Origin of the sequence: Pantoea sp. GM01, from assembly GCF_000282675.1 — a bacterium.
Classification (GTDB): Bacteria; Pseudomonadota; Gammaproteobacteria; order Enterobacterales; family Enterobacteriaceae; genus Pantoea; species Pantoea nemavictus.
Map to the genome: position 1 here is coordinate 115,059 of NZ_AKIU01000025.1, position 57,671 is coordinate 172,729.

The following is a 57,671-nucleotide window of genomic DNA, read 5'->3' on the forward strand; positions in this document are numbered from 1 at the left end:
CGCTTCACCGCTGCAGAACACGTTGCGCAGGCTGGCACAGCAGGCAATCGCCTGTTGATCATCAAGGGCCGCGACAAAGGCCGCCAGCATCGAGGGTACGAAATGCGTGGTGGTGACTTTGTAGCGGGCAAACAGTTGCTGCAGTGCTTCAGGATCGCGATGCGCCTCTGGCGGCGCCATCACCAACTGCGCGCCGACCAGCAGCGGCCAGAAGAATTCCCATACTGAAACATCGAAGCTGCTCGGCGTTTTTTGTAAAACCACATCATCGGCTTGCAGCGGGTAGCGATCCTGCATCCACAACAGGCGATTGACGATGGCTTCATGGCCTACCATCACCCCTTTAGGACGGCCGGTAGAACCTGAGGTGTAGATGATGTAAGCACCATCCTGCGGCGTCGGCGCGCTGGCCGGTTGTGGCGCAGTTGGCGTGCTATACAGCGCATCAAAATGCAGCTGATTGACCGACGCGATGGCGCGAAAGCGCGCGCTGAGTGCCGCGCAGGTGATCAGCGTTTTCGGTGCGGCATCTTCCAGCATCAGCTGCAGGCGATCGTCGGGATAGCCGGTATCGAGTGGTAAATACGCGGCGCCAAGCGAAACAATTGCCTGCAATGCCAGCGACAGCTGCACTGAGCGCGGCAACGCTACCGCGACAATATCGCCGCGCTGCACGCCTGCGGCAGTCAAATCCGCCGCCAGCGAAAATACCTGCTGTTGCATTTGGTGATAGTTCAGCTGGTGCTGCGCATCCGCGAGCGCCGGGGCATCCGGCGTACGTGTCGCCTGCTGGGCCAGCAGCGAGGCCAGCGTTTCTGCCGGCAGCGGATAAGCGGTTTGGTTAATCGCGGTAATCTGTGCGTGTTCCTCAGCGGTGAGCAGATCGAGTTCGCCACACGGGCGATGCGGTTGCTCTGCCAACTGATTCAGCAGCAAGGCAAAGCGGCTGGCGTGACGCTGCAAGGTCTGTTCGCTGTAGCGCTCGGCATTGGCCAGCAGCTCAAGGGTTAATTCACCTTGCTCACTGATATAGATAGCGATTTCCAGGTCGCGTACCGGTCCGGAAGCCAGTTGATGGGTGATGCCCTCAACGCCGGCGAAATCGAGCTGGTAATCAAACATTTTCAGGTTGATCACCGGACCGTAAAGCGGATCGCCATCGCCAAGACGACCGAGATCGCGCTGCACCTGTTCGGCGTCATAGCGCTGATGACGGCGCATCTTTTTCACTTCACCCGCCAGCTGCGCGGCGAGGGCGCTCAGTGGCTGCGTGGGATCGTAATGCACCGCCATCGGCAATACGTTGATCACTGGACCGGTAGCGCACAAGGCGGCGGAACCGATACGACGCATAAAGATGAAGCCGGCGGCAAAGTCGTTTTGGCCGCTGAGACGTGCCAGCCACAGCGCAACAAGGGCGAAGGCAAGATCGGCGGCGCTGGATTGCGGGTGCTGCTGCACCAGCGTTTGAAAGGTGCTGCGATCCAGCGTCACGCTGTGGCGAAGTAGATCGGTGCTGGCGGTTTGTCCGGCAAGCGGTAGCGGCGAGAGGGACGCCGGTGACGGCAGCGCCGCCCCTTTTTCGCGCCAGAACTGGCTGTCACGCGTGAACGAGGAGGATTCGCGATACCGCTGATACTCTTCAACCACCTCGCTAAACGGGATAAACGGCGTCGGTTCGGCCGACTGCTGGTGCACTGCGGCGCTATAGAGGTTAGCGATGCGGCGCGTCAGTGCGGTAAAGCTGAAGCCATCCACCACCAAATGGTGATAGCGCTGATACCAGAACCAATGCTGCTCGCCGAGGCGGAACAGGCAGTGATGCCACAGTTTTGCGCCGCTCAGCACGCGCAGATCGCTGTTCATATCTTCGCGCATCAGCACGCGTGCTGTGGCGACGGCATCGGCCTCGCCGCGCAGATCGATAATCTGCGGCGGACTAAATTGTTGTGGCTGGAGCCACTGCAACGCTTCGCCTTCCACTTCGCCGAAGGCCATGTTTAGCGTATCGGCTTCCTGCATGCCCGCGACAATTGACTGGGCGAGTAAGGCGCTATCAATGTCGCCGCGCAGCTCGACAAAGTGCGCTACCGCGTAAGCGTTGCGGTGCGGGGACAGCTGATCGGCAATCCAGATACCGGGCTGTGCCGCGACTAACGGCAGGGTTTGTTGGTCAATCATAGATTTATTCATCAGGGATTCGGACATGGATGCTCCGGTTGATTCAACAGGGCTTGTAAGCCACTCAGCAGGCCACCGCGCCAACAGAGCGCGTCATGCCCGCCTTCCACCGGCTGGTAATGCACCTGATAACCGGCAGCGTGCAGTTGCTGCTGTAACTGTTGATTAGCTTGCAAAATTAAGCCTTCGCGCTTGCCCGCTTCCAGCCAGAAGCGCAGCGGCTGGCGTGGTGTAAGGCCACTCTCCAGCGCCTGTAGCAGCCAACCGTGCGGATTGCCGCGTTCCGGCCACCAGAAGGAGCCGGAGAGGCTGAGCGCATTGCCAAAGGTTTCCGGCCAGTGCAGCGCGGCATATACCGAGGCGAGGCCGCCAAAACTTTGCCCGGCGACGATGGTGCTATCGGCCTGCTGGCGATAGGGTACTGATTGGGCAATCTGCGGTAGGAGTTCTTGCTGGAGAGCTTGCCAAAACTGCGCATTGCACGGCAGCTCGCGGCTGCGGTGGTCGCGGTCGATGATATCGATAAACAGATATACCGCAGGCGGCAAGGTGCCGGCATCGGTAAGCTGCTGCAGCGGCCCGGCAATCGGCATGTTGTGCGCCCAGAATTGCCCATCCAGCAGGATCGCCAGCGGACGCTGCGCGGGATTGGCGTCGCCGGTGGTGTAAATCCATACCTTGCGGCTGTTGCCCAATATTGCGCTGTGCCATTGCTGCTGTTGCAGCTCCACGGCTGGCGCCGTGCCCTTATCTACCGCTTGCCATACCTGCTGATTCGGGGCCTGCGGCAGATGCAGCGGTGAGACACTCATGCCACGTCCGCCAGACCAGCCGCGTAAATCATTCAGCGGATCGGCCTGTGCTGTGGGGAATTTATCGCGCCACCAGTTGCGCAGCGAAGACATGTCGGCTTCACCAGAAAAGTCGGTGGCCTGTTCATCGGGCATTAAACAGTAGCTGCCGCGCCAGTTAGCCGGTAGCGAAGTCTGCCAGTACCAGACGTTAGTGCCCGTCACGCGCATCAGCGACTGTGGTGGGCGGCGCTGGTGGTGATCGGTGACGCCGGTAATGTTGATCCATACGCGCTGGGTCGACGATTGTGTTTCATCACCTTGCGGGTCGCGCCAGAAGAAGGTGACCTGACATTGGCCATCGTCTGCTAACTCAATACGGGGAATCCCCTGGGATTGTTGCGCCTGCCACCAGGCTGCACTGCCGGTTACATCATTTCGCCAGGTCATAGGGCTGCCAGTCGGTGTTTACGCGGAGATTTACATAAGCTTGATGAATAATACTATTGATAATAATTTGCATTTGCAATAGGGTGACTGCGCTCAAAAATGAGCACGCTCGTTCCGCCTGATGCTTACCGTTCGGTAAGGTTGCGCTACGGATGGTTTGAAGGGTCTGGAACTGGGCGCGATAGGAACAGGGATCTTCTCACCGGCTCGCCAGTCAGCATGCAACGGCTTTTGCTGGCCATCCAGGAACGTATAAAATGAAAAATTACTCGCGGTTATCATTAGCTATTCTTCTTGAATTGGGGCTCAGCGCCTCACTGCTCTCCAGCGGCGCCTGGGCGGCAGAGACTTCCTCCAGCAAAACCTCAGCGAGCACCACTGACGCACAATCGATGGACGGCGGCACCTTAATGGTTACCGCGCAGCAGCAGAACCTGCAGGCGCCGGGCGTCTCAACCATCACCGCCGACGAAATCAAAAAGCATCCGCCCGCGCGCGATGTATCAGAAATTATCCGTACCATGCCAGGCGTGAACCTGACCGGTAATTCCACCAGCGGCCAGCGCGGCAACAATCGCCAGATCGATATTCGTGGCATGGGCCCAGAAAATACCCTGATCATGGTGGATGGCATGCCGATCACCAGCCGCAACTCGGTGCGCCTTGGCTGGCGTGGCGAGCGTGATACGCGCGGTGATACTAACTGGGTGCCGCCGGAGATGATCGACCATATCGACGTGATTCGTGGACCTGCAGCGGTGCGTTACGGTAACGGCGCAGCGGGCGGCGTGGTGAATATCATCACCAAAAAACAGACCGATCAGCAGTGGCACGGTTCATGGAACACCTATTACAACGTGCCAGAACACAAAGCCGAAGGCGCCACTAAACGCACCAACTTCAGCCTGGAAGGACCGCTGGGCGATGATTTCAACTTCCGTTTGTACGGCGGTTTAGCCAAAACGCAGGCCGATGCCTATGACATCAATGAAGGTCATGCGGCGGCGCGTACCGGTAGCTATACCGGCAGTTATCCATCGGGCCGCGAAGGCTCGGTGAATAAAGATATTAATGCATTACTGAGCTGGGCATTTGCGCCGATGCAAACGCTGGAGCTACAGGCCGGCTTCAGCCGTCAGGGCAACCTTTATTCCGGCGATACGCAGAACACTAACACCAGCGCGCTGGTGAAAAGCCTGTACGGTGATGAAACCAACCGCCTGTATCGTCAAAACGTCTCACTGAAGTGGACCGGCGCGTGGGATAACGGCGTCAGTACCAATACCTACGCGCGTTATGAGAAAACCCGCAATTCGCGCATCAACGAAGGTTTGGCGGGCGGCACCGAAGGTATCTTCTCCAACAGCGGTTTTAACACCATTCAGCTGGATGATGTGCTGCTGCACAGCGAAGTCAGTATTCCGTTTGAACTGCTGTTTAATCAAACCGCGACGCTGGGTACCGAATGGAACCAGCAGCGCATGAAAGATGGTTCATCCAACGCCCAGGCGGCGAACTACGGCGCGGTGCCGGGCATCGACAACACTGGCCGCAGCCCCTATTCCCAGGCGGAGATTTTTTCACTGTTCGCTGAAGACAACATGGAGCTGACCGACAGCACCATGCTGACGCCCAGCCTGCGTTTCGATCACCACTCAATTGTGGGCAATAACTGGAGCCCGTCGCTCAATTTGTCGCAAGGTCTGGGCGATGACTTCACGCTGAAGATGGGCATCGGGCGCGCTTATAAAGCGCCGAGCCTGTATCAAACCAACCCAAACTATCTGCTGTACAGCAATGGCCAGGGTTGCGCTGCCAGCACCGGCGCCTGTTATCTGCAAGGTAACAGCGATCTGAAAGCCGAAAACAGCATCAACAAAGAGGTGGGACTGGAGTGGAAACACGAAGGTTATCAGGCCGGTTTGACCTGGTTCCGCAACGATTATCGCAACAAGATCGAAGCCGGTTACTCGCCAGCGGGCAAAGCCTCTAACGGCACCACCGATATTTATAAGTGGGAAAACGTACCGAAAGCGGTGGTGGAAGGGCTGGAAGGTACGGTTAACGTGCCGTTCTCCGACAGCGTGACGTGGAACAACAACTTCACCTATATGCTGCAGAGTAAGAACAAAGAGACCGGCGATCGCTTATCGGTGATTCCGGAGTACACGCTGAACTCGACGCTGAGCTGGCAGGCAACGCAGGATTTGTCGCTGCAAACCACGCTGACCTGGTACGGCACGCAAACGCCGAAGAAGTATGATTACAAAGGTAATGCTTCAACCGGCAGCGCGACTGATAAAGTCAGTCCTTACTCGATTATCGGCATGAGCGGCACCTACGATATCAACAAGTACGCCAGCGTCACGGTGGGTATCGATAATCTGTTCGATAAGCGTCACTATCGTGAGGGCAATGCGCAAACCACCGGCAACGCCAACACCAACTCTTATCTGTATGGTGCGGGTGCCAATACCTATAACGAATCAGGTCGTACTTACTTTATGAGCCTGAATACCCACTTCTAAGGCGAGTTAGCCAATAAGTTGATGCGGTAAATAGCAGCGGGCAATCAGTCCGCTGCTATCCTCACGATTGACCAGTTCCAGCCTGCCGCGATGCATCTGCACGATGCGCAGCACGATATTCAGACCCAGCCCGCTACCGCCGTAACGCTGATCGCGTCGACGGAATGCCTGCGTCAGCTCTTCCGCGGCGGCGGCATCAATGCCCGGTCCCTGATCCCACACTTCAATAATCACCTGCTGCTTGTCCTGCTGCATTTTCACCGCGACCTCGCTGCCTTCCGGGCTGTAGCGTGAGGCGTTCTCCAGCAGATTGCGCAGCATCAAACGTAGCAGCACCGCTTCGCCTTGCTGCGGCACATCGTTGACCTGCGGCCAGTGCAGCGTTTGCTGGCGCTGTTGCAACAGCTCTGCCATTTCCGGTTCCAGCGGCTGCATGATGTCTTTCTGCCACAGCAACTGCTGATAGTGACCGCCAGCCAGCGCCTGACCGGCGCGCGACAGCATCAGCAACTGCTCAACGGTGTGCATCAGCTGGTCGATGCGTTCGATCAGCATTCCGCTTTGCGGCACGTTCTGCTGGTGCAGCAGCTCCAGATGCAGGCGCAATCCCGCCAGCGGCGTGCGCAGCTCGTGCGCCGCGTCGGCGGTGAATAATCGCTCCTGCTGTAGCGTGTGATCGAGGCGTGAAAATAGCTGGTTGATCGCGGTGGTGACCGCCACGATCTCATCCATCTCGGAATAGACCGGCAACGGCGTCAGGTTATCCGCTGATCGGTGTGCGAGGCTGTCTTGCAGCGATTTCAGCGGGCGGATGATCCAGGTAATCGCCCAAAACGACAGTAGCAAGGTGAGGGCGACCATCACTAAGGAGGGCAGAAGCAGCGAGGCGATCGCTTCGCGAATCTCATTTTCGACGCGATCGTTACGCGCCTGAGCGGAAAGCGTTTCATTGACTAAAAAACTGATCTGCTCGCGGCTCTCATGCCACAGCCAGATGGCGCTCATCACCTGACAGGTGAGGAGAATCAGCGCCAGCATAATCAGTAACCGCTGACGCATGCTGTTCATTCGCGGAGTTCCAGACGATAACCGACGCCGCGCACGGTTTTGATACGATCTTTTCCCAGCTTGCGACGCAGATTGTGGATGTGAACTTCGAGGGTGTTGGATCCAGGATCGTCATTCCAGCTGTAGAGATCCTGCTGCAGCGTTTCACGATGAACGTTTTGCCCAACGCGCATCAGCAAACGGGTGAGCAGTGCGAACTCTTTCGGCGTGATCTCCAGCGGATGGTCTTCCAGTAGCACCTGTTGTGAACTGAGGTTGAGCGTCAGATCGCCCTGTTGCAGCAGATTATCGCTGTGGCCCTGATAGCGGCGGATTAGCGCCCGCACGCGAGCCTGCAGCTCGACCAGCGCAAACGGCTTCACCAGATAATCATCGGCGCCGGCATCCAGGCCATCAACGCGATCCTCCAGCGCATCGCGCGCTGTGAGGATCAACACCGGTACGGCAATGCCGTCGCGGCGCCACTGTCGTAGCAATGAAGCGCCATCGCGATCCGGCAAACCCAGATCGAGCACGATCAGGCTGTACTGACCGCTGCGCAACATGGCGTTACTCTCGGCGGCGGTGCTGGCGCAGTCGATAGCGTAACCTTGTGCGCTGAGCGCTTGCGCCAGACCCGATTGCAACAGCGCATCATCTTCGACAATTAGCAGTTTCATCAGTTGTTTTTATTGATATCCGTGTAGAGGCGGCTCTCAAAACGTACCAATGGAATGCGGCGCGTTTTCTGATCTTCCGGCGGCACAGCATAGCCGGACAGGAACTGCACAAAGGCCACGCGCGCACCGCTGGAGGTGGTGATGAATCCAGCCAGATTATAGACGCCCTGCAGTGAACCGGTTTTCGCCGAGACTTTGCCGTCGAGGCCTGCTTCATGCAGACCGCCACGATATTGCAGCGTGCCGTCGTAACCGGCCAGCGGCAGCATCGAAATATAATTTAGCGTCGAGTCGTTTTTCGCAATAAATTGCAGCACTTGCATCATGGTATCTGGTGCAATCAAATCATGACGCGACAGTCCTGAGCCATCCACCTGAATGCTGTTGCCCATATCGACACCGGCTTTTTCACGCAGAATGCGGCGTACCGCATCCGAACCCGCGCGGAAAGTGCCCGGCACGTTGAAGTAGTGGTGGCCGATGGTGCGGAACACGGTATCGGCAATCATGTTGTCCGATTTTTTCAGCATGGTATGCAGCAACGTGTGCAGCGGCGCAGATTGCGTTGAAGCCAGCACGGTGCCCGGCGAGGTCACTTGCGCCTGACGCACCAGATGGCCGCTGTAATCGATATCGGCGGCACGCAGTTCGGCTTTAAGGATCTCACCGGCCCACGCGGCACCGTCCTGCACGGCAAATGCCAGCGGCAGCGGCTGAGCGCGTTGACGCATACAGCCGGTTAAGGTGTAGCGATTGAGCTCGCCCGGCACCACATCCAGCTCGCAATATTGCCCATCACCACTGTTACGCCCGATGGTGCGCACCTGGCTGAACATATGTGCCGGGTAATAGGAGGCAATGCGCACGAAGGCATTTTCGCCCGGCGTATTGGCGCTATACAGCGATACTGAGAAACAGTTTTTATCGACAATCGCAGCACCTGGCGGTGCACTAAAGCACTGCGTCAAATCGTTCCACGGCCAGCCGGGCGCCATATCGTGGCTGGCGAACACCGAGGTGTCGACCACCAGATTGCCTTTAATATGCGTGATGCCCTGTTTTTTCAGCGCGGCCACCATATTGCGCAGATCCTGACGGCTCAACGTTGGATCGCCGCCGAAACGCGCGACCAGATCGCCATTCAGGGTGCCATCATTGACCGCGCCTTTGGTCTCCATGGTGGTCTGGAAACGGAAGTCAGGACCGAGTTCCAGCAGGGCCGCCAGCGCCGTCACCACTTTCATGGTGCTGGCCGGTAATGCCATCTGTTTGCCGTGATAGTCGATTATCGGGGTTGATGCGCCCACTTTTTGTACCATCAGCGCCAGGTTTGCGCCGTCTGGCAAATACTGCATGTATTCTTCAACGGGAGCTGCTTGTGCCTGCAGCATAAACGCACAGGTTAATCCGGTAACAAGTCGTGAAAATCGCATAATCTCGCGGTAACTGACGGGTGAAGGCGTCAATACTACGTCCCCGGACGGTGCAAAGTAAACGATGACCCACAGGGAACTCTGGGGTAAAATACGTATCAAAATGCAAAACCGAACCTGACCCGGAAAGCTTTCCGGGTCAGGCTTCTTTTGCTTGTGAAAAGAGGTAACGCGCCGCAGAAGCTGTTTTCTGCTGTCACCGGTCAGGATGACGCCGTTAACCAGGATAGATGACGAGGAGCCAAAATGAATCAGATTCCGATGACGTTGAAAGGCGCTGAGAAGCTGCGCGAAGAGCTGAACGAACTGAAATCCGTAAAGCGTCCGCGCATTATCGCCTCCATCGCCACAGCCCGTGAGCACGGCGATTTAAAAGAGAATGCCGAATATCATGCGGCTCGCGAAGAACAAGGTTTTTGCGAGGGTCGTATTCAGGAGATCGAAGCTAAGCTCTCCAATGCGCAGGTGATTGATATCACTGCAATGCCGAAAACCGGTCGCGTTATTTTTGGCGCAACCGTGACCATTCTGAATGTGGAAACGGATGAAGAGTTCACCTACCGCATCGTGGGTGACGATGAAGCTGACTTTAAACAGAACCTGATCTCCGTGAATTCGCCTATGGCGCGTGGATTGGTGGGAAAATCAGCGGATGATGTCGCGATTGTCAAAACCCCGGGTGGGGATGTGGAATATGAAGTGCTGAAGGTGGAATACCTTTAAGATATTGCTACGCTTTGCAATATGTCGCTGCATTTTGTAAAGAAAGGAAAAAGGCCGCATTGCGGCCTTTTATCACATGCAGGAGCGTGGCACTTTCTTTGCCCGTCGCCGCCTTTAGGGCATGATTAACGCGGAAGAGTGATTTTACGCTCTTTGGCAGGGCGATATAGCACCAGCGTGTTGCCGATGACCTGTACGTTGCCTGCTTTAGTTTCACGCACGATAGCGTCAACGATCAGCTGCTTGGTTTCACGATCTTCCGAGGCAATTTTTACCTTGATCAATTCGTGATGCTCGAGCGCCAGTTCGATTTCGGCGAGCACGCCTTCAGTTAGGCCATTACCGCCCAGCATGACAACCGGCTTAAGCGGATGGGCAAGGCCTTTCAGGTGCTGTTTTTGTTTGGTACTCAGATTCATCGTATTTTTTGCTTACTCAGGGATTGAAAACGGTTCATTCTACCGCCATCTCGGGTATATCGCCAAATCAACGCGACCATTGCGTGCTGATTTATCGCTACGATGACGATTTAATTGGAAAAATTATGACGGGTAAAAAGCGTTCGGCCAGTTCCAGTCGCTGGCTACAGGAACACTTTAGCGATAAATATGTGCTGCAGGCACAGAAAAAAGGGTTGCGTTCGCGTGCCTGGTTTAAACTTGAGGAAATACAGCAGGGTGACAAGATTTTCAAACCCGGCATGACGGTGGTTGATCTGGGCGCTGCACCCGGCGGTTGGTCGCAATATGTGGTACAGCTTATCGGATCAAGTGGTCGTATCATTGCCTGCGATCTGTTACCAATGGATCCCATTGTCGGCGTTGATTTCCTGCAAGGCGATTTTCGTGATGAAGCGGTGCTTAACGCCTTACTGGAGCGCGTTGGCGACCAAAAGGTGCAGGTGGTGATGTCAGATATGGCACCCAACATGAGCGGGACACCTGCGGTTGATATTCCACGTTCGATGTATTTGGTAGAATTGGCGCTGGAAATGTGTCGGGATATCCTGGCCCCAGGCGGCAGTTTTGTCGTGAAAGTGTTTCAGGGAGATGGCTTCGATGAATACCTGCGGGAAATTCGCTCCCTGTTTACGAAAGTGAAAATTCGTAAGCCGGACGCTTCGCGATTACGTTCGCGCGAAGTGTACATTGTGGCGACGGGGCGCAAACTTTAGCCTGAATTGCCGGAATCAAAGCAAGACGACCAATGCGTTTACTCTGATGTCTAATTCTGAGTTTCAAGGTAAACAAGCAAAATCATCCGCACTGCGATTCCAGGTATGAAGGATCTATAGTACCCTACGCTGTCTGTTAACATCGTTGTAATATGAGGTTAATCCCTTGAGTGACATGGCGAAAAACCTGATTCTCTGGTTAGTCATCGCGGTCGTGCTGATGTCTGTATTCCAGAGCTTTGGGCCCAGCGAGTCGAATGGCCGTAGGGTTGATTATTCAACTTTCCTATCGGAAGTGAACCAAGATCAGGTCCGCGAGGCACGAATTAACGGGCGTGAGATTAACGTTGTCAAAAAAGACAGCAATAAATACACCACCTATATCCCCGTCAACGATCCTAAGTTACTCGATAACCTGTTGACCAAAAACGTCAAAGTAGTTGGCGAACCGCCTGAAGAACCAAGCCTGCTGGCTTCAATCTTCATCTCATGGTTCCCAATGCTGCTGCTGATTGGCGTGTGGATCTTCTTTATGCGGCAGATGCAGGGCGGCGGCGGTAAGGGCGCGATGTCCTTCGGCAAGAGCAAAGCCCGCATGTTGACCGAAGATCAGATCAAAACCACCTTTGCTGATGTGGCCGGTTGTGATGAGGCCAAAGAAGAAGTTGGTGAGCTGGTTGAGTATTTGCGTGAGCCGAGCCGTTTCCAGAAACTAGGCGGTAAAATCCCGAAAGGCGTCCTGATGGTCGGCCCTCCGGGTACCGGTAAAACGCTGCTGGCGAAAGCCATTGCAGGCGAAGCGAAAGTACCGTTCTTTACCATTTCCGGTTCTGACTTCGTTGAAATGTTCGTAGGTGTCGGTGCATCACGTGTGCGTGACATGTTTGAACAAGCGAAGAAAGCCGCGCCGTGCATCATCTTTATCGATGAAATCGATGCGGTTGGCCGTCAACGTGGCGCCGGTTTAGGCGGTGGTCACGATGAACGTGAACAAACGCTGAACCAGATGCTGGTTGAGATGGATGGCTTTGAAGGTAATGAAGGCATCATCGTGATCGCGGCAACTAACCGTCCAGACGTGCTTGACCCGGCGCTGCTGCGTCCAGGCCGCTTCGACCGCCAGGTTGTGGTTGGCTTGCCAGACGTCCGCGGTCGTGAGCAGATTCTGAAAGTGCATATGCGTCGTGTGCCGTTGGCTACCGATATGGATCCCTCTGTTATTGCACGCGGTACGCCGGGCTTCTCCGGTGCGGATTTGGCTAACCTGGTCAACGAAGCTGCGCTGTTCGCTGCTCGCGGCAATAAGCGTGTGGTTTCAATGGTTGAGTTTGAAAAAGCCAAAGACAAAATCATGATGGGTGCAGAACGTCGCTCCATGGTGATGACCGAAGAGCAGAAAGAATCGACGGCGTACCATGAAGCGGGTCACGCGATCGTGGGTACTCTGGTTCCGGGTTACGATCCGGTGCACAAAGTCACCATCATCCCGCGCGGTCGTGCCTTAGGTGTTGCCTTCTTCTTGCCAGTGGGCGATGAGATCAGCGCCAATCGTCAGAAGCTGGAAAGCCGTATTTCAGTGGCTTACGGCGGGCGTCTGGCGGAAGAGATCATTTATGGTCCGGACTATGTTTCTACCGGTGCTTCATCTGACATTAAAATGGCGACCAGCGTAGCGCGCAACATGGTTACGCAGTGGGGCTTCTCCGAGAAGCTGGGTCCGTTGCTTTACGCTGAAGAAGAGGGCGAAGTGTTCCTTGGACGTTCAGTGGCGAAAGCGAAACATATGTCAGATGAAACGGCGCGCATTATCGATCAGGAAGTTAAACACCTTATCGATACTAACTACCAACGTGCTCGCCGCATCCTGAACGAAAACATGGACATCCTTCACGCGATGAAAGACGCGCTGATGAAGTATGAGACCATCGATGCACCACAAATCAGCGATTTGATGGCACGTCGCGAAGTACGTCCACCTGCAGGTTGGGAAGAGGCTAAGGTTGCTGTTGGTAACGGCGACTCAACCCAGGCTCCTCGCCCTGTAGATGACCCGAAAACACCGGGTTCTGATAAGATTATGTGATGGCAATCTGGCGGGACGATAACGCTACCGCTAGATTTACAGCCCACACTGCTTGTTATAATGCAAACCCCGGCCGGTCCGGGGTTTTTTTATTTCGCGATTTAGTGGTCCCTCAAGGAGATTTTCGCCATGAAGTTGTTCGCCCGTGATTCCCATCTCGATCTCTCTTTTCCCCATGTGATGGGTATTTTGAATGTCACGCCGGACTCCTTCTCAGATGGCGGAACCCACAACACCTTGGTCGATGCGCTGACGCACACCAATGAGATGGTGAACGCGGGTGCCACCATCATTGATGTTGGCGGTGAGTCTACGCGTCCCGGGGCTGATGAAGTCAGTGTGGAAGAAGAGCTGGAACGTGTCATTCCCGTAGTAGAAGCCATTGCACAGCGTTTTGAGGTGTGGATTTCAGTTGATACCTCCAAGCCAGAAGTGATCCGCGAGGCCGCACGAGTGGGCGCTCACATCATTAATGATATTCGCTCGCTATCCGAACCCGGTGCGCTGGTGGCTGCTGCAGAAACCGGTCTGCCGGTATGTTTGATGCATATGCAAGGCGAACCGCGCACCATGCAGCAGGCACCGGAATATCACAATATTGTTAGCGAAGTGGACGCTTACTTCGCTGCTCAGATTGCGCGCTGTGAAGCGGCCGGAATAAAAAAAGAGAATCTGCTACTCGATCCTGGCTTTGGATTCGGTAAGAATCTCAGCCACAACTATGAACTGCTGGCGCATTTGAGCCATTTCCACCATTACGGTTTACCGCTATTAGTGGGAATGTCGCGTAAATCGATGGTTGGACAGCTATTAAATGTTGGTCCGGCGCAGCGCCTGACCGGCAGCCTAAGCTGTGCGGTGATCGCCGCTATGCAAGGGGCACAAATTATTCGCGTACATGATGTGAAAGAGACGGTCGAAGCGATGCGCGTCGTCGAAGCGACACGAAGAGCAAAAGGATAAAGGCATGAGTAATCGTAAATATTTCGGTACAGATGGTATTCGCGGCAAAGTCGGTGAAGCGCCGATTACCCCTGATTTTGTCCTCAAGCTGGGCTGGGCAGCAGGTAAAGTGCTGGCGCGCCAAGGCTCTCGCAAAGTATTGATTGGTAAAGATACGCGTATTTCAGGTTATATGCTGGAATCGGCGCTGGAAGCGGGACTGGCGGCAGCGGGATTGTCTGCGGCCTTTACGGGACCAATGCCGACGCCGGCTATCGCCTATCTAACGCGCACCTTCCGTGCGGAAGCGGGCATTGTGATTTCGGCATCGCATAATCCGTTTGACGACAACGGCATTAAATTCTTTTCTGCTGAAGGCACCAAGCTGCCGGATGAAGTTGAAGAAGCCATTGAGCTGGAGATGGAGAAACCTATCACCTGCGTCGAGTCCGCTGAACTGGGCCGCGCTAGCCGCATTGTTGATGCTGCAGGCCGTTATATCGAATTCTGTAAAGGTACCTTCCCGAGCGAGCTGAGTCTCAATGGGCTTAAAATTGTGGTCGATTGCGCAAACGGTGCGACTTACCACATTGCTCCCAACGTGCTGCGTGAACTCGGCGCAACCGTGATTGCTATCGGCACACAGCCGGATGGTATGAACATCAATAAAGATTGCGGCGCGACCGATTTGCGTCTGCTGCAACATCGCGTGTTAGAAGATAAGGCCGATCTCGGATTGGCTTACGATGGTGACGGCGACCGCATCATGATGGTTGACCATCTGGGCCATAAAGTTGATGGTGACCAGATTCTTTATATCATTGCGCGCGAAGGGCTGCGTCAGGGCCAGCTGCGCGGCGGCGTGGTGGGCACACTGATGAGTAACATGGGGCTGGAACTGGCACTGAAGCAGCTGGGTATTCCGTTCACCCGTGCAAAAGTGGGCGACCGCTATGTGCTGGAAAAAATGCAGGAAAAGGGATGGCGTTTAGGGGCGGAAAACTCCGGTCACGTCATTTTGCTGGATAAAACCACCACCGGCGACGGCATTGTGGCAAGTTTGCAAGTGCTCACTGCTGTAGTACGAAATCATATGACGTTACACGATTTGTGCAGCGGAATGAAAATGCTGCCGCAGATTTTGGTTAACGTGCGCTTTGCTGGCGAGCACGATCCGCTGGAAAGCGAGAGCGTGAAAGCCGTGACCGCAGAAGTGGAAAAAACGCTGGCGGGACGTGGTCGCGTGTTGCTGCGTAAATCCGGCACCGAACCGCTTATCCGTGTGATGGTGGAAGGTGAAGATGAGGCGCAGGTTAGCGCGCTGGCGCACAAAATCGCAGATGCAGTAAAAGCGGTGTAACTGAATTCAGGCGGAGAAATTTTGCACTTTCCGCCTGCAAAATCACCGGGATGGTGCTTTTTTCCGCAATCGAAAGCGATGGTGAAAATTGCACTTGCAGAGGTATGTGCCATTGGTTAGTATTCACACCCGCTTCTGATGGGTGATGACGAGACTCCCCATCGATATTGGTTGAAGCTTTAACTGTGCAGATAACGCGCAAGGAAACAGGTTGATTATGTACGAAGCTCTGTTAGTTGTTTTCCTTATTGTAGCGATTGGCCTCGTAGGTTTGATCATGCTGCAGCAAGGCAAAGGCGCTGATATGGGAGCCTCATTCGGTGCAGGCGCTTCTGGTACGCTGTTCGGTTCTAATGGGTCAGGCAACTTTATGACTCGTATGACCGCGGTACTGGCTACGCTGTTCTTCATCATCAGCCTGGTTCTGGGTAATCTGAACAGTAATAAAACAGCCAAAGGAAGTGAGTGGGATAACCTCACTGCGCCGGCGCAGTCTGAACAGCAGACTCAGCCAGCTAAACCGGCAACGCCGGGCAATGATATCCCGCAGTAAGATCGTCAACGCTGTAGTGCGACAAAATAGCGTCGCAGTCTAGTGATGTACCGAGGTGGTGAAATTGGTAGACACGCTACCTTGAGGTGGTAGTGCTCGAAAGGGCTTACGGGTTCAAGTCCCGTCCTCGGTACCAAATCTCAGTAAAACTTGCATTTTTTGCAAGGCCGGCGTATTATTCGCCACGTTTTCGGACGCGGGGTGGAGCAGCCTGGTAGCTCGTCGGGCTCATAACCCGAAGGTCGTCGGTTCAAATCCGGCCCCCGCAACCACTTTCCCTTAGAGTTCTTTTTCAAATATACTGTATGCATCGACGGACGCACTCATCAGTGATTTTGAAAAAAATTCTTTTGGATTGTGCTCCGAAGCCGCTATGCGGCGTACAGGGTCCAGTCACAAAAAGCCCCGAATATTCGGGGTTTTTTGTTATCAGGAAATCGACACACTGGGCTATAGGCCCTTTTTTTATGTCTTGGGGGTGGGCTTGTCCACATTAGAGCAAAAATTGACAGAGTTGATCTCTGCTCCAGTAGAAGCGCTTGGCTACGAATTAGTCGGTATCGAGTTTATTCGTGGTCGCACATCAACATTGCGCATCTATATTGATAGTGAAGAGGGTATCAATGTTGATGATTGCGCCGATGTTAGCCACCAGGTCAGCGCAGTAATGGATGTGGAAGATCCAATTACCGTGGCTTACAACCTTGAAGTTTCCTCGCCGGGTCTCGAACGTCCTCTTTTCACTGCTGAACACTATGCACGTTTTGCCGGTGACGAGGTGAGCCTGGTACTACGCATGGCCGTACAAAACCGCCGTAAATGGCAGGGTATCATCAAGTCTGTAGAAGGTGAGATGATCACGGTGACCGTTGAGGGTAACGATGAAGTGTTCGCGCTGAGCAACATTCAGAAAGCGAACCTGGTCCCCCACTTTTAAAAGTCCGGATTGAGGCTAACCAGGATGAACAAAGAGATCTTAGCTGTAGTAGAAGCCGTTTCTAACGAAAAAGCCCTGCCGCGTGAGAAAATCTTCGAAGCGCTGGAGAGCGCTTTGGCCACTGCGACCAAAAAGAAGTATGAGCAAGAGATCGAAGTGCGAGTCAGCATTGACCGTCGCAGCGGCGATTTCGACACCTTCCGTCGCTGGCAGATTGTTGAAGAAGTCACGCAGCCGACTCGCGAGATCACGCTGGATGCAGCCCGTTATGAAGACGAAGCGTTCAATCTGGGCGAATTTGTCGAAGATCAGATTGAATCTGTCACCTTCGACCGTATCACCACCCAGACTGCTAAGCAGGTTATCGTACAAAAAGTACGTGAAGCTGAGCGCGCAATGGTGGTTGATCAGTTCCGTCAACACGAAGGCGAAATCATCACTGGCGTGGTGAAGAAAGTGAACCGCGACAACATTTCACTGGACCTCGGTAGCAATGCCGAAGCGGTGATTGGGCGTGAAGACATGCTGCCGCGTGAAAACTTCCGTCCAGGCGACCGCATCCGCGGCGTGCTGTACGCCGTTCGCCCTGAAGCACGTGGCGCACAGCTGTTCGTCACGCGTTCTAAGCCGGAAATGCTGATTGAGTTGTTCCGCATTGAGGTGCCAGAAATTGGCGAAGAAGTTATCGAGATCAAAGCGGCAGCGCGCGATCCGGGTTCACGCGCCAAAATCGCAGTGAAAACCAACGATAAACGTATTGATCCAGTAGGCGCTTGCGTCGGTATGCGCGGTGCGCGTGTGCAGGCGGTTTCAAGCGAGCTGGGTGGCGAGCGTATCGATATTGTGCTGTGGGACGACAACCCGGCGCAGTTCGTTATCAACGCTATGGCGCCTGCTGATGTGGCGTCAATTGTGGTGGACGAAGACAATCACACCATGGATATCGCTGTTGAAGCCGGCAATCTGGCTCAGGCGATCGGTCGTAACGGCCAAAACGTGCGTCTGGCTTCCCAACTGAGCGGTTGGGAACTGAACGTGATGACCGTCGATGATCTGCAGGCTAAGCACCAAGCTGAAGCCCATGCAGCAATCGATATGTTCACCAAACATCTCGACATCGACGAAGAGTTCGCCACCATTCTGGTGGAAGAGGGCTTCTCTTCGCTGGAAGAATTGGCTTATGTGCCAATCAACGAGCTGCTGGAAATCGACGGCCTCGATGAAGAGACCATTGAAGCCCTGCGTGAACGAGCAAAAAATGCGTTAACTACCCTGGCATTAGCGAAAGAAGAGAGCCTTGGTAATCAGGAGCCCGCTGAGGATCTTCTGAATCTTGAGGGCTTGGATCGTGCGCTGGCGTATCGCCTGGCGTCGAAAGGCGTTTGCACGCTGGAAGATCTCGCTGAGCAAGGTGTTGACGATCTGACAGATATTGAAGGGCTGGATGATGAGAAGGCCGGTGCGCTGATTATGGCTGCACGTAATATCTGCTGGTTCGGCGATGACGCGTAATAACAGGAAGGAACAGCATGACAGATGTAACCGTAAAATCGCTGGCCGCCGAAATTCAGACCCCGGTCGATCGCCTGGTACAGCAATTTGCTGATGCAGGGATCCGTAAGTCTGAAAATGATGCGGTGTCCCAGCAAGAGAAAGAAACCTTACTGTCTCACCTGAATCGTGAGCACGGTCAGACCGGTTCAAGCAAGCTGACTTTGCAGCGCAAGACGCGCAGCACCTTGAATATTCCCGTCACCGGGGGTAAAAGTAAGTCGGTACAAATCGAAGTCCGCAAAAAGCGCACATACGTGAAAGGCGACGCAGAGTCTGAGCAAGCTCAGGCAGAAGCGGAAGCCGAGGCGCAGCGTGAAGCGGAAGAGCAGGCGCGTCGCGAGGCGGAAGAACAAGCCCGTCGCGAAGCTGAACAGAAAGCGCAACGTGAAGCCGAAGATAAAGCCAAGCGCGAAGCCGCTGACAAGGCCAAACGTGAAGCAGCGGAAAAAGAGAAATTGACTAATCAACCTACCGACGTAGTAGCCAAGGCTGCGCAGTCTGATAAAGCCCGTCGTGAAGCAGAAGCTGCCGAACTGAAACGTAAAGCAGAAGAAGAAGCTCGCCGTAAGCTGGAAGAAGATGCGCGCCGCGTGGCCGAAGAAGCCCGCCGCCTGGCTGAAGAAAAAGGCGCTGAATGGGCAAAACCTGAAGAAGAGGATAAAGGCGACTATCACGTCACTACCTCTACTCATGCCCGTCAGGCAGAAGACGAGAACGATCGCCAGGTTGAAGCTGGCCGTGCACGTGCTCGCACCACCAAAGCTGCTCGCCCGGTGAAAAAAGGCAACAAGCACTCTGAAGCCAAAACCGATCGTGAAGAAGCTCGTGCTCAGGTACGTGGCGGCAAAGGCGGTAAGCATCGTAAGCCAAGCACCCTGCAGCAAGGCTTCAACAAGCCAGCTCAGGCTGTGAACCGTGATGTTGTCATCGGTGAAACCATCACCGTTGCTGAACTGGCCAATAAAATGGCAATCAAAGGTTCTCTGGTCGTTAAGGCGATGATGAAGATGGGCGCAATGGCGACCATCAACCAGGTTATCGATCAAGAAACCGCTCAGATGGTCGCGGAAGAGATGGGCCACAAAGTGATCCTGCGCCGCGAGAATGAGCTGGAAGAAGCGGTAATGGACGATCGTGATACCGATGCTGCGCAGGAAAGCCGCGCGCCAGTCGTGACCATCATGGGCCACGTTGACCACGGTAAAACCTCTCTGCTTGACTACATTCGTTCTACGAAAGTGGCTTCAGGCGAAGCAGGCGGTATTACCCAGCATATCGGTGCATACCACGTTGAAACTGACAACGGTATGATCACCTTCCTCGACACCCCGGGCCACGCCGCGTTTACCGCAATGCGTGCACGTGGTGCGCAGGCAACGGATATCGTTATCCTTGTGGTTGCGGCTGATGACGGCGTGATGCCTCAGACCGTCGAAGCTATCCAGCATGCGAAAGCAGCCGGTGTGCCAGTGGTTGTTGCAGTCAACAAAGTTGATAAGCCTGATGCAGATCCAGATCGCGTTAAGAATGAACTGACCCAATACGGCATCCTGCCGGAAGAGTGGGGCGGTGAGAACATGTTCGTTAACGTCTCTGCGAAAGCCGGTACCGGTATCGACGACCTGCTGAATGCGATTCTGCTGCAAGCTGAAGTCCTGGAACTGTCTGCAATCCGTGAAGGTATGGCGAGCGGCGTGGTGATTGAATCGTTCCTCGACAAAGGTCGTGGTCCGGTTGCTACCGTGCTGGTACGTGAAGGTACGCTCAATAAAGGCGATATCGTGCTGTGCGGCTTCGAATATGGCCGTGTTCGTGCGATGCGTGATGAATTGGGTCGCGAAGTGTTTGAAGCGGGTCCATCCATTCCAGTGGAAATCCTCGGTCTGTCCGGTGTGCCGGCAGCGGGTGATGAAGCGACCGTGGTACGTGACGAGAAGAAAGCACGTGAAGTTGCACTGTATCGTCAGGGCAAATTCCGTGAAGTTAAGCTGGCGCGTCAGCAGAAGTCTAAGTTGGAGAATATGTTCGCCAACATGACCGAAGGTGAAGTGTCTGAGCTGAACATCGTGCTGAAATCTGACGTACAGGGTTCTGTGGAAGCGATCTCCGATTCCCTGCTGAAACTCTCTACCGACGAAGTGAAAGTGCGGATTATCGGTTCGGGTGTAGGTGGAATCACCGAAACCGACGCAACGCTGGCTGCAGCTTCCAACGCGATCATCCTCGGCTTCAACGTACGTGCTGATGCATCTGCTCGCCGCGTCATTGATTCTGAAAACGTTGACCTGCGTTACTACTCTGTCATCTATAATCTGATCGACGAAGTGAAAGCAGCAATGAGCGGTATGCTGGCACCTGAGTTCAAACAGCAGATTATCGGTCTGGCTGCGGTGCGTGACGTGTTCAAATCACCGAAGTTTGGTGCTATCGCGGGCTGTATGGTTACCGAAGGTAACATCAAACGTCATAACCCAATCCGTGTACTGCGTGACAACGTGGTTATCTATGAAGGCGAGCTGGAATCTCTGCGTCGCTTCAAAGATGACGTTAACGAAGTTCGTAACGGCATGGAATGTGGTATCGGCGTGAAGAACTACAACGACGTTCGCGTTGGCGATATGATCGAAGTCTTCGAAGTGATTGAAATTAAACGCACCATCGATTGATCATCATTTGATGTGTTGCAATTTGGGAGGCCTCTGGCCTCCCGAATTATTTGGGAGAAAGAATAATGGCAAAAGAATTTGGCCGCCCACAGCGCGTTTCCCAGGAGTTGCAGAAAGAGATTGCAATCATCCTGCAGCGCGAAATTAAAGATCCGCGTCTCGGTATGATGGTGACGGTTTCGGGCGTAGAAGTGTCCCGCGATCTGGCTTATGCCAAGGTGTTTGTGACCTTTCTGAATGACAAAGATGAAGAAGCGGTACAAAACGGCCTGAAGGCGCTGAAAGAAGCCTCTGGCTATATCCGCACGCTGGTAGGTAAAGCGATGCGCTTACGTATCGTGCCGGAACTGACCTTCTTCTACGACAACTCGCTGATCGAAGGTATGCGTATGTCGAATCTGGTCAGCAACGTTATCAAGAGCGATGTTGAGCGTCGTGGCGATAGCCCGGCGGAAGATGACAAGGAGGACTAATGAGTCGTCCTCGTCGTCGCGGTCGCGACGTCCACGGTGTGTTTCTGCTGGATAAGCATCAAGGCGCATCCTCCAATGATGTGCTGCAGAAAGTAAAACGTCTGTTCAATGCGAATAAAGCGGGCCACACCGGCGCACTCGATCCGCTGGCAACCGGCATGCTGCCGGTGTGCCTCGGCGAAGCCACTAAGTTTTCGCAATATCTGCTGGATTCTGACAAACGTTATCGCGTGATAGCTCGTCTCGGTGAACGCACCGATACGTCAGATGCCGATGGCAATATTGTTGAAACGCGTGAGATTACTTTCAATCAGGCTGAGCTGGATGCGGCGCTGGAGTACTTTCGTGGTGACACCATGCAGGTGCCGACCATGTTCTCCGCGCTGAAGTATCAGGGGCGTAAGCTGTATGAGTACGCGCGTGAAGGCATTACCGTGCCGCGAGAAGCGCGTCCGATTAAAGTGTTCGAACTGCAGTTTATTCGCTGGGAAGGGGATGAGCTGGAGCTAGAGATTCACGTCTCCAAAGGCACTTACATTCGCACTATCATCGACGATCTCGGTGAGCGGCTGGGCTGTGGCGCGCACGTTATCATGCTGCGTCGTCTGCAGGTGGCACGTTATCCAATCGAAAAAATGGTGACGCTGGAGCAGCTTCAGGAAGTGGCGGCCACCGTCAATATGGCGGAAACACCGGATTACAGCGCGCTTGATGCGTTATTGTTACCGATGGACAGCCCGGCAGAAGAGTTCCCTATCGTGAATTTACTGCCTGCCGTGGCGGCTTATTTCAAACAAGGTATGCCAGTTCAGGTGGCTGATGCGCCGGAACAGGGATTGGTGCGTGTGACCGAAGGTGATGAGCACAAATTCATTGGTATGGCCGAAATCGCTGATGACGGGCGCGTGGCGCCGCGTCGTCTGGTGGTAGAATTTCCTGCATAATCAAGCGACTCAAATCTGACGTAACGGCGCATTTGCGTTGCTATCAGGCGAAGAGTAGAATGGCGCGGCTTTAAAAGCGGGCTGCTGAATTAGAGATCGGCACCCATACATTCATTTATTACTGGAGTTTATTATGTCTCTAAGCGTAGAAGCTAAAGCAGAGATCGTTGCTAAATACGGTCGTGGTACCAACGACAGCGGTTCAACTGAAGTTCAGGTTGCTCTGCTGACTGCTCAGATTAACCACCTGCAGGGTCACTTCTCTGAGCACAAGAAAGATCACCACAGCCGCCGCGGTCTGCTGCGCATGGTATCTCAGCGTCGTAAGCTGCTGGACTACCTGAAGCGTAAAGATGTTGCACGTTACACCGGTCTGATCGAAAGCCTGGGTCTGCGTCGCTAAGTCTGAAGAATCTGATCAAGGGTGTAGCGCATGCACTATGCAAAAAAACGCATCTGACGATCAGATTTGTGCGAGTTTCGCGAAAAGGGGGCCTTTATGGCCCCTTTTTTCGAGCAATCCGCAGCAATCCGGACCAAACTCATGTATTGTTGCAGAGAGTGATCTTTGATTGCAGAGGTTCGCGCGGCTAATGAGAGGCTTGACCGCATGGGTGGTTAAGATTGTCATTAGTCGCGAGGATGCAACTGAAGATCGGTAATCCCCGGCGCGCCAGAATGGGCTGCGCCCCTCGAATTTAAGGACTTAAATTTTGCTGAACCCGATCGTACGCAAATTCCAATATGGTCAGCATACCGTCACGCTGGAAACCGGTATGATGGCGCGCCAGGCCACCGCGGCAGTTATGGTGAGCATGGATGACACTGCTGTATTCGTGACTGTTGTTGGCCAGAAAAAAACTAAACCAGGTCAGGACTTCTTCCCGCTGACGGTTAACTATCAGGAGCGTACTTACGCTGCTGGTCGTATCCCGGGTAGCTTCTTCCGTCGTGAAGGCCGTCCAAGCGAAGGCGAAACCCTGATCTCACGTCTGATTGACCGTCCAGTACGTCCGCTGTTCCCGGAAGGCTTCATTAACGAAGTTCAGGTAATTGCGACCGTTGTGTCTGTTAACCCACAAGTTAACCCGGACATCGTTGCAATGATCGGTGCATCTGCAGCGCTGGCTTTGTCTGGCCTGCCGTTCAATGGTCCAATTGGCGCAGCGCGCGTAGGTTATATCAATGACCAATACGTACTGAACCCAACTGCAGATGAAATCAACGAATCTCGTCTGAACCTGGTGGTTGCTGGTACTCAGAACGCGGTGCTGATGGTTGAATCTGAAGCTGACATTCTGACCGAAGAGCAGATGCTGGGCGCCGTAGTATTTGGCCACGAGCAGCAGCAGATCGTTATCGAAAACATCAATGCGCTGGTTGCCGAAGCGGGTAAACCACGCTGGGATTGGCAGCCACTGCCAACTAACGATGCACTGATTGCACGCGTTACTGCCCTGGCGGAAGCGGGCATCAGCGATGCGTATCGCATCACTGATAAGCAAGAGCGTTACACGCAGGTTGGCGCCGTTAAAGATGCCACTATCGCCGCTCTGCAGGCTGAAGATGAAACTTTGGATGCTGGCGATATCGCTGACATCGTGCATGACCTTGAGAAGAGCGTTGTTCGTAGCCGTATTATCCGTGGCGAACCGCGTATCGATGGTCGTGAAAAAGATATGATTCGTGGCCTCGACGTGCGCACTGGCGTACTGCCACGCACGCACGGTTCTTCACTGTTCACCCGTGGTGAAACGCAGGCGCTGGTTACCGCGACCCTGGGTACCGCACGTGATGCGCAGAACCTGGATGAGTTGATGGGCGAGCGTACCGATAGCTTCCTGTTCCACTACAATTTCCCTCCATACTGCGTGGGCGAAACCGGCATGGTGGGCTCTCCAAAGCGTCGTGAGATTGGTCATGGTCGTTTGGCTAAGCGTGGCGTGCTGGCAGTGATGCCTAAGCAAGCTGATTTCCCATACACCGTACGTGTGGTGTCAGAAATCACCGAATCTAACGGTTCTTCTTCAATGGCTTCCGTATGTGGTGCTTCTCTGGCACTGATGGATGCAGGCGTACCGATCAAAGCAGCCGTTGCCGGTATTGCGATGGGTCTGGTTAAAGAAGCGGACAATTTTGTTGTTCTGTCAGACATTCTGGGTGATGAAGATCACCTCGGCGACATGGACTTCAAAGTTGCAGGTAGCCGCGACGGTATCACTGCACTGCAGATGGATATCAAAATCGAAGGTATCACCCGTGAAATCATGCAGGTTGCCCTGAATCAAGCTAAGGGTGCACGTCTGCATATCCTGAGCGTGATGGAACAGGCAATCAGCACGCCGCGTCAGGAAATCTCTGAATTCGCGCCGCGTATTTACACCATCAAAATCAGTTCAGACAAGATCAAAGATGTCATCGGTAAAGGCGGCTCGGTAATCCGTGCGCTGACCGAAGAAACCGGCACCACCATCGAAATTGAAGATGATGGCACCGTGAAGATCGCTGCAACTGATAGCCTGAAAGCTAAAGAAGCCATTCGTCGCATCGAAGAGATTACTGCTGAGATCGAAGTGGGCCGCGTTTACTCAGGCAAAGTGACACGTATCGTTGATTTCGGTGCCTTCGTGGCAATCGGCGGCGGTAAAGAAGGTTTGGTTCACATTTCTCAGATCGCTGACAAGCGCGTAGAGAAAGTGACCGACTATCTGCAGATGGGCCAGGAAGTTCCAGTTAAAGTGATGGAAGTGGACCGTCAGGGCCGTGTACGCCTGAGCATCAAAGAAGCGACAGAGCAGAAACCAGCGGAAGAAGTTGCTACCGCTGCAACTGATGCATCTGACGCCGAGTAAGCGTTTACCGATTGGCCTCTCCCTGCTCTGTGGGGAGAGGTATTTAGATCATCGCGAGGGCGGGAATCCTTGTGCACAGCAGGAGGATGACAGGATGGTTGTCCCAATGTTTGTATTCGGGAGTGGGAAATGAAGCCTTTTTTGCGCTGGTGTTTTGTTGCGACAGCTATCACGCTGGCAGGATGCAGCAACTCCAATTGGCGTAAGAACGAAGTTCTGGCAGTACCTTTGCAGCCCACACTGCAGCAAGAGGTGATCCTGGCACGCATGGAACAAATTCTTGCCAGTCGTGCCCTGACCGATGATGAACGCGCACAGCTATTATATGAGCGCGGAGTGTTGTATGATAGTTTGGGTCTGAGGGCATTAGCGCGGAACGATTTTTCGCAAGCGCTGTCTATAAGACCAGATATGCCTGAGGTATTTAATTATCTCGGTATATACTTAACGCAGGCAGGCAACTTTGATGCTGCCTATGAAGCGTTTGATTCTGTACTTGAGCTTGATCCAACTTACAACTATGCGCATTTAAACCGTGGTATCGCCCTCTATTACGGCGGTCGATACAAGTTAGCGCAAGATGATCTGCTGGCGTTTTATCAAGACGATCCTAACGATCCTTTCCGCAGCCTTTGGCTCTATCTCGTTGAAAGCGAAATGGACGCCGACAAGGCAAAAGTTACGCTGAGACAGCGTCATGACAAAGCGGTCCGGGACCAATGGGGATGGAATATTGTCGAGTTCTACCTTGGCGACATCAGTGAAAAAACATTGATGGAACGTCTCAAGGCGGACGCAACGGATAACACCTCGCTCGCTGAACATCTCAGTGAAACCAACTTCTATTTAGGTAAGTACTACCTAAGTCTGGGGGAGAAGGACGACGCGAAAGCGTTGTTCAAACTGGCGGTGGCCAACAACGTAAACAACTTTGTTGAACACCGATACGCATTGTTGGAACTGGCGCAACTCGGCCAGACACAAGACGATTTATCAGAATCTGACCAGCAATAGCTGACGAACTTTTATTGCCTGAATACCTGTAAAGTCATCATCTTCAGAGATGAGGGCTTTTCTGTTCGTCAAAACTTCTAATTTGAGCCGGTTCACACTTTTTGATGAAAATGACTGAAAGTTTTCACGACGAGTTATGTAGACTGGCCGCCGCAATCTAAGAGGCACGTGTACTACATGACTGATATTCAAACCACTTTTGCTGACCTTGGCCTGAACGCCGACATCCTCGAATCACTGAACGGTATGGGCTACGTTAAGCCTTCTCCAATCCAGGCTGAGTGTATTCCTCACCTGCTGGCTGGCCGTGATGTGTTGGGTATGGCGCAGACCGGTAGTGGTAAAACCGCGGCATTCTCGTTGCCGCTGCTAAACAACATTGATCCTACTGTTAAAGCACCGCAAATTTTGGTGCTGGCACCTACCCGTGAATTAGCGGTGCAGGTTGCTGAAGCCGTCACAGAATTCTCTAAACACATGCGTGGCATTAACGTTGTAGCCCTGTACGGCGGCCAACGTTATGACGTGCAGCTGCGTGCACTGCGTCAGGGACCACAAGTCGTTGTGGGTACGCCTGGTCGTCTGCTGGATCACCTGAAACGCGGCACGTTAGATCTTTCTAACCTGCGCGGTCTGGTACTGGACGAAGCTGATGAAATGCTGCGTATGGGCTTCATCGAAGACGTTGAAACCATCATGGCGCAGATTCCAGACGGTCATCAGACCGCGCTGTTCTCAGCCACCATGCCAGAAGCGATTCGTCGTATTACGAAACGCTTCATGAAAGATCCGCAGGAAGTGCGCATCCAGTCAAGCCTGACTACGCGCCCAGACATTTCTCAGTCTTACTGGACCGCTTACGGCCGTAAAACTGATGCGCTGGTTCGCTTCCTGGAAGCTGAAGATTTCGATGCAGCTATTATCTTCGTGCGTACCAAAAATGCCACGCTGGAAGTGGCCGAAGCGCTGGAGCGTAGCGGTTATAACAGTGCAGCATTGAACGGTGACATGAACCAGGCACTGCGTGAGCAGACGCTGGAGCGCTTGAAAGATGGTCGTCTCGACATCCTGATCGCTACCGACGTTGCCGCACGTGGCCTGGACGTTGAGCGTATCAGCCTGGTTGTAAACTTTGATATCCCAATGGATGCAGAGTCTTACGTTCACCGTATCGGTCGTACTGGCCGTGCAGGTCGTGCAGGTCGTGCATTGCTGTTCGTTGAGAACCGCGAGCGTCGTCTGCTGCGCAACATTGAACGTACTATGAAGCTGACCATTCCAGAAGTTGAGCTGCCTAATGCAGAACTGCTGGGTGAGCGTCGTCTGGCCAAGTTCGCAGCTAAAGTACAGCAGCAGCTTGAAAGCAGCGATCTGGACCAATATCGCGCACTGCTGAGCAAAATGCAGCCGGGCGAAGATCTGGATATCGAAACTCTGGCCGCAGCACTGCTGAAAATGGCTCAGGGTGAACGTCCACTGATTCTGCCACCAGAAGCACCGCGTCCAGCGCGTCGTGAATTCAGCGATCGTCCTGAGCGTAGTGAACGTCGTGATTCACGTGATTCTCGCGGCCCACGCGAAAGCCGTGACAGCCGTGATGGCGATCGCCCACGTCGTGAACGTCGTGATGTTGGTGAAATGCAGCTGTACCGCATTGAAGTTGGCCGTGATGATGGTGTTGAAGTTCGTCACATCGTTGGCGCGATCGCTAACGAAGGCGATATCAGCAGCCGCTATATCGGTAACATCAAGCTGTTTGGCACGCACTCAACTATCGAGCTGCCGAAAGGCATGCCGGGCGAAGTTCTGCAGCATTTCACTCGCACGCGTATTCTCAACAAACCGATGAATATGCAGTTGATGGGTGATGCACCAGTGCATGAGCGTAGCGAACGCCGTGGTAGCGGTGCTCCGCGTGATGGCGCACCACGTGGCGAAGGCGCTCCACGTCGCTTCTCCGAACGTCGTGAAGGTGGCCGCGAAGGCGGACGCTTCAGCCGTGAAGGTGGTCGTGGCCCACGTCGTGAAGAGGGTGCAGCTGCTGCACCACGTCGTCGTGACGCATAAGCGATAAACGCTAAAGAGTAAAAAGGGACGCTGATGCGTCCCTTTTTTTATGCTGGTGGAAACTAAACTTTACACGCCACCGGCAATCAGCACGCGCTCGCCGCTAACGTAAGCTGACTCTTCTGAAGCCAGGAACAGCGCCACCTGCGCCACATCTTCTGGCAGGCCAAAGCGTCCTAATGGCGTTGCCGCAATCAGCTGTGCTTTTAATTCTGGATGCATCTTCTTCGCTGCCAGCAAGCCTTCGGTCAAAATGATGCCAGGCGCTAACGCATTGACGCGAATATTACGCGGCCCCAATTCCCGTGCGAGACCCTGGGTCAGTGTATCAATTGCGCCTTTAGTTGCCGCCCAAAGCACCGAACCGGGCGTGCTGCGTTGGCTGTTAAGGGCGCTGAGGTTAATGATGGAACCGCCACGAGCCGGGAAATGTTTTGCCGCCAGCTGACAAACCAGCAAAGTGCCAAGCAGATTCACATTCAGCTGCTGTTGCATCTCGCTGATGCTGAGATCGCTGAAGTCGCCGTGGTGAAAAATACCGGCATTGTTCACCACAATGTCGGGTGCGCCAAACTGCTCAATGCTGCTAGCGAACAGGCGCTGCACATCGGCCTCGCGCGAGATATCTGCCTGTACAGCGATGGCGTCACTACCCAGCGCCTGAATGTCAGTGACCACATCCGCGGCGCCCACTTCATCCTGAAGATAGTTGACCACCACACGAGCACCGGCCGCCGCGAAAGTCATGGCGATGGCAGCACCAATGCCTTTCGAAGCGCCCGTCACCAGCGCAATTTTGCCTTCAAGTGTTTTCATCGTGTCTCTCCACCTGAGATTTCGGGGAAGATAAAGCATGCGCTGCCCGTACAATTTGGTGGTAGCGCAATCCTGCAAGCTTTTTGCACAATCCTGCAAATCTGCTGTGCAAGGACTAGGCGTAATTCCTGCGACAAGCGAGAATATCAGCTTAGTGATTTCTTATCGCGGAGCGCATATCGCATGATTCATCAGCAGCAATGGCAGCAGTTAGTGGCGATTATCGCCCGTCATGCGCCGGAAGATGGTCGCCATAATAGCCCGATCGATTTTCTCTCATTTGGCCGCAGTTCCAAGCCCACCAGCTTGACGCACGTTGCGACCTGGGCCAGTTTCGCGCTGGTAGCGCAAGGACAGAAAGCCCTGCGCATGGGCGATGATGTGATGCATTACGGACCGGGCGATTTGCTGCTGGTGACGCTCGATATGCCGGTGCAATCCTGCGTAGTAATGGCGACGCCAGAAAAACCGAATCTCGGCGTGGGCATCACCATCAACGAAACGCGTCTGATGCGTTACCTTGAGCATTTTCCACATCATCATGTTGGTAGCAGTGCCATCAGCGAACGCGGCATTGCCGTGCATAAAGTTGCGCCACCGTTGGTCGATGCGGTGATGCGTCTGGTTGAATTAGTGGATCAGCCACAGGATATAGCCGCACTGGCGCCATTAATTGAGCAGGAAATTTTCTATCGTTTGCTGACCGGACCAGAAGGACCGCGCATTCTCAACATGGCGCTGACGGAACGACCAGGCAACAAAGTGGCGCGCGCAGCACGTTGGCTACGTGAAAACTTTCATCAGCCACTAAAAATGGATCACCTGGCGAGCAGCGTAGGAATGAGCATTTCGTCGTTGCATCATCACTTCAAAGCGGTGACGGCGATGACGCCGATGCAGTATCAAAAGCAGCTGCGGCTGAATGAAGCGCGGCGCCTGATGTTAATTGAGAAGCTGGATGCCGGAACGGCGGGCTATCGGGTGGGGTATCAAAGTGCATCGCAGTTCAGTCGCGAATACAGCCGTTTTCACGGCCAGTCTCCGGCGCGTGATGTGCGAACAATTGCGGTGGGTCAGGAGTGGTTAAACCCACCGCAATAACCGTTACAGCGAGCGCGCGGCTTCCATTGCCAGTGTGAAGGAGCGCAGACGTGCCTGTGAGTCGTAAATCTGGCCGTTAACCATGATCTCATCCGCCTGAGTTTCACGTACCAGCGCTGCCAGTCCGTTACGTACTTTTTCGCTGTCGCCGACAATCGACATGCTCAGCGCTTGCTGCACGCCATATTGTTCAGACGGTGACCACAGATTATCCATGTTCTCCACCGGCGCGGGTAGCGGACCCGGCTTGCCACGACGCAGATTGATAAACTGCTGCTGCATTGAGGTAAACAGGAAGCGCGCATCACGTTCGCTATCGGCCGCGACGACGTTAACGCACACCATCGCATACGGTTTCGCCAGACGCGCGGAAGGTTTGAATTTCTCACGATAGAGATGCAGTGCCTGGAACAGCAGGTCTGGCGCAAAGTGCGAGGCAAACGCAAACGGCAAACCAAGCTGAGCGGCTAGTTGTGCGCTGTACAGGCTGGATCCCAGTAGCCACACCGGAATCTTCAGGCCTAAACCTGGCACCGGCTGGACGGGCGGATGTTCACCTTCTTCGGCGTCAAACCAGCGAATCAGCTCAGAGACATCTTCCGGGAAACTATCTGCCTGGCCGCTGGAAAGATGACGACGCAACGCCAGCATGGTGCGTTGGTCCGAACCTGGCGCGCGGCCTAATCCCAGATCGATACGGCCAGGATAAAGCGATTCGAGGGTACCAAACTGTTCGGCGATCACCAGCGGCGCATGGTTTGGCAACATGATGCCACCCGAACCAAGACGCAGGGTTTCGGTGTTTGCCGCTAAATAGCCAATCAGTACCGACGTGGCAGCGCTGGCAATGCCGGTCATATTGTGGTGTTCGGCCAGCCAATAGCGGTGGAAACCAAGCGCTTCAGACTGACGCGCCAGCGCCAGCGAGTTATGGAACGCGTCGCGCGCAGATGAACCTTGTGGAATAGGGGCCAGATCCAACACGGACAGGCGAACAGTTTTTTTCTCAGACATTGGCACTCCAAATAAGGATGGCGCAGGTGTTTAATCGGACCTGCGTCTGTGAGTATTACTCATCGTTACCTATATTAAAACTGCTAATAACAGCTGGAATATAGCCGGAATGTGCCTTTATCCGCCGCCTTCCAGTGCCATTCCGGCCAGGCGACGCCAATAACCGTTACTATCACTGCCACGCGCCATCATCAGCGGTGCCTGGCCGGCTTCATTGGCACGAAATCTATCGACTTCTGCCAACGTGCTTTCGCCCTGGGGTGACAGGCGCACAATGTCGACCCAATTATGCATGCCGCTCAGATCGTTGCCGAGGTTGTAGCAATATCCGCTCATGGTTTGAATGCCGTTTAGCACAAACACCTGCTGGCCCTCCTGCGACAACACACGACGCCCGGTTGGGTAGTTAATACAGCAGGTTTGGCAGTCATCTTTGGCACGATTCTCAGCGCGTGCAGTAAAGCAGCGCGCCGACAGCGCCAGCGGCAGATGGCCATAGCCGAGCACCTCCACCTCAAACTTATCGCGGACGCCTGCTGCATCGCACTGTTGCAGCAGTTGAATCAGCCAGTCGCGCGACATCTCCACCGGAATGCACCAGCGCGTCATGCCCTCTTTTAATAATAGTTGCAGCGCCTGCGCGTTATACACATTGAGCGTTGGGCCCGCGACAAACGGCAATCGGCGCTCCGCCGCCATATTTACCGTACCCATATCGTTGGCTTCCAGCAGGAATTCGCCGTTTTCGACATAACGACGCAGCTCTTTCACTTCCGACGGCGACTGCAGCAATGCCAGCGTACTGAGCACCACTTGCTTGCCGTGCTGCGCCAGCAGGCGGGCGATTTCCATCCATTGATTAAATGAGGTGGCGCGACGTTTACTGCACACCGCTTCGCCGAGATAGACGATCTCGGCGCTGCTTGCGGCAGCATGTTGATAAAAGTTTTCCAGCGTTTCAGTTGGCCAGTACCACAGCACCGGCCCAAGGGCGTATTTCATGCGATCTCCTTATTGCCAGTCGCGGTGATAAGCACCAAGTGTGGTTTGGCTGCCTTCAGACAGTTCACCCAGCGCCTGCATCCACGGTTCCTGCACCGTATAGTGCTCCGGCGCGGCCATACAGCGGTCAATTGCCTGACGCCACACTTTTGCCACCTGGGCCACATAGGCCGGACTGCGCTGACGCCCTTCGATTTTCACCGAGGCGATATTGGCGCGCAGCAACTCGGGCAGCAGCGACAGCGTATTCAAACTGGTGGGCTCTTCCAGCACGTGATAAAGCTGGTTATCCACTTCGTATCGACCTTTGCACAGCGTGGGATAGCCAGCGCTTTCGTTGGGTGCGTATCGATCAATCAGCACTTCGTTCAGGCGCGACTCCATCCCTTTTGGCGTTTGCTGCCAGCGGACAAATTTGGCCGGGGAGCAGGCTCCAGCGCTATTCGGCGATTCGCCGGTCAGCCAGGAAGAGAGGTAGCAGCGGCCTTCGGCCATAATGCACAGGCTGCCAAAGGCGAACACTTCGAGCGGTACCGGCGTCTCTCGCGCCAGCTGTTTTACCTGGTGCATCGAAAGCACGCGCGGCAGTACCACGCGGCTAAGTTGAAAATGCCGATGATAAAAATGGATGGCCTGCAAATTAGTGGCAGAGGCCTGCACCGAAAGATGACGCTCAACCTGTGGATAGTGTTTGGCCGCGTACGCCAGCGTGGCGATGTCAGCCAGAATCAGCGCATCGGCACCGTTCTGCGCGGCAACGTCAATCGCCGTCTGCCAGCGATTCATACCGTCAGGATGGGCAAAGGTGTTGATTGCTACATGCAGCTTACGGCGATGCTGGTGCAGATAGCGCGCGGCCTCGGCCAGTTTCTTGTCGGTAAAATTGAGGCCAGCAAAGTGGCGGGCATTGGTATCATCTTTCAGGCCGACATACACCGCGTCAGCACCATGCTCCACCGCCGATTTCAGCGCAGGTAAATTCCCCGCTGGACACAGCAGTTCCATACGTTTTCCTCCCCGGATTCTGAAGCCGAAGAGTGTAGATAACTGACTCGCCAGCAATGTTGATTTAAGGCAGTGAAAGCGCCATTGATGATGCGGAGTGCAGCATTTTCGTCCGACCGGGTAGTGATTTCCTTGATCTCAGTGGAGGCGATGCCGGTCAGATGTGGCAAAATAGATGAAATTTTCTGAAGGGAATGTCGATAATGTTTGCGCGCTTACGTGGCCTGATGGTTGAAAAAGGTCCAAAATTCCTGGCTTTACCGGTTTCAATTACCCCTTTCCCGCTGAAAAAAGTTATTCTGCAACAACTCCTAAACTGGCAATTTCGTCATGCTTTGTCTGAAGGTGAGTTAGACTTTCTGGAAGGGCGTTATCTGGGGATTGAGATTGCCGATGTGAATCTGCGCTGGATCACTACCCTGCAAGCAGGACGCCTGACCGTTTCGCGCGACACCGAGGCTGATGTCTGGTTTCGCGGTGAAGCCAACGATCTGTTGCTGGTGGCAGCACGCAAAGCGGATCCCGATATGTTGTTCTTTCAACGCCGCCTGGTGATTGAGGGTGACACGGAGCTGGGACTTGAGGTGAAAAACCTAATGGATGCCATTGAACTGGATGCCATGCCCACGCCATTACGCACGGGATTGCAGCAGCTCGCTGCTTTTATTGAGGCAGGAATGAAACAGGACGCGAAGGCCGCTGAGGCGCGCGCGGAGATCTCATGTTAATTCGTACTGAAATTGGCGTTGATGCAGCAGGCATCGATAGCCTGTTAAAGCGCAGTTTTGCTACCGCCGCCGAAGCGGAACTGATACAGCAACTGCGCGAAGATGGCTTGCTGACTCTCGGTGTGGTGGCCACGGATGATGAAGGCCAGGTGTTGGGCTACGCGGCGTTTAGTCCGGTAACCCTGCAAGGTGAAGACCGTAACTGGGTCGCTTTGGCACCGCTCGCCGTGGATGAATCGGTGCGCAAGCAAGGGCTTGCTAAAAAGCTGGTGTATGAAGGGCTGGATTCACTCAACGAGTTCAGCTACAGCGCCGTGGTGGTGCTGGGCGATCCTGAGTTCTATAACCCGCTCGGCTTTGAGCCCGCTGCGCGCCATGGCTTGCACTGTCGTTGGCTAGGCAGCGAAGCCGCCTTTCAGGTGTACAAACTGGCAGATGACGCGTTTGTCGGCGCGGAAGGGCTGATTGAATTCGCGTTACCGTTTAATCGTTTCGACTAAACCAGGTCGTTAAGCAGGGCGGCTGCTGAGCAACCAGCCGCAGCTTTTGCGCGCGGCTAAGTTGTTTCACCTGGTATTCCAGACGTGACGCCGCAGCCCGATCGCCCGCGTCGCAGTGAAACACCAGCGTCAGCGGACCTTTGCCGCGCAGTGAGCGTGCGCCGCGTCCCTGCTGATGCTGCTGCAGGCGGCGGTTAACATCCGTGGTGATGCCGGTATAAAGCATACCTGCGGCGGTTTGGAGCAGGTAAAGCTGCCAGCCTTGTTCCATCTTACTCATCTCGAAAAATAGCTGGCAGGCAGTGTAGCGCGCTTAAGTCCGCACTGCTATTCGCCGTACGGAGTTGCACCTTGTCTGACCATCCCCATCTGATTCGTTATTTAAAAAAACAGCACGTGCTTTCGCTATGCACAACCGATGGCAACGACATCTGGTGCGCTAACTGCTTTTATGTGTTTGATGAAGCCAGCATGGCATTTTGGCTGATGACCGAGCCCAACACGCGTCATGGCGAATTAATGCAGAGGAATCCGCGCATCGCGGGTAGCGTCAACGGCCAGCCGAAAAGCGTGCTATTGATCAAAGGCGTGCAGTATCGGGGAGTGATTCAGCGACTCGACGGAGAGCGGGAAACGGTGGTGCGTAAAGCCTATCAAAAGCGTTTTCCGGTAGCGAAAAAAGTGACCGCGCCGCTGTGGGAGATTATTCTCGACGAAGTGAAGATGACGGACAATGCGCTGGGTTTTGGCAAAAAGATTGTCTGGACTAAGCCGTTGTAAGGTCGCCACTGATGGCGACCACAATGCGAAAGACGAGATTAGGCCGCGTTCAAAATCCGCAGTGCTTCGTGATTAAACGCGGGCAGATCTTCTGGCGTGCGGCTGGTGACGAGCTTGTCATCATCGACCACCACTTCTTTATCGTAAAAATCCGCGCCAGCATTGCGCAGATCAATGGCAATCGCTTTTACGCAGGTCATTTTGCGGCCGCGCACGCCGTTAGCGCTGATCAGCAGCTGCGGGCCGTGACAAATGGCGAATATCGGCTTGCCGCTGGCCACAAATTCTTTGGTGAAGCTGACGAAGCGATCGTCACCGCGCAGGGAATCGGGGGAGTGTCCACCAGGTAGCAGCAGCGCATCGAACTCCGCCGCGCTGACATCATCAATGCCCTTGTCGATTTTAACCTCAGCCTTACCCTGTTTCCCTTTAATGACGTTACCCGCCTTAAACTCAATGGTGACAACCTGATGGCCCGCTTTGGTGTAAGCCTCGGCCGGCGAGGTAAACTCTGAGTCTTCAAATTCATCGGTAATCAGTACCGCTATTTTCTTGCTCATCTTTTTCCTCCTTGCTGATTACGAACGGGTGTTCGTTACACATCTAACCATCAAGTCTGGTTGCCATGACGCAAAATGCAAGCCAGGCGGCTGCGCGCAATCGGGTTAAATTTCCGAGATGGATCAAGTTTGCGTCGTTTCGACATAGCTGATTTTATTGACCTGAATAACAATGCGGTCTTTCCGCTGCACCCTCCGGCGCGGCACTCGTTATTCAGTTGAATACGGAATTCGTGATGAATCAACTTACCTCGCCTACATCAGCGATGCGCTTCGCCTGGTGGAAACCGCTGCTGTTCCTTGCCGTGGTGGTCGCCGGCCTGTGGTATGTGAAATGGCAGCCTTACTACGGCAAAGCTTTTACTGCCGCCGAAACCCATTCTATCGGTAAATCGATATTGGCCAACGCGGCTGACTCACCGTGGCGGGCGGCGCTCGATTACGCCATGATCTATTTTCTGGCCGTATGGAAAGCAGCGGTGCTCGGTGTCATCCTGGGTTCGCTGGTGCAGGTACTGATTCCGCGCAACTGGCTGCTACGTTTGATGGGAAGCTCGCGCTTCGGCTCCACGCTGATTGGCACCGGTCTGGGTTTGCCGGGCATGATGTGCAGCTGCTGTGCGGCACCGGTGACTGCCGGCCTGCGTCAATCGCGGGTTTCGAGTGGTGCAGCAATGGCCTTTTGGCTGGCGAATCCGCTGCTCAATCCCGCTACGCTAATTTTTATGGGCTTTGTTCTCGGTTGGAATTTTGCCGCCATTCGGTTGGTGGCCGGTCTGATGATGGTGCTGGGGATCGCCTGGCTGGTGCAACGCAGTGTGCCCGATCAAGCCGTTGTCGCTCCCGTCAATGTTACTCACGATGAACAACCGTTTCTGACACGCTGGCTGCGGGTGATGTGGCGCTTGTTCTGCAACACGATTCCGCTGTATATCGTCGCGGTGTTGTTGCTGGGAGCCGCGCGCGTTTGGCTGTTCCCGCATGCCGATGGTGCGGTAGGCAATACGCTGTTTTGGGTGATGTTGATGGCAATTGCCGGCTGCTTGTTTGTAATCCCAACCGCAGCGGAAATCCCCATTGTGCAGACCATGATGCTGGCGGGCATGGGCATTGCGCCCGCGCTGGCACTGTTAGTGACGCTGCCCGCCGTCAGTGTGCCATCGTTATTGATGCTGCATCGCGCATTTCCCGCCCGGGCGTTGTGGATCGCACTGTTCGGCGTGGCCTTCAGCGGTATGCTGCTGGGCGTGCTCGCCCTGTGGCTGGCGTAGCGTCCAAATCTTCTGATTGCGGCTGCCGCGCCACAGCAGCCGCGCATCTTTCTCCGCTTCAATAAAGCGCCCGTCAATCAGCACATCAATCTCATTCAGCACCTCGCGCTGCGCATCACTCAGCTCCGCCATTTCGTAACCGGTCCACAGCCAGATATCCTTACCCGGGCATTCTTGCCGCACGCGTTTCACCAGGCGACGAATATGCGGCACGTTGTGCGGATGCAGCGGATCGCCGCCGCTCAGCGATAAGCCCTGACGTGGTATACGCCGATCGTTGAGATCGGCGATCAGCTGCTCTTCCAGCTCCAGCGTAAAGGGCTCGCCGGAATCCAGCCGCCACGTGCTCTGGTTATAGCAGCCGCGGCACTGATGTTCACAGCCCGCAACAAACAGCGTGCAGCGCGTGCCGGGACCGTTAACGATATCGACCGGATAATAGCGGTGAATGCGCATCATCCCAGTGGTCCCGTCTCCAGATGCTTAACCCGGCGCTGCACCTCTTCCTGCTTACCGGCGTTAAACGGGCGTGCATCCGGGCTGCCGAGATAGCCGCACACGCGGCGCGTCACCGAAACGCGCGCCGGATCGTGATTACCGCAACATGGGCAGGTAAAGCCTTTGCTGGTGCAACTGAACTCGCCGCTGAAACCGCATTCGTAGCACTCGTCTGTGGGCGTGTTGGTGCCGTAATACGGCACGCGGTGATAGCTGTAATCCCACACATCTTCCAGCGCCTTTAGGTTGTGCTGGATGTTGGGGTATTCGCCGTAACAAATAAAACCGCCGTTAGCGATGGCTGGATAGGGCGCTTCAAAGTCAATCTTGTCGTACGGATTGACCTTCTTCTCGACGTCGAGATGGAAGCTGTTGGTGTAATAGCCTTTGTCGGTAACGCCCGCCACCACGCCAAATTCGGCGGCATCAAGGCGGCAGAAGCGGTCGCACAGATTCTCGCTCGGCGTACTGTACAAGCTGAAGCCGTAGCCGGTCTCTTCTTTCCAGGCATCAACTGCGTTTCGCAGATGCGTCACAATCGCCACGCCTTTTTCCCGCAAATAATCGGCATCGTAAGGATGCACTTCGCTGCCGCTCAGCGCATTGAGCGTCTCATGCAGGCCGATGTAGCCGAGGGAAATCGAGGCGCGGCCATTGCGGAAAATGGATCCTACTTCATCGTCGGCTTTCAGCCGCACACCGCAGGCGCCTTCCATATAGAGAATGGGTGCCACGCGCGCTTTGGTCTTTTCCAGCCGGGCGATGCGCGTCATTAAGGCGCGTTTCGCCAGCGCCAGGCGTTGATCCAGCCGCTGCCAGAACTGCGCTTCGTTGCCTTGCGCTTCCAGCGCAATGCGCGGCAGATTGAGGCTGATCACGCCAATGTTGTTGCGACCTTCGTGAATCTGCTCACCGTTCTCTTCGTAGACGCCAAGGAAGCTGCGACAGCCCATTGGCGTTTTAAATGAGCCGGTCACTTCAACCACTTTTTCGTAGTTAAGGATATCCGGATACATGCGCTTGCTGGCGCACTCCAGCGCCAGCTGTTTGATGTCATAGTTAACATCACCCGGACGCCGATTAACGCCTTCACGAATAGCAAACACCAGTTTCGGAAACACCGCCGTTTTGTGATTTTTACCCAATCCGGCGATGCGATTGCGCAGAATGGATTGCTGAATCAGGCGCGCCGCCCAATCGGTGCCGAGGCCAAAACCAAAGGTGACAAACGGCGTCTGGCCGTTGGCGGTATGCAGCGTATTCACTTCATATTCCAGCGACTGAAATGCGTCGTAGCACTCTTTCTCCGTGCGCACGCGCGCATAGGCTTCCGCATCAGGAATCTGCCACTGCTGCGCCACCGCGCGATGCTTTTCCAGGCTGAGATTCACGAAAGGAGCCAACACTTCATCAATGCGATTGATGGTGGTGCCGCCGTAAATATGGCTGGCGACCTGAGCAATAATCTGCGCGGTGACCGCCGTGGCGGTGGCGATCGATTTGGGCGGTTCTATCTCGGCGTTGCCCATTTTAAAGCCGTTGGTCAGCATGCCCTGCAGGTCGATCAACATGCAGTTAAACATCGGGAAAAATGGGGAATAATCGAGATCGTGATAATGAATTTCGCCACGCTCATGCGCCAGCACCACATCGCGCGGCAACAGTTGCTGCTGGGCATAATGTTTAGCGACGATGCCGGCGAGCAGGTCACGTTGGGTGGGAATGACCTTGCTGTCTTTATTGGCGTTTTCGTTGAGCAGCGCCGCATTGGTTTGTTCCACTAAACCCCGGATGGCGTGATGCAGTTTACCGCGCTGTTCGCGCGCCAAATCGCGATCGTGACGGTATTCGATATAAGTGCGCGCCAGCTGTGGCCAGCGTCCGCTCATCAGCGTCTCTTCTACCGCACACTGAATATCGCGGATATCCACTTCGCGGTGCTCGGCCATTTGCTCACCGACCTGCGCCGCTACCTGTGCGCACCATGCGGCATCATCAATCTGTGCCGCCTGTGCGGCAGCACGTACCGCTGCCTCAATTCGCTGCGCATCAAACGGCACTCTGCAACCGTCACGCTTAATCACCACCGTCGCCATTTTCTCTCCGTGAAACTACATATGGATATTTTTAAGGAGTTTAACCGCTATATGTGGTGCTATGACGGGAATTAATTCGCCACTGTTTGACCTACAGCAAAGAAGCCACGACCAGGATTGAAAGCCGCGCAATGGTTAATCCGGCTAAACTACAAAAGTTTTAAGCCGACTTGATTTCAGCCGGTCGCTACTTGCTTTGCAAAGCGAAACAGGTTTAATGGGCCTTTTGCCCATTTTGGTCCGCCGTTTCATTTACAAGGATGCCCGCATGCTTTTGCAGAGAACGTTGCTTGCCTGTTGTATATCCATGACTTTTTCCGCCTTTGCCGCCCCCGCGGGTGATTTACCACTCATGCCGTGGCCGCAGAAAGTTGAGCAGCCGGGCGGTGGCGGCGCGTACTCGCTAACGCCACAGCTCACCTTGCATATTGCCGGCGACCATCTGGAAGGCGCAGAGTCACGCTGGCGGGCGCGCATTGCGCGTCAAACTGGCTGGCCGCTGTTGCCGGCCAGCGCATCCAGCGACCATCCCAATATTCAGGTGCAGATCGCCCAGGCTGTTGATCCGATTCCGCAGCCGGACAGCGATGAAAGTTATCACCTTGTCGTCAACAGCGATGGCGTTTTGCTGCAAGCGAATACACGCTTTGGTGCGATGCGCGGCATGGAAACCGTGTTGCAGCTGATTGAAAATACGGAGAATGGCACGGAAATCCCTTACGTCACCATTGACGATAAACCGCGTTTTCCGTGGCGCGGGGTGCTGATTGATTCGGCACGTCACTTCCTGCCGATTGAAACCGTAAAACGACAAATCGACGGCATCGCCGCCGCGCGCATGAACGTGTTTCACTGGCACTTAACCGACGATCAGGGTTGGCGCTTTGCCTCCAGCCACTATCCGCAACTGCAGGAGAAAGCCAGCGACGGCTTGTACTATACGCAGCAGCAGATGCGCGATGTGGTGCGCTATGCCACGCAGCGCGGCGTGCGCGTGGTGCCGGAAATCGATCTGCCGGGCCATGCATCGGCGATTGCGGTGGCGATGCCTGAGTTAATGAGCGCGCCGGGGCCTTATCAAATGGAGCGCGGCTGGGGCGTGTTTAAACCGCTGCTCGATCCCAGCAACGAAGCGGTATTTCGCTTTATCGACACCTTAATGGGTGAAGTGACGGCGATCTTCCCGGATCCCTATATCCACATCGGCGGCGATGAAGTCGATCCCACGCAGTGGAATGATTCGACGCGCATTCAGCAATTTATGCGCGATCATGGCCTGAAAGACACGCATGCGCTGCAAGCCTGGTTTAACCAGCGCGTCGAGAAAATTTTTGAAGCGCACCAGCGTCGCATGATCGGTTGGGATGAGGTTTACCATCCGGATCTACCGAAGAGCATTTTGATCCAATCCTGGCAGGGACAGGATGCGCTTGGTACCGTGGCGAAAAATGATTTCCGCGGCATTCTCTCCACCGGTTTCTATCTCGATCAGCCGCAGACCGCCGCTTATCACTACCGTAATGAACCCTGGCCGCAAGGCCTCAACGGCGCGGATCAGGTGCAATCCGGCGAGCACACGCAGAGCTGGCAGTTCACCATGCCACGCCTGAAAGGCAGTGCACTTAAAGGCAGCTTTACGCTGATTGAAGGCAAAAATGGCTGGCGCGGTTTTATTGATTTCAGCGGTAAAGCGCGCCGCATGGTCAGCGATGTGCGCTGGCTTTCGCCGACGCAGCTGACGTTCAGCGTCGATACGTGGATGGGGCCTTTTCAGCCGCTGGTGACGCTGACGCAAGACAAATTGACCGGATATATGCTGGTGGGCAACGTGCGCTATCCCACCGAAGGCAGCAAGCTGGCGCAGGTGCCAAAAGGCATTGCGCCATCGCTGCCCACGCCAGAGCAGATGAAAAATAATCTGATTGGCGGCGAAGCGGCACTGTGGGCGGAGAACGTCAACAGCCGGGTGATCGACATACGTTTGTGGCCGCGCGCTTTTGTGGTGGCCGAGCGTTTATGGTCCGCGCAGGATGTCACCGACAGCGACAACATGTATCAACGCCTGAGCGCGGTGGATCGCTGGGGCACCATTTCGGTGGGCTTGCAGCAGCATCAACAGGCTGAAGTGCAGATGATGCGGCTGGCGAATAGCAGCGACATCACGCCGCTGCGTGTGTTGGCCGAAGCGTTAGAGCCGGCGCAGTATTACACGCGTCAGCACCTGAAATTCCAGGCGGGACATTACGACTATTTTGAGCCACTGAATAGGTTAGCGGATGTGTTGCCTGCCGAGAGCAACGCGGTGCGTTTGCTGGACAAGCAGATTGATCGACTGATTGCCAATCGTGCCGATCACGCGGCGGCACATGCTATCCGCCAGCAACTGCAGCGCTGGCAGAATAACAGCGATGCGGTGATGCCGCTGATTCTGGGCAATTATCAGCTCAAGCCGTTACAGCAGCAGGTACAGCAAGTGGCGCAACTCAGTCGTATGGGGCTGGATTTGGTTAACGCGCTGGAGCGGAATCAGGCTTACGGGGCGGGAGAGGTGGCGCAGATGCATGCACAATTGGATGCCGCAGCGCAGGTGCAGGATGAAACGGTGCTGGCATTGGTGAGGCCGCTGGAGAAGTTGCTGCGATCTTCGAAGTAGATTCCCTCACCCCAACCCTCTCCCGCAAGCGGGCGAGGGAGCAGTCCGAGCACTAAACAGTTCCCTCTCCCGCGTGCGGGAGAGGGCTAGGGTGAGGGCATAAGCCGCACCCATCAACGACGTACCGCGATCGCCTCGATCTCAATCTTCACATCTTTCGGCAGACGCGCCACTTCCACACAGGAGCGTGCAGGGAAGCTGGCGTTATGCTCGGTAAAGAACGCTTCATAAGTCGCGTTTACCGTGGCGAAATCATTCAGATCTTTGACGAACACGGTAGTTTTCACAATGTCGCCCACTTTCAGGCCTGCAGCTTCCACAATCGCCTGCACATTTTCCAGTGACTGACGCGCCTGAGCAGACACATCGTCGGCCACGGCGCCGGTAGCAGGATTAACCGGAATCTGGCCAGAGGTGATGATCATGCTGCCGAGATCCACGCCCTGTACGTAAGGGCCAATCGCTGCGGGTGCGTTTGAAGTACTGATTTCGCGAGACATTGTTTCTCCTTAGAAGTGCGCGGCCGACCGTTGTCCGCCGCGAAATGAATCGTCCCATTATAGGGACGACGCGGGCGATTACCAGTGACCGAGCACCACGTGGCGCGCGAACTCTTTCTCGCAATATTTGCACTTCAGATGCACATCATCTTCGCGCTTTTTCACCGCAAAGCTGGTAAATACCGGCTCGTTACGGCTGATGCAGTTACTGTTCGGGCAGGTCAGCACGCGGTCGATACGATCCGGCAAGGTGGGGGCGATCTTCGCCACCACTTCGTACTCGTCAATACGGTTCACCGTGGCGAGCGGCGCATACACCGCTAGCTGGTTGATCTGATCGTCTGTCAGGAAGGTATTCTCGATTTTGATCAGATCCTTGCGCCCCATTTCACCCGACGGCAAATTGAGGCCGATGGTGATGCGCTGATCGGTTTCGGTCAGGCGAAACAGGGACAGTAACTTAAAGCCAACCTGCGCCGGGATATGGTCAATCACCGTGCCGCGCTTGATGGCTTCAACCTGCAATTTATTATCGTGAGTCATCGGGTTGCTCCTTATAGTGCCAGTTCGCTATTCAGTACCAGTGCCAGCAGTGCCTGGCGGGCGAAGATGCCGTTACCGGCCTGCTGGAAATACCAGGCATGCGGCGTGCTATCCACGTCGGTGGTGATCTCGTCGATGCGTGGCAGCGGATGCAGCACTTTCATGTTGTCGCGTGCACCCGCTAAATCGGCGGCGCGCAGGATGAATTGCGCTTTGACGTTGGCATATTCCGACGGATCGAGGCGCTCTTTCTGCACGCGCGTCATGTAGAGAATGTCGAGTTGTGGCATCACTTCTTCAATGGTGTCATGGCGTGACCAGGCAATATTCTGCTCATCCAGCATATCGGTGATGTACGACGGCATCGCCAGCGCATCGGGCGCGATAAAGAAGAAACGGTTGCCGTCAAATTTCGCCAGCGCCTGCGTCAGTGAATGCACGGTACGGCCATATTTCAGGTCGCCGACCATCGCCACATTCAGGTTATCGAGGCGATGTTGCGTTTCGCGGATGGTGAAGAGATCGAGCAGCGTTTGCGTCGGATGCTGGTTCGCGCCATCACCGGCATTAAGTATTGGAATGCCGCCGGAAAATTCGGTCGCCAGACGCGCCGCGCCTTCCTGCGGATGACGCATCACGATGGCATCCACGTAGGTACCAATCACCGAAATGGTATCGGCGAGGGTTTCGCCTTTCTTGCCAAGCGAAGTGTTGCTGCCATCAGCGAACCCCACCACCGACGCGCCGAGACGATGCATCGCCGTTTCAAACGACAAGCGCGTGCGCGTTGAGGCTTCAAAGAAGCAGCTGGCGATAACGTTATGCTTCAGCAACTCCGGCTGGGGATGGGCTTTCAGCTGGGCGGCGGTATGCAGCACCAGCTCCAGCTCGTCGCGGTTGAGATCGTTAATGGAAATAATGTGCTTGCGATATAGCGGGTTGGCCATAGCGTTCTCCTCTGCGCTGCCGGATTGCGGACAAAAAAAAGCCCCTGCTTAAGGGGCTTTTTTTACGATCGATTGATGACGGAAAGAAACAGGTGCGCCGCCCGCTGTCAGGCGTCGTTGAGCGTCGAATTGTGCGCTGCGCTGTTGCATGTTTCCTCCGGCAAATTGGGCCGCATTATACGCATTCACTGATTTGCAGCAAGCAAATATCGCGCGCGAGGTAAACGTTTGCTTCGCTATATTTATCGCTTACCTAAGGTGGCGACCATCACCGCTTTAATGGTGTGCATGCGGTTTTCTGCCTGATCGAACACGATGCTGTGTGCCGATTCAAACACTTCATTGCTCACTTCCATGCCATCGTGCAAACCATACTGTTCAGCCATCTGGCGGCCGAGCGTGGTTTTATCGTCATGGAAAGCCGGCAGACAGTGCAGGAATTTCACCTGCGGATTACCGGTCAGGGCCAGCATCGCGCTATTCACCTGATAAGGACGCAGCAGGGCGATGCGATCTTCCCACACCGATTTGGCTTCGCCCATCGACACCCATACATCAGTGTAGATGAAGTCGGCACCTTGCACGCCTTCGGCGATATCTTCGGTCAGCGTGATTTTGCCGCCGGTTTGCTGCGCGGCCACGCGGCATTGTTCGACTAATTCAGCTTCTGGCCAGCAGCCTTTCGGTGCCACCAGACGCAGATCCAGCCCCACTAGCGCTGCAGCTTCCAGCATGCTGTTGCCCATGTTGTTGCGCGCATCGCCCACATACACCAGCGTCATTTGATTCAGCGATTTGCCGGGCAGATGTTCCTGCATGGTCAACAGATCGGCCAGCAGCTGCGTAGGGTGAAACTCGGTGGTCAGGCCGTTCCACACCGGCACGCCAGCGAACTCCGCTAAGGTTTCCACCAGTTCCTGGCCGTAGCCGCGATATTGAATACCGTCATACATGCGGCCCAGCACACGAGCGGTGTCTTTCATCGACTCTTTATGGCCGATTTGGCTGCCGCTCGGGCCGAGATAGGTGACGTTAGCGCCCTGATCGTAAGCGGCAACTTCGAAAGAGCATCGGGTACGAGTCGAGTCTTTTTCGAAGATGAGCGCGATGTTTTTGCCTTTCAGGTACTGCGTTTCGCCGGCATTTTTCTTTGCGTGTTTTAATTCACCTGCCAGACTCAGCAGAGAATCGATTTCGGCCGGGGTGAAATCCAGCAATCTCAGGAAATGTCTTTGATACAGCTGACTCATACAGCGCTCCGGTTGCCCACATAAAATGAATTAAAATTCAATCTAACCGTATGAATATGCATTTTCAACCCCGGCGTTAAGAAACTTGTTGTTTTGTGTAGTGGCGCGCGAGGCAGTGTGGGAAAATAATCTTATTCAGCCGAATATTTTGAGGACACACCCATGGCATATGAAGCATTGCTGGAAGAACAGCGCGAAGAGACGCGACTGATCATTGAAGAGCTGCTGGAAGACGGCAGCGATCCCGATGCGCTTTACACTATTGAGCATCATCTCTCCTGCAACAATTTCGACTCGCTGGAGAAGGTGGCGGTTGATGCCTTCAAGCTGGGCTATGAAGTGAGCGAGCCAGAGGAGCTGGAGCTGGAAGACGGCAGCAAAGTGATGTGCGTTGATATCCTGAGCGAAGGCGCGCTGAAGCCGGAGCTGATTGACGCGCAGGTTGAGCAGTTGGTGAATCTGGCGGGCAGCTACAACGTCGATTACGACGGTTGGGGCACCTACTTTGAAGATCCCGATGCCGAAGATGAAGACGACGATGGCGAATTCATCGACGACGAAGAAGACAACGGTGTACGCCACTAAGCCTTCCTTAACGGGCGGCGCTCGCCGCCCCGATTCCTTCTCCCCGTAAGACAAAAGATGGCCCATGAATTACGCTCCGCTATTAGAACCGATCTATCAATTCCTGCATTGCCGCACGCCACACGCGTGGATTGATGAAGCGCGCAAGCCGGAAAATCTGACGCTGCTGCTCACCGATCATATGGTTTGCGAATTGAAGGCCGCGCAAACCGCGGTGTTTATCATCCGTAAATACGTGGCGGATAAGCCGAGTGGCGATGCCATTCTGGCGTGGCTTAAGCCGTATGAAGATTTTATCTACCGCGATGAACCGGACAGCAACTTTATCAACGCCCACAAAAATCTGACCAAAAGTATCATTGTGCGCAATGAGCTGCCGTGGGCCGACGATTTGGTGGAGATGATGGTGCTGCTGATCAAAGAGGAGTTGCATCACTTTTATCAGGTGTGGGAAATCATGCAGTCGCGCGGTTTGCCCTATCGTAAAATCACCGCCAGCCGTTATGCCAAAGGGCTGATCCGTGAAATCGCCACGTATGAGCCAGATGCGCTGGTGGATAAGTTGATTTGCGGAGCGTACATCGAAGCGCGATCCTGCGAACGTTTCGCCAGCCTGGCGCCGTATCTGGATGAGCAGCTTGAGAAGTTCTACATTTCGCTGTTGCGATCGGAAGCGCGTCATTACCAGGATTATCTGAAGCTGGCGCAGCAGATTTCGCCGAAGGACATTGCGCCACGCGTACAGGCGTTTGGTGCGACAGAAGCGCGCTTAATCAGTGAGCCGGATGGCGAATTGCGTTTTCATAGCGGTGTGCCTTCGATTTAGCTATGTGCTCGCAGTCCCCCATCCCGGCCTTCCCCCGCTTGCGGGGGAAGGAGATTCTGCCACATGCAGCTCCCAACCCACATATAGCAGCATCATCCTCCCCCATTTATGGGGGAGGACCGAGGAGGGGGACAGCGAGCACATCAAATCACAACACCTTCAACATCCGCACTTCGCAATCCACGTGTCCGGTACAGCCCATCGCGATGTCAATCAGCTCAAAGCCCAACGACTCATACAATTTAATCGCGCGCGTCAGGCTGCCGGTGGTTTCCAGATAACAGCGGCGAAACCCCTTTTGACGAGCATGTTCCATGGCGCGCAGCGCCAGATCGCGCGCCAGACCTAAGCCACGCACCTGCGGCAGGAAATACATTTTCTGCAGCTCACAAATATCCGGTGCGCTACAAGCCAACGGCGCAACGCCGCCGCCGCCCACCACTACGCCTTCATGTTCAACAATCCAGTAGGCGCTATTGGCTTCACTGTACAGTTCGAACAGGCGATCCAGATTGGGATCGGACACGGTGTAACCTTTGTCCGCCGTCAGCCCAAATTCGGCTGACACATCGCGGATCACCTGCGCGATCAGCGGATTATCGGCGGCTGTAATCGGGCGCACCTTTAAATTGATGGGGGCGTCGGTGGTCATCATTATCTTCCGGTATAAAAAAGCCGGGCAGTGCCCGGCTTCGATTAAGCAGTTGGACTGAAGCGCTTACAATGCCGCAATCACGCCCTGCTGTTCAAACAGTTTTGCTTTAGATTGCTCAAGCTCGGCTACGCGCTCACGCTCTTTGGCAACAACCGCTTCCGGCGCACGTGACACAAAGCCTTCGTTGGCCAGCTTGGTCTGGATCTTCTCGATTTCCACATCGAGTTTTACCAGCTCTTTCGCCAGACGCTCCAGCTCGGCTTCTTTGTTCACCAGATCCGCCATTGGGATCAGCAACTCAGCGCCTTCAACAATCTTCGTCACCGAAACCGGGCCTTTCTCGCCCGCTGGCAGAATGGTCAGGCTTGCCAGACGCGCCAGACGCGACAGGAAAGTACGGTTCTCTTCCACGCGACGCTGCGCCGCAGCCGAGCAGTCACGCAGCAGCACATCGAGCGGCTTGCTTGGCGCGATGTTCATCTCAGCGCGAATATTACGTACCGCGACAATCGCCTGTTTCATCCACTCGATATCAGCTTGCGCCTCGGCATCTTCCTTCGCCGCTTCATACTGCGGGAACGGCTGCAGCATAATGGTATCGTGATCGATGTTTTTCAGGCCTTTCACACGCTGCCAGATGGTTTCGGTGATGTAAGGAATAATCGGGTGCGCCAGACGCAGCAGCGCTTCCAGCACGGTGACCAGCGTATTACGCGTGCCGCGCAGTTCCGCTTCGCTACCGCTGGTCATCACCGGCTTCGTCAGCTCCAGATACCAGTCACAGAACTGGTTCCAGGTGAAGTCGTAAAGAATATTGGCAGCAATATCAAAGCGATAGCTATCCAGCGCTTCACGATACGCCTTCACGCTGCGGTTGAATTCGCTCAGAATCCAGCGATCCGCCAGCGACAGCTTCATTTCGCCGCCGTTTTGTCCGCAATCCTGCTCTTCGGTGTTCATCAGCACGAAGCGGCTGGCGTTCCACAGCTTGTTACAGAAGTTGCGGTAGCCTTCAAGGCGCTTCATGTCCCAGTTGATGTCACGACCGGTAGAAGCCAGCGCGGCGAGGGTAAAGCGCAGCGCATCGGTACCTGATGGCACGATGCCGTCCGGGAACTGCTTCTCGGTACGTTTGCGGATCTTTTCAGCCAACTGCGGCTGCATCATGTTGCCGGTACGCTTCTCCAGCAGATCTTCCAGCGAAATACCGTCAATCATATCCAGGGGATCGATGACGTTGCCTTTCGACTTGGACATCTTCTGGCCTTCTTCATCGCGGATCAAACCGGTCATGTAGACGGTTTTAAACGGTACCTGCGGCTTGCCGTTTTCATCTTTGATGAAGTGCATGGTCAGCATGATCATGCGCGCAATCCAGAAGAAGATAATGTCGAAGCCGCTCACCAACACGCTGGTTGGATGGAAGGTACGCAGCGCTTCGGTGTTCTCTGGCCAGCCAAGAGTAGAGAACGTCCACAGACCGGATGAGAACCAGGTATCCAGTACGTCGTCATCCTGGCGCAGCGCAACGTCGGCGGCCAGATGGTTTTCCTGACGCACTTCGTCTTCGGTGCGGCCAACGTAGACGTTGCCGTCGTTGTCGTACCACGCCGGAATGCGGTGTCCCCACCACAGCTGACGCGAAATACACCAATCCTGAATGTCTCGCATCCAAGAGAAGTACATGTTTTCGTACTGTTTTGGCACGAACTGGATGTCGCCATTCTCAACCGCTTCAACCGCAACTTTCGCCAGCGGGGCGGTGCGCACATACCATTGGTCAGTCAGCATTGGTTCAATCACCACGCCACCGCGATCACCGTAAGGAACGGTCAGGTCGTGCGGTTTGATCTCTTCCAGCAGGCCGATTTCGTCAACGGCAGCGACAATCGCTTTACGCGCAGCAAAACGCTCCATTTTCTGGAACTGTGCTGGGATATCGTCGGCACACTCGTCGCTCACTTCGCCATTAGTATCGAACACTTCCGCGCGCTCGCGGATATCGCCATCGAAGGTCAGAATATTGATCATTGGCAGCTTGTGACGACGACCGACTTCGTAGTCATTAAAGTCATGCGCTGGCGTGATTTTCACGCAGCCGGTGCCTTTTTCCATATCGGCGTGTTCATCGCCAACGATCGGAATACGACGGTTCACCAGCGGCAGGATCACTTCTTTGCCGATCAAATCTTTATAGCGAGGATCTTCCGGGTTAACCGCGACGCCAGTATCGCCCAACAGGGTTTCCGGACGGGTGGTCGCCACCACCAGATAATCTTTGCCTTCCGCGGTTTTCACACCGTCAGCCAGCGGATAGCAGATATGCCACATCGAGCCTTTGCTCTCGCGGTTTTCCACTTCCAGATCGGAGATGGCAGTACGCAGTTTTGGATCCCAGTTTACCAGGCGTTTGCCACGGTAAATCAGGTTCTCTTTATACAGGCGGACAAACACTTCGCGCACCGCGTTGGACAGACCGTCATCCATAGTGAAGCGCTCGCGCTCCCAGTCAACCGAGTTGCCGAGACGGCGCATCTGGCGGGTAATGGTGCCGCCGGATTCCGCTTTCCACTGCCAGATTTTGTCGATGAACGCATCGCGACCGTAATCCTGGCGTGTTTTGCCCTCTTCAGCGGCGATCTTACGCTCAACGACCATCTGCGTGGCGATACCGGCGTGATCGGTACCGGCCTGCCACAGGGTGTTTTTGCCCTGCATGCGCTGGTAACGCACCATGGTATCCATGATGGTTTGCTGGAAAGCGTGACCCATATGCAAGCTGCCGGTGACGTTCGGCGGCGGGATCATGATGCAAAAGCTTTCCTGGCTGGTGTCGCCATTCGGTTTAAAGTAGCCCTGCTGTTCCCAGTGCTCGTAGAGCGGCTGCTCGATATCTTGCGGGTTATATGTCTTTTCCATTTCTACACTGTCGTTTGCGGCGAGGGTGGCGTCGCCGTATTCAATTGGAAACCAACGCTGCGATAGGCTTTATAGCGATCGCGCGCCAGTTGTTTTAGGGATTCTTCATAAGGTACGAAGTCTATCACTTCATGGAAAGCAGTAGCAAAATCTGCGAACTGTGGCAGCAGGCTGATCAACAGATCGCGCGGCGAACTGCCACGGCGCTGCGGCCAGGCCAGTTCAACCGGTGCGCCATAGCGCGGGCCTTCGCCGGCCAGATTGTGCGGCACAAATGCGTTAGCCGGCAACTGCCAGAGTGCTTCATCCAGCCGATTGGCTTGCTCTTCATTTTCGCAGGCAATCAGAATGCGTTTGCCGTCACGCCAGCGTGTTTCGGCAAGAGAGCATACCAGGGCTTCGATGGCGGTTAAGCCGTCGCCTGCGCTCTCAGACTCCATCACATAGAAAGTGGCGTTTTTCATGGGATCCTTTGAATGAGAGGGGGGCTCGCTGTCCCCCATCCCGGCCTTCCCCCATAACTGGGGGAAGGAGATGCTGCTACATGCAACTTCACAACTCACATAGGGCAGCATCTTCCTCCCCCACTTGTGGGGGAGGACCGAGGAGGGGAACAGCCATCACCAAATCAATCGTCGCCGTTCAGTCCAGCACGGTTCAGCAGGAACTGCGACAGCAGCGGCACCGGACGACCGGTTGCGCCTTTGGCTTTACCTGAACGCCATGCGGTACCGGCGATATCCAGGTGCGCCCAGTTGAACTTACGTGCAAAGCGCGCCAGGAAGCAGGCTGCGGTAATCGCGCCGCCAGGACGGCCGCCAATGTTTGCCATATCGGCAAAATTGGATTCCAGCTGTTCCTGATACTCATCCGCCATCGGCAGACGCCAGGCGCGATCGCCTGATTGCTCAGACGCGCTGATCAGCTCGTGCGCCAGCGGATTGTGGTTCGACATCAAACCGCTGACATGATGGCCCAGCGCAATCACGCAGGCACCGGTCAGCGTTGCGACGTCAATCACCACTTCTGGCTCGAAACGCTCGACATAGGTCAGCGCATCGCACAGCACCAGTCGGCCTTCAGCATCGGTATTCAGCACTTCTACGGTTTGGCCGGACATAGTGGTTAACACGTCACCCGGACGCATTGCTTTGCCGTCTGCCATGTTTTCACAGCCTACCAGCACGCCGACGACATTCAGCGGCAGATTCAATTCTGCCACCATGCGCATCACGCCGTACACCGAGGCCGCGCCGCACATGTCGTACTTCATCTCATCCATCGCTTCGGCTGGTTTAATCGAAATACCGCCGGAATCGAAGGTTAAGCCTTTCCCCACCAGCACGATGGGGCGCGCTTCGGGATCGTTATTGCCTTTGTACTCAATCACCGACATCAGCGATTCATTATGTGAACCGGCTCCGACCGCCAGATACGCGTTCATGCCCAGCTCTTTCATCTGCTGCTCGCCGATGACGCGCGTGGTGACATTTTTGCTGTACGCATCCGCCAGCTGACGCGCCTGTGACGCCAGGTAGGCGGCGTTACAGATATTTGGCGGCATATTGCTGAGATCTTTGGCCGCTTTCACGCCTGCAGCCACGGCCAAACCGTGCTGAATGGCGCGCTCGCCGCTGGTCAGTTCACGACGGGTTGGCACGTTGAACACCAGTTTGCGCAGTGGACGGCGCGGTTCAACTTTGTTGCTTTTCAGCTGATCAAAGTTGTAGAGCGCTTCTTTCGAGGTTTCGACCGCCTGGCGCACTTTCCAGTAGGTATTGCGGCCTTTTACGTGCAGTTCTGTCAGGAAGCACACCGCTTCCATCGAACCGGTGTCATTCAGCGTATTGATCGTCTTCTGAATCACCTGCTTGTACTGACGCTCATCCAGCTCGCGCTCTTTACCGCAGCCGATCAGCAGGATGCGTTCGGAGAGGATATTTGGCACATGGTGCAGCAGCAGCGTTTGGCCCACTTTTCCTTCCAGTTCACCGCGGCGCAGCAGGGCGCTGATGTAGCCATCGCTGATCTTATCTAACTGCTCAGCAATGGGTGACAAACGGCGCGGTTCGAAAACGCCAACAACAATGCAGGCGCTACGCTGTTTTTCCGGGCTACCGCTTTTTACACTGAACTCCATGCACTCTCCTGAATCTTAAAGACAACGGCCTTAGCTGTCGTTAGAATGTAGCGCGTTCGTAACCCATTAATTTGTTGCGACGCCATGACAATTCAGCGCCGGTAGTCATAATGAGTTGTGGTGACAATATGTTGTTTTTTCACCACGCTAACGCGTTCGTCATACTATTTTAGCTACGATGACGGCCATTGATGAAGAAAAATGGCTGATAAGCGTTGAAACTAGCGATTTTCCTGCAAAAAGACAAGTTATCACAGGCGTACTAAGCGTGATCATCATTAGATATCTGGTTCGGGAAACGCTCAAAAGCCAGCTGGCTATCCTCTTCATCCTGCTACTGATCTTCTTTTGTCAGAAGTTAGTGCGGATTTTGGGAGCTGCGGTGGATGGCGAGATCCCAACAAACTTAGTTCTGACATTGTTAGGACTTGGCGTGCCTGAAATGGCACAACTTATCCTGCCCCTAAGCCTATTTCTGGCGATTTTAATGACCCTTGGGCGGCTGTACACCGAAAGTGAAATCACGGTGATGCATGCCTGCGGCCTGGGTAAAAGCGTGCTTATTAAAGCCGCGATGATCCTGATGCTGTTCACCTCGCTGGTGGCGGCGGTCAATGTCATCTGGTTAGGGCCGTGGTCGTCGCGTTATCAGCAAGAAGTGACGCAAAACGCCAAAGCGAATCCGGGTGCGGCAGCGCTGGCGGCTGGACAGTTCCAGACGTCCAGTGACGGCAACGCGGTGCTGTTTGTCGAAAACGTGAAAGGCAATACCTTCGGCAACGTGTTCCTGGCGCAGCTGCGTCCGAAAGGCAACGCGCGTCCCTCGGTGGTGCTGGCAGACAGCGGTCACATGGAGCAGCGTAAAGATGGCTCGCAGGTGGTCACGCTGGATAAAGGCACGCGCTTTGAAGGTACCGCCTTGCTCCGCGATTTCCGCATTACTGACTTTGTGAACTATCAAGCGCTGGTGGGCTACAAAGAAGCCACGCTGGATCCGAACGATGCCGATCAGGCGGATATTAGCGCGTTGCTGCAAAACAAGACGCCTCAGTTCCAGGCGGAATTCCACTGGCGTTTGACGCTGATCTTTGCGGTGCTGGTGATGGCGTTAATGGTGGTGCCGCTTAGCGTGGTAAACCCGCGTCAGGGGCGCGTGCTCTCAATGTTGCCCGCCATGCTGCTGTATCTGATCTTCTTCTTGCTACAGAGTTCTCTGCGTTCCAACGCTGCGAAAGGCCGGTTCGACCCTGCCATCTGGATGTGGGTAGTGAACTTCGCCTATCTGGCACTGGCGGTGCTGCTGAACCTATGGGATACCGTGCCGATGCGTCGCATCCGTGCCCGTTTTAGCCGTGGAGGATCGGTCTGATGTTTAAGGTTCTTGACCGCTATATCGGCAAAACTATCTTCAACACCATCATGCTGACGCTGTTCATGCTGGTGTCGTTGTCAGGCATCATTAAGTTCGTGGATCAGCTGCGTAAAACCGGGCAGGGCGCGTATACCGCACTGGACGCCGGTTACTACACGCTGCTCAGCGTACCGAAAGATATCGAAATCTTCTTCCCGATGGCGGCGCTGTTGGGCGCGTTACTCGGTTTGGGCACGCTGGCGCAGCGCAGTGAGCTGGTGGTGATGCAGGCATCGGGCTTTACTCGCATGCAGGTGGCGCTGGCGGTAATGAAAACCGCCATTCCGCTGGTGCTATTAACCATGGCGGTGGGCGAGTTCGTTGCGCCGCAGGGTGAGCAGATGGCGCGTAACTATCGTGCGCAACAGCTGTACGGCGGCTCGCTGGTCTCTACGCAAAACGGTCTGTGGGCGAAGGACGGTAACAACTTCATCTACATCGAGCGCATCAAAGGCGATAACGAGATTGATGGTGTCAGCATCTATAATTTCAGCGACCAGCGCCGTTTGCTGAGCGTACGTTACGCGGCGACTGCGACCTGGAACGCCGATAAGAAGCTGTGGGTGTTGTCGCAGGTGGATGAGTCTAACCTGCAAGATGCCAAACAAATCACCGGTTCACAGAGCCTGAGCGGCGAATGGAAAACCAATCTTACGCCAGATAAGCTCGGCGTGGTGGCGCTGGATCCAGACGCTTTGTCGATCAGTGGCCTGTATAACTACAGCAAATACCTTAAGCAGAGCGGCCAGGTTTCGGGACGTTACCTGCTGAATATGTGGAGCAAAATCTTCCAGCCGCTGTCGGTAGCGGTGATGATGCTGATGGCGCTGTCGTTTATTTTTGGTCCGCTGCGTAGCGTCTCGATGGGCGTGCGCGTGGTAACGGGGATTAGCTTTGGCTTCCTGTTCTACGTGCTGGATCAGATCTTTGGCCCGTTAAGCCTGGTCTACGGTTTACCGCCGATATTAGGCGCGATTCTGCCGAGCGGCGCGTTCTTCGCCATCAGCTTGTTCCTGCTGATGAAACGCCGGTAATTGTCATGGGCCAGCCTCGATGCTGGCCCATCCTCATCTGTAAAAATCGCCTTTTCTGACGTCCCTCACTGCAACTGCTGAACCCATCCTGGCACCTGCGACAACAAATACAAAATCAGGCCAATGGTGCCGCCCACCAGCGTGCCGTTAATGCGGATGAACTGCAGATCGCGACCTATATTCAGCTCGATTTGCTGTGACATATCGCGCGCATCCCAGCTTTTCACGGTATCGCTGATATGGCGCGTCAGGAAGGTGGCGAACTCCGGTGCCACGCTGCGTGCCGCATCTTCCAGATGTTGATTCATTGAAGCGCGTAACGCTTCATCGGCAGCCAGGGTTTCACCCAGCCACAGCGCGGCCAGTCTAACGCGCTCCTGCACCCGTGAATCCTCACTGTTCAAATCGTCTTTCAGCCAGCCACGTAAATCCTGCCACAGTTCGCCGATATAACGATTGAAAGACTCATCCTCCTTCAGCCAGTTCTTGATGCCTTCGGCGCGTTCCGCCATTTCCGGATCGGTTTTCAGTCGCTCAATCAGCCGCTGCACCGCACGGTCGAAGCCCAGACGCAGCTCATGTCCCTGATCGAGCGCCACCTGGTCGAGAATTGAATCCACCGCATTCGCCACCAAATCGGCGCTGTGCTCGCCCAGCCATTCAGTCGGCAGCATTTTGGCTTTAATCGGATGTTCGCGTTTCAGCCAGCGCACAATCTGCGCGGCGATAAACTCGCGCGTGCCGGGCTTGTGCAGCAAGCGCAGCAGCTGTTGCACCGCGGCATCGAGCAATTCCTGATGACGATTGTTTTTGGTCAGGCTATCCAACAGCAGTGCGCTGGATTGGGTGAGATCAACTTTATCCAGCGCGCGATGCACCGCGCGGCGTAAAAAGCGCTGAATGCGTTGGTCGTCAGTGAGATCGAGAAAGCCGCGCATCACCTGCAGCAGATGGCGGCCAATGCGATCGGCGTTGCCCGGCGTGTTCAGCCACTGTGCCAACATTTGCGACGGATCGTGGCGGCGAATCAGCGCCAGTAGCGAATCGGTATCGAGGAATTTCTCTTGCACGAAGCGACCAAGATTCTCTCCAATACGATCTTTGTTACGCGGAATAATCGCCGTATGACGTGAGATAAACGGCACCGGCACGCGCCGGAACAGCGCCACCACGGCGAACCAGTCGGCTAAGGCCCCGACCATCGCCGCTTCAGCAATCGCCTTTACTCCCAGCACCCAAAAATTAGGCGGCAGAAACAGTGTTACGACAAAAGTCGCGGCGGCAATCACCAGCAGCGACAGCGCCAGACGTTTGCTGCGTTTGAGTTGTTGATATTTATCCATAAATCCTTTTTTAACGACGACGGCCGCCCAATAAACTGCCGAGCACACCGCGAATGATCTGATTGGTAACCTGACGTGCAGCGCTTTTCGCCACGCTCTGCACCACGCCATCGCGCTTGCCACCGCGCGGACCGGTGGTGCCGAACAGAATGTCCTTCAGGCCGCCGAGAATGCCGCCATCAACATCGACGCTGTTACCTTTGGCTTCTGGCGCGTTGGCTTGCTGCGTCGCGACCTGCACGCCTTTTTGCAACATTTCGAAGGCGGATTCACGATCCACTTCAGTATCGTATTTGCCGTACAGCGGCGAGTTGTTGATCAGGCTGTTACGTTCATCCAGACTCACCGGGCCCATGCGCGAGCCGGGTGCAATCACCATCGCACGCTGCACCATCGAGGGACTGCCTTTTTCATCAAGGAAGGAGATTAGCGCTTCGCCGGTGCCGAGCGCCTGAATCGCCTCGACGGTATCAAAGTCTGGATTGGCGCGCATGGTTTCGGCGGCGCTTTTCACTGCTTTCTGGTCTTTCGGCGTAAAAGCACGCAGTGCGTGCTGCACGCGGTTGCCGAGCTGTCCCAGCACGTTGTCGGGAATATCGCCAGGATTCTGCGTGACGAAATAGACGCCAACGCCCTTGGAGCGGATCAAACGAATCACCTGCTCAACCTTCTCCAGCAGCACCGGCGGCGCATCGGTAAACAGCAGGTGCGCTTCGTCGAAGAAGAACACCATTTTTGGCTTGTCGAGATCGCCCGCTTCCGGTAACTGCTCATACAGCTCGGCCAGCAACCACAGCAGGCTGGTGGCGTAGAGTTTTGGCATTTGATAGAGCTTTTCCGCCGAGAGGATATTGATAAAGCCTTTACTGTTGCTGTCGCAGCGCATCCAGTCGCGGATATCCAGCATGGGTTCGCCAAAGAAGTGCTCGGCCCCTTGCTGTTCCAGCGCCAGCAAGCCGCGCTGAATCGCCCCCACCGACGCGCTGTTGATGTTACCGTATTGCGTCTGAAATGCCTTGGCGTTGTCGCCGATGTACTGCGT

At 54.8% G+C, this 57,671-nt stretch carries 51 protein-coding genes and 2 tRNA genes (2 of these 53 cut by a window edge); 29 read left to right on the forward strand and 24 right to left on the reverse strand.

Translation table 11 applies throughout. The features are described 5' to 3' along the window. Both PMI17_RS04750 and fes read right to left on the reverse strand, forming a co-directional pair. Positions 1–2,208: the 5' portion of an enterobactin synthase subunit F gene (locus PMI17_RS04750; protein WP_007886667.1), read on the reverse strand. The gene continues 1,704 nt to the left of window position 1, outside the view; the window shows 2,208 of its 3,912 coding nt (coding positions 1–2,208); the start codon lies at positions 2,206–2,208; its stop codon lies beyond the left edge, outside the window. Further along, positions 2,193–3,422 carry an enterochelin esterase gene (fes, locus tag PMI17_RS04755; protein WP_007886674.1) on the reverse strand — a complete coding sequence of 410 codons (1,230 nt, stop codon included), beginning with the start codon at positions 3,420–3,422 and terminating at the stop codon, positions 2,193–2,195. The genes PMI17_RS04750 and fes overlap by 16 nt, the downstream gene beginning before the upstream one ends. A 257-nt stretch (positions 3,423–3,679) precedes the next feature. Between fes and PMI17_RS04760 the strand changes: the two genes are divergently transcribed. Then, positions 3,680–5,950: a TonB-dependent siderophore receptor gene (locus tag PMI17_RS04760; RefSeq protein ID WP_007886676.1), complete on the forward strand. Its 2,271-nt coding sequence runs from the start codon at positions 3,680–3,682 to the stop codon at positions 5,948–5,950. 6 nt (positions 5,951–5,956) lie between these two features. Here the strand turns inward: PMI17_RS04760 and pmrB are convergent, their stop codons facing one another. The 3 genes from pmrB to dacB are packed head-to-tail and all read right to left on the reverse strand — an operon-like array spanning position 5,957 to position 9,110. After that, positions 5,957–7,018, reverse strand: coding sequence for a two-component system sensor histidine kinase PmrB (gene pmrB / locus PMI17_RS04765; RefSeq protein ID WP_007886677.1), 1,062 nt, complete (start codon positions 7,016–7,018; stop codon positions 5,957–5,959). Continuing rightward, positions 7,015–7,677, reverse strand: coding sequence for a two-component system response regulator PmrA (gene pmrA / locus PMI17_RS04770; RefSeq protein WP_007886679.1), 663 nt, complete (start codon positions 7,675–7,677; stop codon positions 7,015–7,017). The genes pmrB and pmrA overlap by 4 nt, the downstream gene beginning before the upstream one ends. Next, positions 7,677–9,110 (reverse strand): serine-type D-Ala-D-Ala carboxypeptidase, encoded by a 1,434-nt coding sequence (gene dacB, locus PMI17_RS04775; protein ID WP_036620263.1) that lies wholly within the window; start codon positions 9,108–9,110, stop codon positions 7,677–7,679. The genes pmrA and dacB overlap by 1 nt, the downstream gene beginning before the upstream one ends. Before the next feature lie 246 nt (positions 9,111–9,356). Between dacB and greA the strand changes: the two genes are divergently transcribed. Then, positions 9,357–9,833 carry a transcription elongation factor GreA gene (greA, locus tag PMI17_RS04780; protein WP_007886682.1) on the forward strand — a complete coding sequence of 159 codons (477 nt, stop codon included), beginning with the start codon at positions 9,357–9,359 and terminating at the stop codon, positions 9,831–9,833. A gap of 125 nt (positions 9,834–9,958) precedes the next feature. Here the strand turns inward: greA and yhbY are convergent, their stop codons facing one another. After that, positions 9,959–10,252 (reverse strand): ribosome assembly RNA-binding protein YhbY, encoded by a 294-nt coding sequence (yhbY, locus tag PMI17_RS04785; RefSeq protein WP_007886683.1) that lies wholly within the window; start codon positions 10,250–10,252, stop codon positions 9,959–9,961. A 125-nt stretch (positions 10,253–10,377) separates the two neighbouring features. On the opposite strand from yhbY, the gene rlmE reads away from it, so the two are divergent. The 17 genes from rlmE to PMI17_RS04865 all read left to right on the forward strand — a co-directional run bounded on the left by rlmE (position 10,378) and on the right by PMI17_RS04865 (position 28,452). Then, positions 10,378–11,007, forward strand: a complete 630-nt coding sequence (gene rlmE, locus PMI17_RS04790) for a 23S rRNA (uridine(2552)-2'-O)-methyltransferase RlmE (protein WP_007886684.1) — start codon at positions 10,378–10,380, stop codon at positions 11,005–11,007. A 175-nt stretch (positions 11,008–11,182) separates the two neighbouring features. Further along, positions 11,183–13,090 (forward strand): ATP-dependent zinc metalloprotease FtsH, encoded by a 1,908-nt coding sequence (gene ftsH, locus PMI17_RS04795; RefSeq protein ID WP_036620266.1) that lies wholly within the window; start codon positions 11,183–11,185, stop codon positions 13,088–13,090. Positions 13,091–13,219: 129 nt separating this feature from the next. After that, positions 13,220–14,053: a dihydropteroate synthase gene (folP, locus tag PMI17_RS04800; RefSeq protein WP_007886686.1), complete on the forward strand. Its 834-nt coding sequence runs from the start codon at positions 13,220–13,222 to the stop codon at positions 14,051–14,053. A 4-nt stretch (positions 14,054–14,057) separates the two neighbouring features. Further along, entirely contained in the window at positions 14,058–15,392 is a 1,335-nt protein-coding gene (gene glmM, locus PMI17_RS04805; protein ID WP_007886687.1) for a phosphoglucosamine mutase, read from the forward strand. Between the two features lie 217 nt (positions 15,393–15,609). Beyond that, positions 15,610–15,945, forward strand: a complete 336-nt coding sequence (gene secG / locus PMI17_RS04810; protein WP_007886689.1) for a preprotein translocase subunit SecG — start codon at positions 15,610–15,612, stop codon at positions 15,943–15,945. Positions 15,946–15,994: 49 nt separating this feature from the next. Beyond that, a tRNA-Leu gene (locus PMI17_RS04815) sits at positions 15,995–16,081 on the forward strand. A gap of 59 nt (positions 16,082–16,140) precedes the next feature. After that, a tRNA-Met gene (locus PMI17_RS04820) sits at positions 16,141–16,217 on the forward strand. 212 nt (positions 16,218–16,429) lie between these two features. Further along, entirely contained in the window at positions 16,430–16,882 is a 453-nt protein-coding gene (rimP, locus tag PMI17_RS04825) for a ribosome maturation factor RimP (RefSeq protein WP_036620302.1), read from the forward strand. A gap of 24 nt (positions 16,883–16,906) precedes the next feature. Continuing rightward, complete coding sequence (nusA, locus tag PMI17_RS04830) at positions 16,907–18,394, forward strand: transcription termination factor NusA (protein WP_007886691.1); 1,488 nt, start codon at positions 16,907–16,909, stop codon at positions 18,392–18,394. 17 nt (positions 18,395–18,411) lie between these two features. Then, positions 18,412–21,102, forward strand: a complete 2,691-nt coding sequence (gene infB / locus PMI17_RS04835) for a translation initiation factor IF-2 (protein WP_007886692.1) — start codon at positions 18,412–18,414, stop codon at positions 21,100–21,102. Positions 21,103–21,167: 65 nt separating this feature from the next. Beyond that, the gene (gene rbfA, locus PMI17_RS04840) at positions 21,168–21,575 is read left to right on the forward strand and encodes a 30S ribosome-binding factor RbfA (protein ID WP_007886693.1); all 408 of its coding nucleotides are present in this window, start codon (positions 21,168–21,170) and stop codon (positions 21,573–21,575) included. Further along, entirely contained in the window at positions 21,575–22,519 is a 945-nt protein-coding gene (gene truB / locus PMI17_RS04845) for a tRNA pseudouridine(55) synthase TruB (RefSeq protein ID WP_007886695.1), read from the forward strand. The genes rbfA and truB overlap by 1 nt, the downstream gene beginning before the upstream one ends. A gap of 133 nt (positions 22,520–22,652) precedes the next feature. Beyond that, positions 22,653–22,922: a 30S ribosomal protein S15 gene (gene rpsO / locus PMI17_RS04850; protein ID WP_036620269.1), complete on the forward strand. Its 270-nt coding sequence runs from the start codon at positions 22,653–22,655 to the stop codon at positions 22,920–22,922. A 310-nt stretch (positions 22,923–23,232) separates the two neighbouring features. Further along, on the forward strand, positions 23,233–25,371 hold the full coding sequence (pnp, locus tag PMI17_RS04855) for a polyribonucleotide nucleotidyltransferase (protein WP_007886696.1): 2,139 nt from the start codon (positions 23,233–23,235) through the stop codon (positions 25,369–25,371). Positions 25,372–25,500: 129 nt separating this feature from the next. Continuing rightward, positions 25,501–26,385 (forward strand): lipoprotein NlpI, encoded by an 885-nt coding sequence (nlpI, locus tag PMI17_RS04860; RefSeq protein ID WP_007886697.1) that lies wholly within the window; start codon positions 25,501–25,503, stop codon positions 26,383–26,385. Positions 26,386–26,489: 104 nt separating this feature from the next. Then, positions 26,490–26,546: a protein YrbN gene (gene yrbN / locus PMI17_RS25840; protein WP_098053093.1), complete on the forward strand. Its 57-nt coding sequence runs from the start codon at positions 26,490–26,492 to the stop codon at positions 26,544–26,546. A 16-nt stretch (positions 26,547–26,562) separates the two neighbouring features. Continuing rightward, positions 26,563–28,452 carry a DEAD/DEAH family ATP-dependent RNA helicase gene (locus PMI17_RS04865; protein ID WP_007886698.1) on the forward strand — a complete coding sequence of 630 codons (1,890 nt, stop codon included), beginning with the start codon at positions 26,563–26,565 and terminating at the stop codon, positions 28,450–28,452. A 69-nt stretch (positions 28,453–28,521) separates the two neighbouring features. On the opposite strand, the gene PMI17_RS04870 is transcribed toward PMI17_RS04865, so the two are convergent. Further along, positions 28,522–29,268 carry an SDR family NAD(P)-dependent oxidoreductase gene (locus tag PMI17_RS04870; RefSeq protein WP_007886699.1) on the reverse strand — a complete coding sequence of 249 codons (747 nt, stop codon included), beginning with the start codon at positions 29,266–29,268 and terminating at the stop codon, positions 28,522–28,524. 183 nt (positions 29,269–29,451) lie between these two features. On the opposite strand from PMI17_RS04870, the gene PMI17_RS04875 reads away from it, so the two are divergent. Continuing rightward, positions 29,452–30,369 (forward strand): AraC family transcriptional regulator, encoded by a 918-nt coding sequence (locus PMI17_RS04875; protein ID WP_007886700.1) that lies wholly within the window; start codon positions 29,452–29,454, stop codon positions 30,367–30,369. A 3-nt stretch (positions 30,370–30,372) separates the two neighbouring features. On the opposite strand, the gene PMI17_RS04880 is transcribed toward PMI17_RS04875, so the two are convergent. From PMI17_RS04880 to PMI17_RS04890, 3 genes are all read right to left on the reverse strand, one after another. Beyond that, positions 30,373–31,383 carry an LLM class flavin-dependent oxidoreductase gene (locus tag PMI17_RS04880; protein ID WP_007886701.1) on the reverse strand — a complete coding sequence of 337 codons (1,011 nt, stop codon included), beginning with the start codon at positions 31,381–31,383 and terminating at the stop codon, positions 30,373–30,375. A 117-nt stretch (positions 31,384–31,500) separates the two neighbouring features. Next, complete coding sequence (locus PMI17_RS04885) at positions 31,501–32,385, reverse strand: U32 family peptidase (RefSeq protein WP_007886703.1); 885 nt, start codon at positions 32,383–32,385, stop codon at positions 31,501–31,503. A 9-nt stretch (positions 32,386–32,394) separates the two neighbouring features. Further along, complete coding sequence (locus PMI17_RS04890; protein WP_007886705.1) at positions 32,395–33,390, reverse strand: peptidase U32 family protein; 996 nt, start codon at positions 33,388–33,390, stop codon at positions 32,395–32,397. Between the two features lie 203 nt (positions 33,391–33,593). Between PMI17_RS04890 and PMI17_RS04895 the strand changes: the two genes are divergently transcribed. Together PMI17_RS04895 and PMI17_RS04900 are read left to right on the forward strand one after the other, a co-directional pair. Next, the gene (locus PMI17_RS04895; RefSeq protein WP_007886707.1) at positions 33,594–34,118 is read left to right on the forward strand and encodes an SCP2 domain-containing protein; all 525 of its coding nucleotides are present in this window, start codon (positions 33,594–33,596) and stop codon (positions 34,116–34,118) included. Continuing rightward, positions 34,112–34,618 carry a GNAT family N-acetyltransferase gene (locus PMI17_RS04900; RefSeq protein WP_007886708.1) on the forward strand — a complete coding sequence of 169 codons (507 nt, stop codon included), beginning with the start codon at positions 34,112–34,114 and terminating at the stop codon, positions 34,616–34,618. The genes PMI17_RS04895 and PMI17_RS04900 overlap by 7 nt, the downstream gene beginning before the upstream one ends. On the opposite strand, the gene PMI17_RS04905 is transcribed toward PMI17_RS04900, so the two are convergent. Next, positions 34,602–34,889 (reverse strand): GIY-YIG nuclease family protein, encoded by a 288-nt coding sequence (locus PMI17_RS04905; protein WP_007886710.1) that lies wholly within the window; start codon positions 34,887–34,889, stop codon positions 34,602–34,604. The two genes, PMI17_RS04900 and PMI17_RS04905, sit on opposite strands and share 17 nt — an antisense overlap. An 80-nt stretch (positions 34,890–34,969) precedes the next feature. On the opposite strand from PMI17_RS04905, the gene PMI17_RS04910 reads away from it, so the two are divergent. Next, positions 34,970–35,398 carry a YhbP family protein gene (locus PMI17_RS04910; RefSeq protein WP_007886712.1) on the forward strand — a complete coding sequence of 143 codons (429 nt, stop codon included), beginning with the start codon at positions 34,970–34,972 and terminating at the stop codon, positions 35,396–35,398. Between the two features lie 38 nt (positions 35,399–35,436). Here PMI17_RS04910 and PMI17_RS04915 read toward each other — a convergent pair whose 3' ends face one another. After that, positions 35,437–35,958: a type 1 glutamine amidotransferase domain-containing protein gene (locus tag PMI17_RS04915; protein WP_007886714.1), complete on the reverse strand. Its 522-nt coding sequence runs from the start codon at positions 35,956–35,958 to the stop codon at positions 35,437–35,439. Between the two features lie 236 nt (positions 35,959–36,194). Between PMI17_RS04915 and PMI17_RS04920 the strand changes: the two genes are divergently transcribed. Beyond that, the gene (locus PMI17_RS04920; protein ID WP_007886716.1) at positions 36,195–37,229 is read left to right on the forward strand and encodes a permease; all 1,035 of its coding nucleotides are present in this window, start codon (positions 36,195–36,197) and stop codon (positions 37,227–37,229) included. Here PMI17_RS04920 and nrdG read toward each other — a convergent pair. Next, positions 37,122–37,688, reverse strand: coding sequence for an anaerobic ribonucleoside-triphosphate reductase-activating protein (gene nrdG / locus PMI17_RS04925; protein WP_007886718.1), 567 nt, complete (start codon positions 37,686–37,688; stop codon positions 37,122–37,124). The two genes, PMI17_RS04920 and nrdG, sit on opposite strands and share 108 nt — an antisense overlap. Next, positions 37,685–39,823 carry an anaerobic ribonucleoside-triphosphate reductase gene (gene nrdD, locus PMI17_RS04930; RefSeq protein WP_007886720.1) on the reverse strand — a complete coding sequence of 713 codons (2,139 nt, stop codon included), beginning with the start codon at positions 39,821–39,823 and terminating at the stop codon, positions 37,685–37,687. The genes nrdG and nrdD overlap by 4 nt, the downstream gene beginning before the upstream one ends. Before the next feature lie 268 nt (positions 39,824–40,091). Here nrdD and PMI17_RS04935 point away from each other — a divergent pair, with 268 nt between their 5' ends. Then, positions 40,092–42,476, forward strand: coding sequence for a beta-N-acetylhexosaminidase (locus PMI17_RS04935; RefSeq protein WP_007886722.1), 2,385 nt, complete (start codon positions 40,092–40,094; stop codon positions 42,474–42,476). Between the two features lie 113 nt (positions 42,477–42,589). Here the strand turns inward: PMI17_RS04935 and ridA are convergent, their stop codons facing one another. The 4 genes from ridA to argF form a co-directional block, all read right to left on the reverse strand. Continuing rightward, a complete protein-coding gene (gene ridA / locus PMI17_RS04940; protein WP_007886733.1) occupies positions 42,590–42,976 on the reverse strand; it encodes a 2-iminobutanoate/2-iminopropanoate deaminase in 387 nt (128 codons plus the stop codon). A 78-nt stretch (positions 42,977–43,054) separates the two neighbouring features. Beyond that, positions 43,055–43,519 carry an aspartate carbamoyltransferase regulatory subunit gene (gene pyrI / locus PMI17_RS04945; RefSeq protein ID WP_007886734.1) on the reverse strand — a complete coding sequence of 155 codons (465 nt, stop codon included), beginning with the start codon at positions 43,517–43,519 and terminating at the stop codon, positions 43,055–43,057. Positions 43,520–43,530: 11 nt separating this feature from the next. Then, positions 43,531–44,466: an aspartate carbamoyltransferase gene (gene pyrB / locus PMI17_RS04950; protein ID WP_007886735.1), complete on the reverse strand. Its 936-nt coding sequence runs from the start codon at positions 44,464–44,466 to the stop codon at positions 43,531–43,533. Positions 44,467–44,708: 242 nt separating this feature from the next. After that, complete coding sequence (argF, locus tag PMI17_RS04955) at positions 44,709–45,716, reverse strand: ornithine carbamoyltransferase (protein ID WP_007886743.1); 1,008 nt, start codon at positions 45,714–45,716, stop codon at positions 44,709–44,711. A gap of 162 nt (positions 45,717–45,878) precedes the next feature. Here argF and rraB point away from each other — a divergent pair, with 162 nt between their 5' ends. Beyond that, entirely contained in the window at positions 45,879–46,301 is a 423-nt protein-coding gene (rraB, locus tag PMI17_RS04960; protein ID WP_007886745.1) for a ribonuclease E inhibitor RraB, read from the forward strand. Positions 46,302–46,365: 64 nt separating this feature from the next. Then, the gene (locus tag PMI17_RS04965) at positions 46,366–47,127 is read left to right on the forward strand and encodes a tRNA-(ms[2]io[6]A)-hydroxylase (RefSeq protein WP_007886747.1); all 762 of its coding nucleotides are present in this window, start codon (positions 46,366–46,368) and stop codon (positions 47,125–47,127) included. Positions 47,128–47,275: 148 nt separating this feature from the next. Here PMI17_RS04965 and PMI17_RS04970 read toward each other — a convergent pair whose 3' ends face one another. From PMI17_RS04970 to pepA, 4 genes are all read right to left on the reverse strand, one after another. Beyond that, complete coding sequence (locus PMI17_RS04970) at positions 47,276–47,779, reverse strand: GNAT family N-acetyltransferase (protein WP_007886749.1); 504 nt, start codon at positions 47,777–47,779, stop codon at positions 47,276–47,278. A gap of 66 nt (positions 47,780–47,845) precedes the next feature. Further along, positions 47,846–50,701 (reverse strand): valine--tRNA ligase, encoded by a 2,856-nt coding sequence (locus tag PMI17_RS04975; protein ID WP_007886751.1) that lies wholly within the window; start codon positions 50,699–50,701, stop codon positions 47,846–47,848. Positions 50,702–50,703: 2 nt separating this feature from the next. Beyond that, on the reverse strand, positions 50,704–51,165 hold the full coding sequence (locus PMI17_RS04980; protein ID WP_036620276.1) for a DNA polymerase III subunit chi: 462 nt from the start codon (positions 51,163–51,165) through the stop codon (positions 50,704–50,706). 164 nt (positions 51,166–51,329) lie between these two features. Then, a complete protein-coding gene (pepA, locus tag PMI17_RS04985) occupies positions 51,330–52,841 on the reverse strand; it encodes a leucyl aminopeptidase (protein WP_007886756.1) in 1,512 nt (503 codons plus the stop codon). 268 nt (positions 52,842–53,109) lie between these two features. On the opposite strand from pepA, the gene lptF reads away from it, so the two are divergent. Continuing rightward, the gene (gene lptF, locus PMI17_RS04990; protein ID WP_036620304.1) at positions 53,110–54,210 is read left to right on the forward strand and encodes an LPS export ABC transporter permease LptF; all 1,101 of its coding nucleotides are present in this window, start codon (positions 53,110–53,112) and stop codon (positions 54,208–54,210) included. Further along, a complete protein-coding gene (gene lptG, locus PMI17_RS04995; RefSeq protein WP_007886758.1) occupies positions 54,210–55,286 on the forward strand; it encodes an LPS export ABC transporter permease LptG in 1,077 nt (358 codons plus the stop codon). The genes lptF and lptG overlap by 1 nt, the downstream gene beginning before the upstream one ends. A gap of 65 nt (positions 55,287–55,351) precedes the next feature. On the opposite strand, the gene PMI17_RS05000 is transcribed toward lptG, so the two are convergent. Both PMI17_RS05000 and PMI17_RS05005 read right to left on the reverse strand, forming a co-directional pair. Then, positions 55,352–56,629, reverse strand: coding sequence for a DUF445 domain-containing protein (locus tag PMI17_RS05000; RefSeq protein ID WP_007886759.1), 1,278 nt, complete (start codon positions 56,627–56,629; stop codon positions 55,352–55,354). A gap of 10 nt (positions 56,630–56,639) precedes the next feature. Beyond that, positions 56,640–57,671: the 3' portion of a helicase HerA-like C-terminal domain-containing protein gene (locus PMI17_RS05005; RefSeq protein ID WP_036620277.1), read on the reverse strand. The gene runs 471 nt beyond the window's last position; only the last 1,032 of its 1,503 coding nucleotides appear in the window; the start codon falls outside the window, past its right edge; its stop codon occupies positions 56,640–56,642.

Bases quoted from the DNA above. Each gene is read 5' to 3' on its own strand.
- PMI17_RS04920 (WP_007886716.1), top strand. From the start codon at position 36,195: ATGAATCAACTTACCTCGCCTACATCAGCGATGCGCTTCGCCTGGTGG.
- dacB (WP_036620263.1), bottom strand. From the start codon at position 9,110: ATGCGATTTTCACGACTTGTTACCGGATTAACCTGTGCGTTTATGCTG.
- PMI17_RS05000 (WP_007886759.1), bottom strand. From the start codon at position 56,629: ATGGATAAATATCAACAACTCAAACGCAGCAAACGTCTGGCGCTGTCG.
- glmM (WP_007886687.1), top strand. From the start codon at position 14,058: ATGAGTAATCGTAAATATTTCGGTACAGATGGTATTCGCGGCAAAGTC.
- greA (WP_007886682.1), top strand. From the start codon at position 9,357: ATGAATCAGATTCCGATGACGTTGAAAGGCGCTGAGAAGCTGCGCGAA.
- PMI17_RS04880 (WP_007886701.1), bottom strand. From the start codon at position 31,383: ATGTCTGAGAAAAAAACTGTTCGCCTGTCCGTGTTGGATCTGGCCCCT.
- PMI17_RS04970 (WP_007886749.1), bottom strand. From the start codon at position 47,779: ATGACCACCGACGCCCCCATCAATTTAAAGGTGCGCCCGATTACAGCC.
- ftsH (WP_036620266.1), top strand. From the start codon at position 11,183: ATGGCGAAAAACCTGATTCTCTGGTTAGTCATCGCGGTCGTGCTGATG.
- pepA (WP_007886756.1), bottom strand. From the start codon at position 52,841: ATGGAGTTCAGTGTAAAAAGCGGTAGCCCGGAAAAACAGCGTAGCGCC.
- PMI17_RS04875 (WP_007886700.1), top strand. From the start codon at position 29,452: ATGATTCATCAGCAGCAATGGCAGCAGTTAGTGGCGATTATCGCCCGT.
- truB (WP_007886695.1), top strand. From the start codon at position 21,575: ATGAGTCGTCCTCGTCGTCGCGGTCGCGACGTCCACGGTGTGTTTCTG.
- fes (WP_007886674.1), bottom strand. From the start codon at position 3,422: ATGACCTGGCGAAATGATGTAACCGGCAGTGCAGCCTGGTGGCAGGCG.
- pmrA (WP_007886679.1), bottom strand. From the start codon at position 7,677: ATGAAACTGCTAATTGTCGAAGATGATGCGCTGTTGCAATCGGGTCTG.
- PMI17_RS04895 (WP_007886707.1), top strand. From the start codon at position 33,594: ATGTTTGCGCGCTTACGTGGCCTGATGGTTGAAAAAGGTCCAAAATTC.
- folP (WP_007886686.1), top strand. From the start codon at position 13,220: ATGAAGTTGTTCGCCCGTGATTCCCATCTCGATCTCTCTTTTCCCCAT.
- nrdG (WP_007886718.1), bottom strand. From the start codon at position 37,688: ATGATGCGCATTCACCGCTATTATCCGGTCGATATCGTTAACGGTCCC.
- rpsO (WP_036620269.1), top strand. From the start codon at position 22,653: ATGTCTCTAAGCGTAGAAGCTAAAGCAGAGATCGTTGCTAAATACGGT.
- PMI17_RS04865 (WP_007886698.1), top strand. From the start codon at position 26,563: ATGACTGATATTCAAACCACTTTTGCTGACCTTGGCCTGAACGCCGAC.
- PMI17_RS04905 (WP_007886710.1), bottom strand. From the start codon at position 34,889: ATGGAACAAGGCTGGCAGCTTTACCTGCTCCAAACCGCCGCAGGTATG.
- nrdD (WP_007886720.1), bottom strand. From the start codon at position 39,823: ATGGCGACGGTGGTGATTAAGCGTGACGGTTGCAGAGTGCCGTTTGAT.
- PMI17_RS04975 (WP_007886751.1), bottom strand. From the start codon at position 50,701: ATGGAAAAGACATATAACCCGCAAGATATCGAGCAGCCGCTCTACGAG.
- nlpI (WP_007886697.1), top strand. From the start codon at position 25,501: ATGAAGCCTTTTTTGCGCTGGTGTTTTGTTGCGACAGCTATCACGCTG.
- PMI17_RS04900 (WP_007886708.1), top strand. From the start codon at position 34,112: ATGTTAATTCGTACTGAAATTGGCGTTGATGCAGCAGGCATCGATAGC.
- PMI17_RS04935 (WP_007886722.1), top strand. From the start codon at position 40,092: ATGCTTTTGCAGAGAACGTTGCTTGCCTGTTGTATATCCATGACTTTT.
- PMI17_RS04760 (WP_007886676.1), top strand. From the start codon at position 3,680: ATGAAAAATTACTCGCGGTTATCATTAGCTATTCTTCTTGAATTGGGG.
- PMI17_RS04870 (WP_007886699.1), bottom strand. From the start codon at position 29,268: ATGAAAACACTTGAAGGCAAAATTGCGCTGGTGACGGGCGCTTCGAAA.
- rraB (WP_007886745.1), top strand. From the start codon at position 45,879: ATGGCATATGAAGCATTGCTGGAAGAACAGCGCGAAGAGACGCGACTG.
- argF (WP_007886743.1), bottom strand. From the start codon at position 45,716: ATGAGTCAGCTGTATCAAAGACATTTCCTGAGATTGCTGGATTTCACC.
- PMI17_RS04890 (WP_007886705.1), bottom strand. From the start codon at position 33,390: ATGGAACTGCTGTGTCCAGCGGGGAATTTACCTGCGCTGAAATCGGCG.
- secG (WP_007886689.1), top strand. From the start codon at position 15,610: ATGTACGAAGCTCTGTTAGTTGTTTTCCTTATTGTAGCGATTGGCCTC.
- pmrB (WP_007886677.1), bottom strand. From the start codon at position 7,018: ATGAACAGCATGCGTCAGCGGTTACTGATTATGCTGGCGCTGATTCTC.
- lptG (WP_007886758.1), top strand. From the start codon at position 54,210: ATGTTTAAGGTTCTTGACCGCTATATCGGCAAAACTATCTTCAACACC.
- nusA (WP_007886691.1), top strand. From the start codon at position 16,907: ATGAACAAAGAGATCTTAGCTGTAGTAGAAGCCGTTTCTAACGAAAAA.
- PMI17_RS04965 (WP_007886747.1), top strand. From the start codon at position 46,366: ATGAATTACGCTCCGCTATTAGAACCGATCTATCAATTCCTGCATTGC.
- PMI17_RS04980 (WP_036620276.1), bottom strand. From the start codon at position 51,165: ATGAAAAACGCCACTTTCTATGTGATGGAGTCTGAGAGCGCAGGCGAC.
- infB (WP_007886692.1), top strand. From the start codon at position 18,412: ATGACAGATGTAACCGTAAAATCGCTGGCCGCCGAAATTCAGACCCCG.
- yhbY (WP_007886683.1), bottom strand. From the start codon at position 10,252: ATGAATCTGAGTACCAAACAAAAACAGCACCTGAAAGGCCTTGCCCAT.
- PMI17_RS04915 (WP_007886714.1), bottom strand. From the start codon at position 35,958: ATGAGCAAGAAAATAGCGGTACTGATTACCGATGAATTTGAAGACTCA.
- PMI17_RS04885 (WP_007886703.1), bottom strand. From the start codon at position 32,385: ATGAAATACGCCCTTGGGCCGGTGCTGTGGTACTGGCCAACTGAAACG.
- rbfA (WP_007886693.1), top strand. From the start codon at position 21,168: ATGGCAAAAGAATTTGGCCGCCCACAGCGCGTTTCCCAGGAGTTGCAG.
- pyrI (WP_007886734.1), bottom strand. From the start codon at position 43,519: ATGACTCACGATAATAAATTGCAGGTTGAAGCCATCAAGCGCGGCACG.
- rlmE (WP_007886684.1), top strand. From the start codon at position 10,378: ATGACGGGTAAAAAGCGTTCGGCCAGTTCCAGTCGCTGGCTACAGGAA.
- ridA (WP_007886733.1), bottom strand. From the start codon at position 42,976: ATGTCTCGCGAAATCAGTACTTCAAACGCACCCGCAGCGATTGGCCCT.
- pyrB (WP_007886735.1), bottom strand. From the start codon at position 44,466: ATGGCCAACCCGCTATATCGCAAGCACATTATTTCCATTAACGATCTC.